This window comes from Pseudalkalibacillus sp. SCS-8 (genome assembly GCF_040126055.1).
Taxonomy (GTDB): domain Bacteria; phylum Bacillota; class Bacilli; order Bacillales; family Fictibacillaceae; genus Pseudalkalibacillus; species Pseudalkalibacillus nanhaiensis.
Genome location: NZ_CP143541.1, coordinates 1,038,089 through 1,095,759 on the forward strand (window position 1 = coordinate 1,038,089; position 57,671 = coordinate 1,095,759).

Here is a 57,671-nt window from a genome sequence, read left to right on the forward strand (position 1 = left end):
TTTTCTCTGTTTCTCTGACAGAAGTCCAATTATAGATTTGATAGCAGGATCATATAGTGCAGCTCCTACACCAGCCAAGAATGCCATAACACATAGGTAAATAAAATGACTTGATAAAGCAATACCAATATATCCTATACTGGTTATTAAAAATCCTATCAGTAACATGTATTTATGGCCTACCCTATCACTGATAAAACCCGTACAAAGAGGCAAAGTTTGATGTGTAATTAACAAGATAGATAAGATCGCCCCACCCTGCCAAATAGGTAAATCAATTAATTTTGTAAGGTATACGACAAAAAAAGCTAAGACAGAAAATCGTCCCACATTCATCAAAAAAGTCACTGATATTATTATCCGAATCAGGTTCAATTTTTGCACCCCTCCCATTAACCACCTAAATTATTTAGGTGGTTAATTTATGTATGTTATAATTTATCAAATGAATAAGAATTAATCAATCCTAAAATGATTTGGTGGTTAACATGAGTGGGAAAGAAAAACAAATAGCTTTTGGTGATTTAGAGATTGTCCGTCAGTTCTTGAATACATGGAGTATTCCAAATGATACAAGGGTAGCAACAGAACATCTAAAGTCCTTAAAAGATGTCGAGGCCTTTATAAAGAGGTATTTCACCAAAGAAAATGTACAGGTGGATCCTCTTGAAACAACAATTCAATTTCGTAATGACCTCCGTCACTTACTTGATCAAAATGATGAATACATACTTAATAAGTGGATTAACCAGTATCCAATAGGAGTAAGAATTAAAGAGGAAGAGGATGGCTTAGTCCTTGAACATATTGCACCAAAGACGATTTGCGGGCAATTATTAAAAATAGTAGTAGAGGCAGTGGATCGTGATAGGTGGAAGAGATTAAAAGCATGTCCTGATTGCCAATATGTCTTTTATGATCACACCAAAAATCAGGGAAGGGTTTGGTGCGGTATGTATGCCTATGGAGCAAAAGGAAGAGCATGTGGTACTATTGCGAAAGTTAAAAGACATCGAGCGAAGCACACTAAGAAATAAAGTATCATTAACTACCTATCACTTTTACTTCATAGTTCAATTAAAGGGGAAAAAGATTATACTTACCGAGTGAAATAAATTTTGTTGGGGAATTTCACCAATTAAATTAACATGGACTCATAAAGGTCATCCTTTACTCTACCTTACATCTCAATCAGAATACATTAGTATTGAAAGGGTTATAACGATCATGAACATTTTGGATGCTTTTAATGTTTTTTATAGGGAAGATACAATCTCAGATTTTTTAATTAATTGTTTCCAAGATACCAACGACTTTTTAGTTAGATTCCTAAGTGAAGCTGATATTTTAGTAGATGAACAAACAGTCTTTCAAGTGGATACAAGAGTAGGATTAGGTGAAAATATCGGAACGCCGGATATTGTTATTCGTGCGCTTTCTAATAACGAATTGAAGTTTATAATTGTAGAAAATAAGATGGGTGCAGCAGAGGGACACGAACAAACAATTCGATACGAATCTATAGAAGCAAAATTTCAGATAGCCCAGAAGTATAATGTATCCATAGAAAATATTGAATTTCATTATATTTTTTTAGCATTAGATACGACAGCTAGACCCCAAAATTCACAATTTATATTTTTAAATTATGATATTTTTTTACGAGGGGAATGGCCCTTACAACAAAAAACGCTGAAGTACATTTTTGAAGATTTTAAAAACAAACTGCAACATTTCTATGAGCCGATAAATAATCCATATGAAAGTCTTGAGTCAGACTTGGACCTAGATGGAATGCAGCTTAAGATATGCTGGCAGAAAGTCTTATTTGATGCTTTTTCCTCGAATGAACATTTGGTTTTAGATTGGGGAGAAGCTGGTGGAGCCGGTCGTAATAACTTCATATTCCTAATTACAAAACAAAATTGGACTAGTGAGCGATCTTTTCGAGAAGCTGGACTTAGGCAGACATTTAATGTTCATGTAGACACCTATATAAACATGTTAGATAGATCTAAAGGTGTTAAGGAGATTGGTGTGCGATTTGAGTCTTTTCCTTATGAACCACACAGTAAAATCAAAAATTCACCTGATTATGATACGTTTTTAGAAAATAAAAACATTTTTGGCGAGAAATTATTTAAATGTGCACAAAAACGAGGTGTTATCTCTAAAAAAAGAAATACCAAACTACTCGTAATGACTGTTCAAATTGAAGGAGCAACAATTCAGGAAAAAGTACATCATATCAAAAGACAATTTGAAGCAATCGAACACTGTATAGATTCAGTCATAAGTGAAATGAAAGCAGATCATTTAATAGATTAATATTCCTTACTATAAAAAATGAGGGGAAGTAACAACATTAGATTTTTGATGGAAGGAGGTTTATTACATGAAATACGATTGGAATGATTCTCCTTCAAATATAAGGGATTTTGTTTTCAACTTAATCAGTAAGATTAAACAAATTATCGATGGTAATTACATTGGATTTTATCTTCACGGCTCCTTAGCAATGGGAGGATTCAATCCAGATAGAAGTGATCTTGATGTAATTGTGGCCACAAATGAACAAATTTCAATTGAGAACAAAAGGAAATTAGCAAAATTATTTATATCATATTCAAATAATCCTTTTCCAATCGAAATTAGTTTCTTGAATAAAGAACAGTTAGATAATTGGAAACATCCTTCTCTTTTTGATTTTCACTTTAGTGAATATTGGAGGGAAAGGTATGAGAAGGACTTATCAAAGGGTCAATGGTCTTATATTAACGAATATATTGGAACTGACCCTGATTTAGCTGCACACCTTTACATACTTAACTACCGTGGGATTTGTATTGATGGAAGACCTATCGCCGAAATTTTCCCTACTATATCGCAAACCGACTACATCTCATCAATCAAGGGAGATTATCGGGAGTGTTTAGTCAATTTAGAAGATGATCCAATATATTGCTCGTTAAATATGTTGAGAGTATTTATGTACATTAAATCAGGGATCGTTGCATCAAAGCAAGAAGCAGGTGAATGGGGAATATCAACATTACCAGAAGAACTAAGCAGCACTATTCAAAAAGTATTGGTCGGTTACCGAAGTGAAGAGACTTCTTATAATTTTGACTCAGAAGAACTCCTAACATTTAAAAATTACATCCATCGGAATTTAGAGGAGTTATTGGAAGTATAGATTATTTGAACTTGCTACATTGATTAGCATAGTTTTACAACTCCCTAGACATGCCTAAAGCTTAACTAGTAAGCTTACCAGGCATGGATTTTTTTTACAGTTTTCTATATAATACGAGTAATAGATTCCGAGTTCGACATTTTTACATAATAGATTGCTATACATAGGAGGGCTAGAGGATGCAGCAAAGGAATGAACGGGGAAGGTTGATGGCGAATCTGTTCAAGGCTCGCTTCCCTTTTCTTTATATTTCCACGTGGGAAGAGGACCGTGCGCTTTCGCTCATTAAATCGATTGCGTCAAATGGAGCACTGATCAAGACGACACGAAAAGTGATGACGTGGAAGGTGACGACTGGCATTTCTGGAGACAAAAATGCAGGCGCGGATACGAAATCTGCATTGAAGGCATTGGAGTACATTGAAAAGTATCAGGATCCTGCCATCTTCGTCCTGCAGGATTTCCATATCTTTTTCGGAGGGGACAATCGTCAGCCGGATCATCAGATCATCCGGAAGCTGAGAGATATCGCGCTGAGCTTGAAGAAAAGCCCGAATCCGAAAAATGTCGTGTTTCTTTCACCGGTCCTGCACCTGCCTCATGACCTTGAAAAGGACGTGACGATCTTTGACTTTGATCTGCCGAACTTTGACGAAATTAAACGCAGCCTGGATGATCTGATCTATGTCAATGAACAGAGCGGACGAATTGGTTTTCATCTGAATGAAGAAGAGAAAGAGAAGCTGGTAAAGGCCGCGATGGGATTGACGCTATCGGAGGCGGAGAATGCATTCGCACGTGCCATGGTCGAAGACGGTAAGCTATCGGTCGACGATGTGGACGTTATTTTACAGGAAAAAGAACAGATCATTAAGAAGACCGGCATTCTTGAATTCGTGAACAATCAGCTGAACATGGAGGATATCGGAGGCCTTGAAAACTTGAAAAGATGGCTTCGGAAACGGAATAAATCGTGGCTTGAGTCTGCCCAGCAGTATGGGCTGCCTTCTCCAAAAGGTGTGCTCATCACGGGAGTGCCAGGCTGTGGGAAGAGTCTCATCAGTAAAGCGATCAGTGAAATGTGGCAGCTTCCATTGTTACGCCTTGATATTGGAAAAATCTTCAGCGGACTTGTCGGAAGCAGTGAAGAGAATATGAGGAAGGCAATCCAGACAGCGGAAGCAATTGCACCTTCAATCTTATGGATCGATGAGATTGAAAAAGGATTCAGCGGAACGAGCTCCACAGGAGATAGCGGCACGACCTCAAGAATTTTCGGTCATTTCCTGACATGGATGCAGGAAAAAGAAAAGCCGGTGTTTGTCATCGCGACGGCGAACAACATCTCCTCATTGCCACCGGAAATGCTCCGGAAAGGGCGATTCGATGAAATTTTCTTTGTCGATCTTCCGACGCATCGTGAACGGATTGAGATATTCAGAGTCCACTTGAATAGAAGATTGCAAGACCCATCTGTCATTGGTGAATTCCAGATTACAGAGGCCAATCTTGATTATCTCGCGAGCCTGACGGAAGGATTTGTCGGCGCTGAGCTCGAACAAGTCGTTATAAATGGTTTGTTTGAAGCTTTCTATGAAGAACGAAGTGTGAACTTACAAGACTTTGAGAAGGTATGCAAACAGTTCATTCCACTATCCGTCACCCAGGCGGAACAGATTAAGCGGATCCGCGATTGGGCGAATGTTCGTGCAGTAGCCGCAACACCACGTGAAGACCGTTCGGAATACACCGAAAACGATAAAGCGATGGAAGACGATGATGTGATGGCATCACGAGGCGGTCGTACAATCGACTTTTAACGAATGAATTAGGAAAGGTAGATGATCTGGTGAGTATCGAATTAGTGCTCTTACCTGTAGGTATCGCTGTGGCCCATTCTGTCGGTTCCCTGATTGAGAAGCATAAGGATGGGCAGGGGATGACGTATTCGATTAAAACGGTCATGAAACGTCAGCATTTATTACAGAAGGCGATCGAGCAATATGGGTGTGAAGTCCATGAAATGAATCAGCAAAACTATAAAACCCTTGTCGGCGATATCAAAATTCTCTTCCAACAAAACGAGAATGGGATTTTCGAAGCGATATTTGATGAAAGTGTGCAAGAAGAGGATGCACTGGATTTTCTAAATAACTTACATACGGAATACAGGTATTTAATTCAACAAGAAACTTATAACAAACTCTTACTGCAAGCGGGAGAACATGGGCTCGAGCTGGAATCGGAAGAGGTCCAGGAAGATCGATCCATTTTATTAACGTTCAACGTATCCCAATAGAATGGCAGGGTGAAAAATATGAACAAGAAAAAAATAAAAATCAGAATCGGTGAAGATGGTCAAATCTTTGCAGAGACAATTGGACTCAAGGGGAAAGAATGCCTGACATACATTGAGCAACTCGAAAAACTCCTTGATGCAGAGACAATTGATTCCAACTATACGGCTGAATACTATGAGACTGAAATAAATAGCACCCAACAGAACACCCAGTTGATCAGGGAGGAAGAGTAGATGGGGAAAATCACGAATAAAGGAAAAGTATGGGAGTGGAGAAATTCAATTTGGATGCTTTGGGCCCTCTTAACATTCGGATTTCTTAATTACGTCTCCTTTTACTATATTTCTTATAGGGTGCAGCAGAGGAAATGGGCGATTTCAGGGATTGTATATTCAATCATATTCATCATAGCCATTGCAACAGTGGACCTTGTACCAGAGGAGCATTGGCTGTCAGACGTTACGATAGGAGCTTATTTGCTTGGTTGGATCGTTTCTATCATTCACGTCTTCAGAGCAAGAACAGAGTATCTGATACGTTTAGAAGCAAGGCATACATATGGGCAACAAGAACTAAAGATATTGAAGACCAGAATAAAACAGGAATATACTTCGGAAGGATTTGATGGATCGTTCGAAAACTCGATGCCCCATGTTGAAGGAAACCTACAACACGACTCAGATAACACCATTGTGGTTAATTTGAACGAGGGGACAGAAGAAGAGATCGCGAATGTACCGGGAATCGGTGGTCTCTTCGCCAAAAAGGTTGTAGCTGTAAGACAACAAGAGGGCGGCTTCCGATCATTCGATCATTTTGTCCAAGCACTCTCGATCAAACCACATCTCGTAGAAAAAATCAGACCTCATGTCGTATTGCCGAGTCCTGGACGATCCGAACCTCAGCATAAACCGGCAGGTAGGATTGTGGATTACTGATGCAGCTAATCATCCATCGCTACATACCTGAAACGAAGGTGGAAGGGCCGGGCAAACGGTTTTGCCTCTGGGTGCAAGGGTGTTCGATCCGTTGTGAGGGCTGCGGGGTTCCATGGACATGGTCGAAGGAAAACGGCAATACGATCGAAGTGAGCGAGCTCTTTCATGAAATCGAAAAAAGCAAACGAAAGAATGGTATTGAAGGCGTCACCTTTCTCGGCGGAGAACCGTTCGATCAGGCGGAAGCGCTAGGAGAGCTCGCCGAAAAGGTGAAGAAGATCGGGCTGACGATCATGACATTTTCCGGCTATCATTATGAAGATTTACGAGAGCAGGAGAAATGCCAGAAACTGCTTGAATCGGCCGATCTATTGATTGATGGTCCGTTCGTAAAAGACAAACTCGATTTGAGCAGACCATGGGTCGGTTCCTCCAATCAACGGTATCACTTCCTGACGCCTGCCTATAAACACTTAGAGGATCAATTATCGAGCATCGAAAACAAGGTGGAAATCCGAATCGGAAGCGATGGACTCGTTTCCGTAAACGGCATGGCCACCCAACAAACCCTAGAAGAGCTATTCAATCGTGATGATTTCAAAGCGATCAAAGCGTCAGATGCAAAAGAAGGACCTGAGTGAACTCACTCAAGTCTTTCTTGGAATAATTATTGTTACCTAAAATAGGGAGGTACAACATGGCACATATTATAGGTACGTTGTACATATTATTCGGTACTTTATTGTTCTCATTTAATTATTTTGAGAGTTTTTATTCCAATGGATTAACCACCACAGTAAATATTGCAGTATATATCATAGGTATTTTTTATTTAATACGCTCAGCAATAAAAAATGTAAGATAACCACTATTAACATCTCTCTCTTTATAGAAACGTTTATTATGATCTTGTTGTCCAAAAAAGGCAGGAAAAGACAACCAGCTGTGTAAGTACCATTAAAAGGGAGTGAACGTGTAAAGGAGGGAAAGTGGTGAACAAGCTCCAGAAGATTTCAACGAATTTGTGGTTTGATTCTCAAGCGAAAGAAGCAGCAAACTTCTATACGTCAGTTTTTGAAAACTCCGAGATTGGAAGAATTACACGCTACGGGAAGGAAGGCTATGAAATCCACGGGAAGCCAGAGGGCACCGTGATGAACGTGGAATTCCAACTGAATGGGCAACCATTCGTCGCCTTGAATGGCGGTTCCCAAATCAAATTCAATGAATCAATCTCCTTCATCATCCATTGCGAAACCCAGGAAGAAATCGATTATTATTGGGAAAAGCTGAGTGAACGTGGAGATGAAAAGGCTCAACAGTGTGGCTGGCTGAAAGATCAGTTCGGAATTTCATGGCAGATCGTCCCGGCGGAATTACCTGAAATGCTCAATGACCCGGACCCTGAAAAAGCGAGCAGAGTCAGACAAGCCCTGCTCCAAATGAAAAAGATCGACATCGCAACGCTCAAACGGGCTTACGCAGGTGAAACCGAATAGGTATGAAGTAACGCAGTGGAACTCATAAGGGTACCACTGTGTTTTGTTTAGGGAACTTTTTCCACCTCTAACCGTAACAGTAATACTTACTCCATTTAAAAGAGGGGAGAGATCGAATGAAAAAGAGCTGTTTAATCGTTTTATGTTTCGTGTTGTTTCTAGCCTTAATAGGTTGCACGAAGCAAGATACGTTACCTTCAACCGAAGATAATCAACTTCAAAGTTTTGATGTCACAAACGAAACACTCGATCATTTATATGTATTTGGTAAAGTGTGGGGGTTTCTGAAGTACTATCATCCGAATGTTGCTGAGGGAGAATTTGATTTCGACCAGGAACTTGTAACCATTTTTCCTGAAATTATTAATGTAAAAAGTTCTACCGAAAGAGATGAAATTTTAACAGATTGGATACTTGAATTAGGAGAATTCCCAACAGAAAAAAAGAGAAATCAAGCGTCCGATATTAAAATGGAACCTGATTTAGATTGGATCTCTGATATGAACTTGGATTCCGAATTGGAAGCACAACTGCAAAAAGTAAGGAAGGGAAAGAGAACAAATAATCACCATTATGTATCCCTCGTTAGAAATATAGGCAATCCAACCTTTGAAAATGAAGAAGCCTACTTGTCCGATGATTATCCTGAGGTCGAATACCGACTGCTTTCCTTGTACCGATATTGGAATATCATTGAATATTACTTTCCTTATAAATATTTGATTGAAGAGGATTGGGACGCAGTATTAAAAGAATTTGTTCCAAAATTCATCGAAGCAGCGAATGAAAAAGAATATAAGCTTACAACCCTTGAGTTAATCACTAGAATTAATGATACCCACGCTCAAATCATATCGAAGGAACCTACTCTGAATGAGTTTTGGGGAGAAAACTACGCTCCAACCATTATTCAATTTGTTGAAAACAAACCCACTGTAACGGGATATTACAAGGATGACTTAGGGAAGGCTTCCGGTCTTGAAATGGGTGATGTTATAACGAAAATCAATGGTCAACCAATTGAAGAAATTTTGAATGAGAAATTAAAATTTATTCCCGCTTCGAATTACACAACAAAATTAAGGGACATTGCCACCAAATTATTAAGAACGACCGAATCAACCATAGACGTTCAGTACATACGAAACGGAGAAACGTTTAACACAAAATTGAAGACTTACAATCGAGAAAAGGTGGGTGCTGCCAACTTTAATTTGTCCCAACAGGATAAGGTAAGCTTTGAGCGAATTAATGATGACATTGCGTATATCTATCCAGGATCTCTGAAAAAAGGTGAAATAACCGAAACAATATCCAAACTGGACAATACGAAAGGATTGATTATTGATTTAAGGAGTTATCCGTCAGATTTTATCGTCTACACATTGGGAGAGTATCTCGTCCCAACACCGACACCTTTTGTGAAATTAACCAAAGGAAGTATAAAACAGCCTGGTTTATTTACCGAGAGCATGGAACTGAAGGTTGGGGAAAAAAACAAAAACGTCTACCACGGTAAGGTTGTGATCCTCATTAATGAACTGACTCAAAGTCAAGCTGAATTTACAGCTATGGCTTTTAGAAAAGCGCCGAATGCAACCGTGATTGGAAGTACAACGGCTGGAGCAGATGGAAATGTTTCAACATTTACTCTTCCTGGTGGGATTAAAACGTCCATTACTGGCATCGGCATTTATTATCCCGATGGAACAGAAACACAAAGAGTGGGTATTGTACCAGATATAACGGTCAAGCCAACTATTGATGGTATAAAAGAAAAGAAAGACGAAGTGCTGGAAAAAGCAATTCAATTAATAAATGAAGGATAAAAAACAAGGAGCTGGCACTCGCCAGCTCCTTGTTCAATGTATATCAGATTTCTCAACGACAAACTCACTCGCCCCGTTAAACTGCGCAAACCGCTCAAGCCCTTCTTCGATATGACGCTTCAACCGATCCGTCTCCTCGACACCAGGCTCGAGCTGCAACAACCGTACTTGCAACCGACCGGCCTTCCGGTCGACACTCGGATCCATCCGACCGATCAACCGATCCCCATACAAGATCGGCATCGCATACGGCCCGTATTTCCGCTTCGCCCGCGGCGTGTAGATCTCCCACTTGTAATCGAATCCGAAAAGATCCGAAATCCTTTCTCTTCTCCATAACAAATTATCGAGCGGAGGCAGGAAGGTGATCGCGTCATCAACAGATGCCCGCTCACCCCTGGCTGATCCGGTGAACCTTTCAAGTTCGGCCAAATCTTCAGCAAGGATGTAGTACGTCCGTTTCACGCCTTCGACATCAAGCGGAATGACGGTCCCGAGCTTCACACGACGTTCTACAGCGGCCCTCCGTTCTGCTGCGGTCATCTTTTGCCAGCCGAAACGCGAATCTCCCGGATCGAATACCCGGTAAGCCCTCAAATATTTCTCAATCAACGCTTCGCGCGCTTCCGTCTCGTCGATTGTTTTCGCTGCCTTGAGATACTCTGCCGGAATGCTTTTTTCTGTCAGGTCGAAGAATCGTTCCGTCCGTTCCCGATGCACGACCCGGATGATTCCAGCATCCATCAACAGATTCAACGCAAGCGAGGTTTCCTTCGTCTTCGGCATCTGGTTGTCCCAATACCCATGCACCCGTTTATCAGACACAAATGCACGAGATGGGAGGGGACCTTCTTTTTCCAAGCGGTCGTGTACCATTTTGACGACAGGGCCAAGATCATCCAATTGCGGCTGGACATTCGCCTGGATCCGTTTGCGCGTCGGCTCGAACAACGGATAATCCTCAACAGGAATGATACAGGCCGCATTCGCGAAGTACTCGAAAATCTTTCCATTTGAAAGGAGTTCATCCAACAGCTTCGGGTCATACCCCGGAATCCGTGCGGACAATACGAGGTGTTGATTCCGCTCCACGACCGAGACGGGATCGAGCTGGACACATTCCAACGCCCGCACCATGTCCAACACGGAACTCTCGTCTAGTCCACCTAACAGTTTTTGCTTATGTAGAAGAAATCTCCGGAGTGAGATCCGGTCGACAGGGAATGCTTTCATTGGCACAACCTCCTGAAACAACGATATTTTCCTATGATCATCATACCATTAAGAACGATCTTTCATATTGAACGAAGCAAGAAGAAAAGCGCTGATTCACTCAGCGCCTTCACCGATTTCTTCTACGATTTCCTCAAACAAAGAGGTTTCCTTGTTGGATTTTACATTCCTCATAAAATCGCGCAAAAACGCCACATAGTGCTCATCCCTTACCAACCAGGCGGAGTGGTTTCGTTTCACAAAACGCTCTGCTTCATGAAAGCTTGGGAAACTTCCTGGCAACGGTTCTCCATTCTTCTCGACGAACCAAACACCCGATTCATCCGCATAAATGAAGAATGAATCTTCATTCCGGTTTTCAAACAAACAGCCTTCTACCGTTTCCTTCAAGTTGTAACGGTTCTTGAACGCGTCCGGTCTCATCGGTTCGATCAAAAAGGCCGCCCGAGCATAAAGCTGATACGACTCTTCACTCATCGAGCATGCGGACGCTTTCGCGTGCCCGCCACCACCGAACTGTCCCGCCACTTCAGAAACATCCACATGATCATGGATTGTGCGGAAGCTGATCTTTTTCCCGCCCATGTTGAGGATTGTAATGTAATCGAGGTGAGGATACTCTGTACCCAATTCGTTTCCAAGCTCGGAGTGATATGATTCTGCATGGACGATGCCAGTGCAATGATCTCCGACAAATGTCTGGACGAGCTCACGTTTTTTTCTTCGTATATAGCGCTCAATTTTATCCTCTTCCATTTCAAGAAGCTTACGTTCAAACTCATCATATTCGAAATGCTCCGCCTCTTGAAGCCTCGGCACCATCTTCTCGACGAACTCATCAATTGACACCATGAAAAAGAGATCATTCAGCTGCTTCGCTTTGATGTTGTCATTCGCATCCCATTCCCACGTGTCGTACTGCCGAACGAGCTCAACGAATTCCTCCAATGCAGCAGAAGGCTCCAATAACCCCTTATGGACGAGATAGCCATATAAAAGGGAAGTCGCGCAAGCGAGGCGTCCATCACTATACTCGACCTTCACATAACCCCAGTCATAATCATTGAAATGGAGTGCCGTCTTATGATGATCGATCAGTTGAATACTCCCACCGTCTATAAAAAATGCATCCAGCGCTTCTTCATTCTTTTCATTAACGGAAAGATCCGTGATGAGCATATTCCATTCCTTATCCTTCTTCTCATTCAAATGCTCAAGAAACCGCTCCACCTGGTGATCCAGCCCCATCACCGAATTGTAGCGGACATCCACCTTATCACCGAACGCAATTTTCGCAACAATCCCGCATCCGACACCATCCAAATCATTATGCGTGAACAATTTGTACATAACCGTCTCCTCATGTATGTAAGTCTTAGCTGTTTTAGTTTGTTAAGAAAACGGGGAACTATTCGCACAAAAAATGAGTAAGTCACAATGGACCTGCTCATCTAAACGTATCTATTTAATACACTTTATCTCCATTAAAAATCGAGTTCTTCACGACAACATAATCGACATGTCGGAGGGCATCCAGGTTCGTGCCGCCTGCATAAGAGATAGCGGATTGAAGGTCCTGCTCCATCTCGGTCAACGTATCCTGAAGGGAACCTTTATGCTCGACATACATTTTCTTGCCCTCTACATTCTTTCGTTCGCCTTTTTGGTATTCGGAAGCGGATCCGAAATATTCTTTGACCAGCTTTCCATCTATCGTCATCGTTTCACCAGGGGATTCTTCATGACCTGCGAACAACGAACCAATCATGACCATGGAAGCACCGAAACGGATCGACTTCGCAACATCGCCATGTGTACGGATCCCGCCGTCAGCGATAATTGGTTTGATTGCCGCCTTCGCACACCAGCGAAGAGCTGCCAATTGCCAACCGCCCGTACCAAAACCGGTTTTAATTTTCGTGATACAAACCTTACCAGGTCCGATCCCGACCTTGGTCGCATCTGCTCCTGCATTCTCCAATTCTCTTACAGCTTCAGGAGTACCGACGTTCCCTGCAATCACAAACGTTCCTGGCAAATGGTATTTGATATGTTGGATCATCTCAATCACAGCAACGGAATGACCGTGGGCGATATCAATCGTGATGTATTCTGGTGATAGCTGTTCCTCTGCTAATTGGCGGATGAAACCATACTCTTCTTCTTTCACTCCGACACTGATCGAAGAAATCAAGCCACGCTCTTTCATGTTCTTGATAAAATCCATACGCTTTTCAGGCTGGAAGCGGTGCATGATATAGAAGTATTGATTTTCAGCCAGGTAAACAGCGATCTTCTCGTCGATGATCGTCTGCATATTTGCTGGAACGACAGGAAGCTTGAACGTATGCTCTCCGAGCGTCACTGTTGTATCACATTCTGAACGGCTATTTACCACACATTTTGCGGGAATTAACTGAATATCTTCATAATCAAATACATTTTCCACGATAAAACACCCCTAAACACGAATATTAATTAAATTTAATTAAATAAATGTTCGTACATAATCTAATGTAAATCATTATGAAGAAGAAGTCAAAGGAACATTTCGATAAATGTAAAATATTTCTTGACCTGAGATAGGAATAGGGGTTACATAAAGTAAAAAGGTTCAAACACACAAGAGTCGGACATCAAGGCATGACCTTTTATTTGAAAAGGGGCTAGCGTTATGGAAATCAAACAGATTTCAGAGCACATCTGGAGCTTGAAGACGTGGATGATTGTGCCATTCCACGTTTGGGTTGTAAAAGAAGAAGACGGGGTCACTCTCGTTGATGCTGGAATCGGGAAGATGGGGAAGGGGATTCTGAAGTTCATCAACGGAATGGATGCAGGACCTTTAAAACGGATCGTCCTCACGCACGGGCATCCCGATCATGTTGGCGCATTGAAGGCGATATTAAAAGAAAATGAAGTCCCCGTGTATGTACATAAAGCGGAAATCCCATATATGGAAGGAAAAAAGGCATATCCAGGCAGGAAAAAGCCGTCCGCCAATGTCACTGAACATCTCGTACAACCATTAATGGAAGACGAAGCAGGAAACCTCAACAAAATCGACAGCTTGGAACCCTATTGGACACCAGGTCACGCACCAGGCCATGTCGTCTACTATCACCCGGAAGATGGCGTCTTACTTGCAGGTGACCTGTTCACTTCGAAAAACGGAAAGCTCTACCGACCAATGCCGATGTTCACCTATGACATGGAGGAAGCGGTCCGAAGCAGCCGAATCGTAGGGGAACTGAAACCAAAACGCCTTGAAATCTGTCACGGGAAAGCGGTCCTGAATCCTGCGGATCACTTGGATCAATACATTGAGAACACATCGAATACCTATTCCATAAAGGAAGAGAATGTTTATAAAGGGTAAAAAACGGCACATGCAAAATGAATTAAATAAGAAAAATTTTTGATCTTAGGAACTTATTTGAAGGAAACCACTACAAATAGGAGAAGGTTAACAGAGTTGTCCAACATTTATTGGGCAACTCTTTTCTAAATTAAAGTTGGTGAGTAAATGAATGGACGAAAAAATATTAAAAGATAAAATAGGAAGCTTGAGTATTTGGACTAGAGGTGATCAAAGGGCACCTCATAAACCATTATTATTACTATATGCGCTTGCCAGATATCAGCAAGGTAGGACTCGGTATTTACCCTATATAGAAGTGAAAGATAAGTTGAAAAAGTTATTAATCGAGTTTGGTCCTCAACGACGTTCATATCATCCAGAACAGCCCTTTGTAAGATTAACGAAGGATGGGATATGGTCTTTAAATAAAGAGGTTGAAAGGGATAATATAAAAAATAACTACCTTATCCAAAATGAACTGGTTGGTGGGTTCAACGATGAAGTATGCCAATTGTTAAATAAGGATCCTAATCTCACAGAAGAAGTAGCTGATATAATCCTAAATGAACATTTTCCACAAAGCATCCACGAAGATATCCTATTGGCTGTGGGGCTAGAAATAGGCGTAAAGAAAAAGAAGATTAGGGATCCAATGTTTAGAAATAAAATATTAAAAGCATATGAGTATAGCTGTGCAGTTTGTGGTTTCAATGTCCGATTAGGAAACAATCTGGTTGCAATTGAAGCAGCTCACATAAAATGGTTCCAAATGGGAGGACCTGATAGTGAAGAAAACGGCATAGCATTATGTTCATTGCACCATAAGTTGTTTGATCGAGGAGTATTCACACTGACTAATGAAAGGAATTTAATCGTGGCTGAAGAGGCCCATGGAACACAAGGGTTTAATGAATGGCTAATGAGATATCACGGAAAACCAATTCGTAAACCAATCAATCCCATTTACCAACCAAAAGAAACTTTTCTGAATTGGCATGTTAGAGAAGTATTTAAAGGACCAGCACGATATCACATACAATAATTTGAATTTCTACATATTTAATAGTAGAAATAAATGATTTCTTATACTATTGTTTTAGTAGATAGATTAAGGAGGGGTTATATGACTGAAAAGACTGCAAAAGGTTATTTGGTCAAACTAGAAGGGCATGTCGTTAGCTTGAAAGGGGAGGACTCAGTTTCTCATCCAGAATTCATCACTAAGTTTACTCGATGGTTAGAGTCAGAAGGCATGGGTTACACTGGTTTTTCTGTTCAGGTAGATGAAGATGGTAACACGATAGAAGACATTGAGGGTTAATACTCAAAAATTCTTCTAATACATAAAGTACAAACACTAGCTAAAATATGAGCTAGTGTTTGTTTGTTAAGATGCGTAATAGTTATCTAAAGTTGTGTTAGTACCTTCATTACTTCGTCAAAACGAGTGAGGATAACCTAATTAATATCTATGGTTTTGTTTATAAAGGTAAACTTTAGAAAAAAGAAAAGAAGCGATTAGGGGGTAAACGGTGGATCTGGAAAAGCAAATAAAGATCTTCAGGTTTTTTGTAGCTGGAGCATTGGTGGTTAGTTTGATTGTGAATTTTACATTGTTTTCTAAATTAGGGCACGTAGAGTATCAACTTAATTCAGTCATTAATACACAACATGGCATTATGAGTGACGTAAATGATCAAACAAGTCATATCCAGAATGTATTGAACGATATAAAAGAGCAACAAAGTTGGATCAGCCCAATCAGAATGGATGTAAATTCAACTGATATTAAAGGTGGTCAAGCAGAAGCGACATTTGAATGGCAAGTAAAAGAGCTTCAAAAGGATTCTGAGGTCGTGTTTCATTATGCTGTTGGCGGGAGTGAGAATTTCACTTCGATTCCTGTAGAAAAAGCACAACAAGGGATGTTTCGAGTAAAGGTTCCTTTTGATGTTAAAGTAGAACCAAAGTGGGACGTTGGAATCGTTGATAACTCCCAACAAGAGAAATCTAAAAAAGTGCTAGAAGAGGGATATCGTCAATCTACTCTTAAGTATTATGTATCTGTATCCTATAGTGACATGATGAAAAATAGCGAGATACAGAGCGAAAATATAGGCTATTTAGGGTCAAGATATTATGGTGATTTACATGCTCATGTCTGGATAGAGGAGGAAACGTTCAACATTGAAATACTGAACCATGGCGTTCAGTCATCTCATGTGGTTGAAGAAGCATATCTTCTTAAGTATGAGGATAAGACTTTGTTAGGAAAAGAAGAAATTGAATTCGATGAATCGTACGATCCAGAGGATCCTAAGATGAGGAGGTTTCGATTGGATGGTGTAAAGCGATATGAAGACATGCGCATTGTCGTTCAGGTCGTATATAGTAATGGAGAAACCTTTGAAAAAGAAGTATATAAATAGATGAATTATAGGGTGAACTTTTGAAGCAATGGTTGCAAACAAGAACCATTGCTTTTTTCTGTAAATGCCTAGTTCAATAGAATCGTTTATCAACCTATCCCTTGTCATTCTGCTTCGTTTGTTTTCATACTTAAAGAGACTAACATAGAACGAGGTGGAGAGATGAAGTTTGGTAGTTTTGCAGGGAAAGTGGTAGCTGCTGGTGCAGCTGCTTTGATGGTTTTTGGACAGGATGTCAGTGCGCATGGTGATGAGGCTTCTGTGGCTGAAGCGATCCAGGATCAGCTGGTAGGAAAGCAGATCATCTTTGGGGATTTACATAACCACACAGGTTATTCTCCGGATGGATCAGGGACTCCGAAGATGGCCTATGAGAGTGCCAAAATGAATGGACTTGATTTTATCGCGATTACGGAGCATTCCGAAGGGTTGAATCTGATTGCGAATGAAGAAGAGGGTGTGAATACGCCGCTTCCATACCGTACGGAGTGGGAGGACATCCAGTATCAAGCGGAGCAGATTTCCGATGAATCGTTCACAGCAATCCGTGGATTCGAGTGGAGCGATCCGTATCAAGGGCATTTCAACGTCTGGTTCTCGAAGCATTATACCGATGTATTCCGTTCACCTGGAACGCCATCGATGAAGCCGTTCTGGAATTGGTTCCAGACGGATACGAGCTTGCGTGGTGGGAGTGACGGGATCGGTGGCTTCAACCATCCAGGGCGTGAACCTGGTAAGCTGGATGATCTCGCTTATGTACCTGAAGTGGATGACCGTGTCGTTTCCATCGAGGTGTTCAACCGGGATGATATCTATGAATCTACTTATGTGGAAGCGCTCGATAACGGCTGGCATGTCGGAGCCATCGGTGTATCAGACCACCACGGTGATAATTGGGGAGACCCGACGTTTGCACGTACCGGTATCATTGCTGACGAAAACTCTCATGCGGCGGTAAGAGCGGCATTGGAAAAGCATCATGTCTATGCGACACAGGACTCGAACTACCAGATGGTGTTCACAGGGGACGGTCAGATGATGGGTGCTGAGCTCACGACTGATCAGCCTGTCCAGTTGAATGTCGTCGGTAATGACCCTGATGCGGGCGAGTCCATCGTCAAAGCTGAACTCGTAACGAACGGCGGACAAGTTGTTGATACGTATGAACCGACGACTGCAGGTCAGTCGTTCGAGTGGAGTACGACAACACCCGCAACAACCGAGGATGCATGGTACTTTGTCCGATTGACCCAAGCAGATGGCGAAATGATCTACTCAAGTCCGATTTGGGTGAAGAAATAGCATAAAGCAGAAGAAGGCTGGAGCTGTCCAGCCTTCTTTTTTTAGTTCCTAAATTAATTAACAGATGAAATATGGTAAACTATTAACAGGAAATTATTAGCAAATGTTATTTTAACCAGGGGGTAAAAGGTGAATAGGGAAAAACTGATGAACATATTTGTTGTTTTTGTAGTGGTCGCGTTGGTGGTTAGTTTGATTATGAATTTCCAATTGATTTCTAAATTAGGGGATGTAGAGAATCAGCTTAATTCAGTTACAAACTGGCAACATAGACTTAAAAGCGACTTGGATGATCAAAGAGTACATATAGACCATGTGTTGGATGATATCAGAGAGCAACAAAGCTGGATCTCACCGATAAAAATGGATGTAAATCCGAAGGACTTAGAAGATGGGAAAGCGGAAGCGACATTTGAATGGCAAGTGAAAGAGCTTCAAAAGGATTCAGAAGTGGTGTTCCATTATACATATGGTGATAACGAAGACTATACCTCTGTCCCTGTGAAAGAGACCCAACAGGGGATGTTTCAAGTGGATGTTCCATTTGAGGTTAATGTAGAGCCTGAATGGTTTGTTCACATAACTGCAACGAGGAATTCTCAAGAAACGTCTAAAAAACAGATGGAAGAACAATCAAAAAAGGAGATGGAAGAGAATTCGCTCAAGTATTATGTATCTGTATCTTATGGGGACTTGGTGAAAAGCAGTGAGGTACACACTGAGCATCTCGGGTATCTCGGAACAAACACATATGGTACATTCCAGACAAATCTCATGTTGGAGGACAAGACGTTTAGTGTAATCTTAGCGAATCAACATGCCGATCATTCTACATATGAAATTGAAAAGGTATATCTTCTCAAATATGAGGATGGCTCCTTGTTAGGAAAAGAGGAATTGAAAACGGATGAGCAGTACGATCGAAGAGATCCGATGATACATTCATTTCAAGTGAATCAAATTAAGCAATATGAAGAGATGCGACTCGTGATACAAGTTGTCTATAACAATGGAAAAACCTTTGAGAAGGAAATTTATCAATCATGAATGCAAAAGAAGGTTGGAATCGTCCAACCTTCTTTTTTTCAGCATAGGGCAAGGAAAATCTGCGGTGTATAGAAGAAGCATAGGTTGAAGGTCGGGTAACAGAATCCGATGGTGATGAAGAAGTTGACGAACGCGACCCAAGCCAGTGCAACGCCGATCCCACCGAATGGAGTGAGGTAGAAAATTAACGTCCATCTGCCCTGGCAGCCCCAGATTCCGTTGATTCGTCCATCTGTTTCATAAATATCTAAGTAGTCGATGTCAGGTCGCGTTTGACCACCGAGCAGTGAATAAACTTGAGTCGCACTTTGCGGCTGCTGTCCAATTAATGCTTGAAGCTGGTTTTGTGGCATAGCCGATAAGGTCGTGAAAAGATTGACCAAGTTCTGTGGTGGTCCGCTCGTCGGTTGGGATAACGTCGGTAGAATTTGTTGAACCTGCTGTTGCTGCTGAAGAGTCAGTTGACCGGGCAATACGTTTGGTCCGGCTCCAGGAAGGCCACCAGGTCCCCCTGGGATACCTCCAATTCCCCCGGGTCCACCAGGAATGCCCGGAATCCCACCCATACCACCAGGTCCTCCTGGCATACCTGGGATTCCACCAGGCATGCCACCCATTCCAGGCCCACCCGGAATTCCACCAGGTAATCCGCCTAAGCCTCCTGGTAATCCCCCAAGGCCACCGATTCCGCCTGGTCCGCCAATTCCGAACGGTGGAAGCTGGCGTGCTTGGTATTGATTATGTTTCATAAACAATCCCCATTTCGATGTATGATGTCATATGCCACTATATGCAGCCCAGGGGATTGTGTGTTGACTCATTGAGGGAGTTAACTTAATCCCTCCTTCAGTATCCTTCTGACTTCTACAAACTCATTTCTATCTACTTGGTTATCAGGCTCTACCCAAGAAAAACCGTCATCTTTATAGCGGGGGAATACATGCATATGATAATGATCGACGTCTTTAAATAAACCGTTGTTTTGCATGATGGTTATACCGTCACAGTTATACACGGATTCAAGACCTTCGGCGATCTTTTGAGCTGCAAGTATAACTTCTGTAAGGCTCTTCTCGTCTAAATCTGTAAACTCTCGATAATGGGTTTTTGAAGTAACCAACACATGACCTTTGTTAATTGGATATTTATCTAAAAAACAACAGACCCATTCGTTATCATAAACTTTATAAGCATGCTCTCGTCCAGCAGTAATTTCACAGAAGAGACATGTATCCACGTTCAACCCTCCTTACTTATTTGTATATATTTTCCTGATTATAACATTGTAAAGTACCAAAAAAAGGACATTTCCTATTTAAGACGAATTTTTTAGCTATAACGATTTCGAGAGGAGATTGAACGGAATGAAGATGCTGGAAGCTGTTCCTGCATTACCAGTGAGTGATATGGATACGAGTATCGCGTTTTACCGGGATACGCTCGGATTTACCCTTGTTCATGAAGAGGAGGGGTTTGCTGTTCTCGGATGGGACGAGGTGCAAGTCCATTTGTGGCATGCGTATGATGAAAAATGGCGGAGGGTGGACCGGCCTTCTCCAGTTGTAACAGGCGCTGAATCCTTCCTGGCGGGGACAGCAAGCTGCCGGATCGGATTGGATGGCGTGGACGATTTGTACGCTAAACTCGTGTCCCATGAAATTATCCATCCAAATGCCCCCCTCTCGGATCAACCGTGGGGAAGTCGTGAATTCGGAGTCCTTGATCCAGACAACAACCTGATCACGTTTTATGAGTGGCGAATATCTGAGCGTTAGTTCAATGGAGGGGGGAAGAGGATGGCAACCTATATCGCTTTATTACGCGGCATTAATGTCGGGGGTCATAAAAAGGTGAAGATGGATCACTTGAAGGAGATTTTCAAGTCGATGGATTTTGAGAATGTCCGGACATACATCCAGAGTGGCAATGTCATTTTTGAAGCAGAAAATCAAGATCTCCCTAATCTGAAGGGAATGATTGAAACAGAGCTTGAGAAGGCGCTTGGATTTGCGGTGCCTGTTATCGTAAAAACGGCTGAAGAATGGCAGGCGGTGATGGAAGAGAGTCCGTTCGATGTAACGAGATTAAAAGAGGATGAAAAGCTGCATGTGTCCTTTTTAGCTGAAGAGCCGATTGCTGAAGCGGTCCAGAACTTGATGGACGTTGAGAGTGACATTGACGAATTCAAGCTTAATGGGAAAACCGCTTACGTCCTATGCCGAAAAGGCTACAAGAAAAGCGTATTCTCCAATACCTTCCTTGAAAAGAAGCTGAAAGTGGCAGCCACCACCCGAAACTGGAACTCCGTCATGAAAATTGCAGAACTTAGCAGAACCACTGTATAACTTGAATCATTTTGAGGTGTAAATATGAATGAAGAAATCGTTGTAGAAATAATTGATAAACTTAACTTAGAGGAGCTCGAACAGCTTTCGGAATTGCTGATTACAGTGGTCCATGATGGCGCTTCTATCGGTTTTTTACCGCCCATAGACGAAGAGGATGCGAAAAAGTATTTATACAGTGTAATCGAACCCACTAACTTGTTATTGGTGGCTAAAATAAAAAATGAAATTGTTGGTAGCGTTCAATTGCAATTAGCTACGAAGCCAAACGCAACACACAGAAGTGAAGTTGCGAAATTGATGACCCATCCAAAACATCGACGTAAAGGAATAGGGCTCTTACTCATGAATAAGGCAGAAGAGCTGGCAAGAGAACAAAATCGTTCATTAATGATTTTAGATACAAGAGAAGGTGATCCTTCAAACCTTCTTTATACTTCATTAAATTACACTGAAGCTGGTCGAATTCCAATGTATGCTAAGTCTGCTAATGGCGAGTTAGACACAACGGTTTACTACTACAAGTGTTTACTTTAGTAATAGATTAATATTGGTTAACAAAAAAGGAACATCTTCTAAGAAGACGTTCCTATTTTCGTAATTATATTTTTTCTTTTCGATGAAGTTCGAATCCGATTTCACTTAAGGCACTTTCAAGATTCGATTCGACCTGGAAATTATCCATGTCTACCTGAGAGCGAATGGCTTGCATGGCAATGTCAGGGCGAATCCCGGTTACGATCGGATGAACACCGACCAAATCCATCAGATTTACGATTCGCATCAGATACGTCACGACTTCATCATTCATGTGTGTAATCCCAGATAAATCAATTAAGATATGATCCAAGGATAGTCCCTGACTTTTGACTAAAGTCAGCTCCATGATCCTTTCCGCTCTGTTCATATCAATACTCCCAATGATAGGTAAAATCGCGACGCCCTTCGTAATCGGAACGAGCGGAGCAGACAAGTCTTCGATTTGCTTATTGGCCTCATCCAATTCCAATACGTAGGACAGTAATGAACTCATGGTTTGGAACATTCTCTTATGACGTTCTGATAATTGGAAAGGTTTCGTGTCCAATCCACAAATCGTCCCATAATTTCTACCATCTTCATAATAAATCGGGACACCTACAAAACTGCCACTTCCCAATTTCTCCGTAACTGCCAGATGTCTTGTTAACTCGCTTTGCGTAATATCAGGAATGATGAGTACGTCTTTCCCATGATCCACACTCACCTTACAATAGGTTTCTTCAAAAGGTAAGCTATCCCCTACAGATAATAACGTATCCTTTTCATTTACTACCTTAATGATTTCGTTCGTACATTTATCATTTTTCGCAATGAATAGCGTGTTAATGTCTAATAATTCACTTATTGAATGCAAAATATTTTCAGCAGCTTCATCGAAGTTTTTAGGTGTTCGGATTGTTTGGTGACTATAATCAGTTAAAGTGTTCATCTTTAGCTCCCTTTTGAAAAAATGCAATACCGTAATGAATTACCCTAATACTAAAGAATTATAACCTTTAAGTACAAAATAACCAGATTTAAGTATATCAGATTTAAAGAAAATGCAATTAATGAAAAATATGGATGAGAGCATAGGTGAATTTTCACTACTGAATATGAACAAAGTTAATAGATGAAATTCCAAAGGATAACAAGGGAAAGGACAATAAAAATTGAAAGTATATGGATGTACTGAAATCTATAGATGTTAACTAGATGTTAACCGATCTTCTGTTAAACGTGTAGGGTGTTTATTTAATAATAGAGAGAAGGAATTTATTATGTTGAGTGTTAAAACGAATACTGTCAAGGGTTATAAAATGAGGGATATTCCTTATACCATACTTAGAAATGAAGAGAGTTCTAAACGTTTGGCAATTCTATTACCTGGAGCAGGGTATACAGTTCAAGCGCCTCTCTTTCATTACTCGACTGGTATCTTTATAAATAAATCATCTGACGTATTGCACGTTAATTATCAATACAAAGGTTTATCTAATGAAGAAATCAATAAAGCAATAATATATGATGTGAACGCAGTCCTTGAGGATGTGTTATCGACACAAAATTATGAAACTTATTATGTTATTGCAAAATCTCTCGGAACGATTGCAATGCGTTCAGTACTAGAAAGAGATGACTTTTTAAACGCTAAAGCGATCTGGCTGACACCTTTAATTCAAAGAGATGATGTATTGGATGCAATGGTAAGAAGTGAAAATAAGGGATTGTGTTACATCGGAGATAAGGACCCTTGTTACATAGAAGAGAGATATACTAAAGTACTAGAAAATAAAAATATAACATCAAAATTAATTGCAAATGTGGATCATAGTTTGCAATATGAAGATGATGCCGTTGGTTCTATCGATGTATTAAAGAGTGTAATGACAGATATTGAACAATTTTAATTAAGAAAGTGCTTTTCAAGGAAGACGTACTTATATCTAATAAATAATGGATCCTCCTTCAATTTAAGTCATTCTAATCTCTTTTCATATGTACCTCCTTTCGATATAGTACTAGTATCATAGGAGAGGAAGATGGTTATGGATTGGGTGAAGAAAACCTTTCAAGAGCTGACGAAAGAGGAGTTATATACGATTCTGCAAAAGCGAGTAGACGTATTTGTGGTGGAACAGGAGTGTCCTTATCCAGAAGTGGACGGGCGAGATGAAGAGTGCTTACATATCTGGTCTGAATTTGATGGGGAGATGGCAGCGTATTGCCGGATCGTTCCACCCCTTCAAGAAGAAGACCATTATTCGATTGGCAGGGTCCTGATAACAAAAAAACACCGCAAACAGGGAATTGCCCGTGAAATGATGAATGTTGCAATTGACGTCTTGGTTCGGGAAATGGGTGTGAAGACGATAGCACTTCATGGCCAGGAGCACCTGCGTCACTTTTATGCTTCATTCGGATTTAAAGAAGTATCAGACGTATACTTGGAGGACGGGATTCCACATGTGGACATGCTGATGGAAGTGGAGGAACGGTAAATAAAATTTGATTTAACAAAAGGGGTATGTCTTATGCTTGTAGAGTTGAATCGTGAAGAATTCAGTAAGTGCAGGGATTTACTGAATCCTGATGGACAGTTAGAGGTTAAAGCGGTGGTTGAAGGTGTGAATCCTGGCCGGATATTTGTAGACGATCGCGATCTTCCAACATCTGGTCTTGTTTGGTTAGGAAACAATGATGGCTTTCTTTTTATAGGGAAGGAAAACAATGAAATCTTCAATCAATACATAAATCATCTTATAGACAACATCATTATTCCAGATGCTAAAGAGATCAATTTAAAATGGTTTGAAGCGATTGGAAATCACGATGGCTGGAACCATACGCTTGAGGAAGTATTTTCACACCGAAATATAGAACCTTGGAAACAACGGGTATATACTCTACAATCAGAAGATTACAATGAAAATTCAAAACCGTTGTTGGAAGACGGTTATCAGATTGTAAAAGCAGATGAAGATTTAATTGAGGACAAGCAATTGAATTCAGAATTACTACAAAGTAAAATTCTAGAGTTTTGGAATACCTCAGACGAATTTTTTGAAAAAGGGATTGGATATTGCGCTATTTACAAAAAGGAAATCGTCAGTGTTTGTATGTCTGGTTTCGTCGTAGATAAATTTCATTGTATCGATATTGAAACGAAGGCGGAACATCAAGGGAAGAAATTAGCGCAAAGCGTCGCCCATTTTCTTGTGAGGGATTGCTTAGATAATCATTCCGTACCTTACTGGGATTGTATGGACGAGAATAAACCATCAATCGCTGTTGCAGAGAATTTAGGCTTTAAAAATGTATTCAATTATAGGGGTTATGAATTTTCCCTTACATAAGATTTGGACAATGTTTAAGAGGGTAGGAGTTACCTACCCTCTTTACTATTGAATGATGGAGCTAGCCCATTCACTTAATTTCTGCTACAAAGATATAGGAAGCATTCCCTTGTGGCCATTCACAAGTAATCTCATAGATATACTGACCTTTTTTTTCAGGTAACGTTAGTTTGCTTTCATTGATTGATACTTCTTCTTTCTCCCCGTCTTCTCCCCATAAATGAACATTCAGTGATGGTTTCGATTCAGAATCATTAAAACGAATCGTTACCACTTTACCACGTTCAATCATCGTGGGTTTTAGATCCTTTGCTAGGATATGTGGTGGCTCATTGTCCATCCTCACAGTTTGTTCCGAACTCTGATCTTCTTTACTCCATTCATAGGAACCAAGAACCGAATGAAGGGACGAATGTTCCTTTGTTTGTAAAAGGATCTGTGGAGGCATTATAGATTGAATGGTTTTCGAATCTGCAGAAACCTGTGGTGTTTGTTGAGTCGAACATCCTGTGACAAAAATGAATAGGAGTAGTGGGAATAGCCAATTTTCTCTCATCGGTCACCTCTCATTAATGGTAAATAATGTAACTAAATAGTAGCACGAAATGGTTTAAAAGAGAACTTCTAATAAATAAGGGACGGTCCATATACGGGACAGTCCCTTTTTTTGTCTAGATTGTGACTGTTTTCAGACAACTGACAAAGGTTTGTCAAAAGTTTTTTGCGATTTAGTGACAACGTTCAAAGTTTCACAAAGTATCGCTATAACCCTGATAGAATAAGGGCAAGAACGTTAGATGATACTTAATTTTTATAGATTTACGGAAGAAGAAAGAGGGGAACGTGTATGAAACTCAAGTTGGCATTGTTTGCATTGATGATGTCTGTTCTCACAGTTTTGACAGGATGTGAACCACTGACCGTCCTGGATCCGAAAGGACCGCAAGCGGCACGGTTGGCGAGTGACATCTGGATAACAATGTTCATGATGGCGGGGATTGTCATCGCAGTCTGCGTATGGCTTGTGATCATGCTGGTGAAATACCGTGCATCGAAACAGCCTGCAGACTATGAACCACCACATATCGAAGGGAATCCGTGGGTTGAAGGGATTCTTGTCGGTATTCCGGTCATCATTGTCGCAATCCTATCTGTCATTTCCGTTCAAAGTAACTATATTGTGGAATCAGCTCCGAAAGGCTACGAGGATAAAGAACCATTGGTCGTTTATGCGTCGTCCTCGGATTGGAAGTGGCATTTCAGCTATCCGGAACAAGATATTGAGACGGTCAACTACTTATACATCCCAACCGATCGTCCACTTGAATTCAGGCTCTATTCCCATGGACCGATTACGAGTTTCTGGATTCCTCAGCTCGGAGGACAAAAATACGCGATGAATGACCATGTCACGACACTGCATCTAGCAGCTGATGTTGAAGGAGACTTCATGGGACGAAACGCGAACTTCAGCGGTAAAGGTTTCGCAGAAAACAAGTTCGACGTAACAGCGATGTCTCAGCAGGAATTTGATGAGTGGGTGAAAGAGGTCAAGGAAACAGCGGATCCTCTAACGGAAGAAAAGTTCGAGGAGCTGCTTGAGCCAGGTCACCTAGGAAGGATGACGTTCACCGGTACACAGCAACAATTCTTACCGGCACCAGAGCATCATCACGAAGGTGACAAGTACGAAGAACATGACAAGAATAAAGATGGTCATGAGGAAAAACAGGACCATCATGCAGCTTCCGATAAGGAAAGCGATGAAAAGAAACACAAGAACCACAACGAATAGACGAATTGATTTTTACCATTAACGATTTTTGAAAGGAGTCAAATCGTATGGAATTCTTTGAACGATTTGCCATACCGCATCCTAGTTTTGCGATTTATGCTTCCATGGTCGCTGCTGGTCTTACGTTGATCGCGATCATCGCAGGACTCACGTACTTCAAAAAGTGGGGCTATCTATGGCGCGAATGGTTGACGACTGTTGACCATAAACGAATCGGGATCATGTATCTCATCTCCGCGTTATTGATGCTGTTCCGCGGTGGTGTCGATGCGATCATGATGCGTGCCCAGCTGGCGGTTCCAGACAATACGCTGTTGGATTCGCAGCACTATAATGAAATTTTCACAACACACGGGGTTGTCATGATCCTGTTCATGGCGATGCCTTTCATCATATTCTTTATGAACTTTGTTGTACCGCTTCAAATCGGAGCGCGTGACGTAGCATTCCCACGTTTGAATGCGCTCAGCTTCTGGCTGTTCTTCATGGGTGCGATGCTGTTCAACATCTCATTCATGGTCGGTGGATCACCGGACGCAGGATGGACATCGTACTTCCCGCTCGCTGACGGTGAATCAGTCGGTTCGCACTATTACATGATTGCGATCCAGATTGCCGGAATCGGTACGTTGCTGACAGGGATTAACTTCCTGACGACGATCCTGAAAATGAGAGCACCAGGCATGACGCTTATGAAAATGCCGATGTTCACTTGGTCGATCCTAATCACAAGTGTCATCATCATTTTCGCATTCCCGGTATTGACAGTTGCACTTGCATTCGGAACGATGGATCTCTTGTTCGGGACACAGTTCTTTACACTTGATAACGGTGGAATGGCGATGCTTTGGGCCAACCTGTTCTGGGTTTGGGGACACCCTGAAGTGTATATCTTGATTCTGCCGGCATTCGGACTTTACAGTGAAATCATTTCGACGTTTGCGCGTCGTAACCTATACGGCTACAAGTCAATGGTCGGTTCAATGGTCTTGATTTCACTTCTATCCTTCGTTGTCTGGGCCCACCACTTTTTCACAATGGGTCAAGGCGCGTTTGCAAACAGCATCTTCTCCATTACGACGATGGCGATTGCCGTTCCGACTGGAGTCAAGATTTTCAACTGGTTGCTCACATTATGGAAGGGTAAAATCGAGTTCACGACACCGATGCTTTATTCGATCCTATTCATTCCGCTCTTTACACTTGGCGGGGTGACAGGTGTCATGCTTGCGATGTCAGCGGCGGACTATCAGTATCACAATACGATGTTCCTTGTCGCTCACTTCCACAATGTAATCATTCCTGGTGTCGTATTCGCGATGCTAGCAGGTCTCACATATTACTGGCCGAAGATGTTCGGCTTTATGCTCAATGAAAGAATTGGGAAGTGGACCGCGTGGTTGCTTTCGATCGGATTCGTGCTTGCGTTCATTCCGATGTATATCACAGGCTTGGACGGTCAGGCGCGTCGTATGTACACGTACTCTGAGTCTACTGGATTCGGTCCGATGAACATGGTTTCCTTCATCGGTGCAGCAATCATGGCTGTCGGATTCGTACTGATCGTGTACAACATCTACTACAGTGTCCGTTATGCTTCACGTGATATCGGTGCTGACCCGTGGGATGCGCGTACCCTTGAGTGGGCGACGCACACACCGGTACCGCACTATAACTTTGCGGTCACGCCTGAAGTTGCTTCCAGCGAAGCACTTTGGGATGCGAAGAAAAATGGACATCAGTTGTTTAAAGGCGAGTACAAGAAGATTCACATGCCGAACAACAGTGGTGTGCCGTTCATCATGAGCTGTGTGTTCTTCGTATGGGGCTTCGCGCTCATCTTCAGCTTATGGATTCCGGCCATCATCACGACGATCGCAATCTTCGTCTTCATGACATTGCGTTCATTTGAAATCGATCACGGTCATTACATTTCTGTGGAAGAAATCGAAGACACAGAATCAGAAATGCGAGGTGCGTAATTATGAAAATTGATCACTCGCTGCCGTTAGAATATAGTACTGAAGAAAACAGATTGAAGATCTTTGGATTTTGGATGTTCCTTGGTGCGGAAATCATGCTGTTTGCGACGCTTTTCGCGACGTATTTCACATTGGAAAACCGCACGGGGAACGGTCCGACCGGCGCTGAGATTTTCGTAATCACGCCGGTTCTCCTTGAAACGTTCTTGCTTTTGACAAGTAGTTTTACAATCGGACTCGGTATCCATGCGATGCGTCTCGGTCGCCAGAAGGCGATGCTCTGGTTCTTCGGAATCACGCTCGCGCTCGGACTTGGATTCCTAGGCGTAGAGATTTTCGAATTCTTTACGTATGCGCATGAAGGAGCAGGCATCCAGACGAGTGCGTTCACGTCGATTCTGTTGACGACACTCGGAACACACGGGGCGCACGTTACCGTCGGTTTGTTCTGGGGTCTCTACATCATGATCCAGGTGAAGAAGCGTGGACTCACGCCTGAAACAGGTAACAAGTCATTCATCTTCTCGCTGTACTGGCACTTCTTGGACGTGGTTTGGATCTTCATCTTCAGTTTCATCTACTTGAAAGGAATGTTGTAATATGAGCGAACTCTTTCCTCGTAAACAGATCATGGGATTTGTGTTCTCATTGGTGCTTACGGCAGTCGCGATGGGTGTCTATTTCTTCGACATGTCGTATGCCGTCGCGATGACGGTCCTTCTGGTCACGGCGTTCCTTCAAGCGGGCCTTCAGCTCGTCGTGTTCATGCACGCCGGTGAAACAGAAGATAAGGGTGCGATTTACGCGAACGTCTACTATGGCGTCATCATCGCCCTGTTCACCGTCTTCGGTACACTGCTCGTACTTGTATGGGATATGGGATAAATAGAATTTCACAAAGAAAGCAAGAGATTCCACTAAGAATCTCTTGCTTTTTTTATGGTCAGCTTTCCTTCTGAACGGTGCGCTGCACGCGATATTGTTTTTTATGTTCGAGGGCTCCTGTTCCTAATACGACACCTGTAACGATAAAGAAGAAACCGGCGAGCTGGGACAGTTGAATGGATTCCCCTAAAAACAACCATGCGCCCATTAAGGCGAAAAATGGTGTAAGGTTGATGAAGATCGCCGATTCACCTGCTCCGAGCTGATGAATCGCCTTGTTATAGATCATATGTCCGAGCCCTGTGGCGAGTATGGCTGAAGCGAAGAATACGCCCCACACCCAAATCGGTTTACCGGTAAGGGTTGAGATTCCATTCGGTTCAATTTGTAAACTGACGAAAAATAAGAACACGGCGCCTAAAAGCTGCATCCATCCTGTAATTAGACGGGCATCCATTGATTGGGTCGCTTTTTTGATGAACACGAAGCTGATCGCTTGTGCCACGACACAAAGGAAGACGAAAACATCACCTAAAGAGATTCCGTTCAGTGTTCCAGTTCCATTCAGAACGATGAAGGAAACCCCAACAAAACCGAGTAGAATTCCCAAAAACTTCAAGGGAGTCAATCGATCTCCAAGAAACAGGATGGCGGAAAGCGAAGTCATCAACGGAACAAGGCCCAATATGAGACCTGTGTTTGAAGCACTCGTCATCGTCAATCCGGTTGCTAAAAAGTAATGATGTCCTAAATAACCGGTTAGCGCACAGATGATGATATAGAAGATTTGTTTCGGGTTCACCTTCCGAAATTCTTTTTTCATTCCTAATATAAGCATCACGACAAAGCCGGCCGTTAGGATCCGGAAAGCTGTAATCGTAATCGGCGCAAAATAGTCCACTAATATTTTGATTGCAATGACATTGAAACCCCAGATAATCATAAGCAACAGCAGTAACAGATAAATGATCGGTTTTGCCAAAGCTATCATCTCTTTCTTTTGTGTGTTCGTGTGATAGTTGAGCTGAAATTATCTTCAAATCATAACACGAAAACGAAATCTTGACATACTTCAGGATTCTTTGGCAAAAATACACAAAAAGGAGGTTCTGCGAACGATGAGTGATAGAAAAAAAGGTGAAGAAGAAGCGGTGCATGCGAATGAAGAGATCAACAAGGCGATGCAGGACGGAACGAATGATACACTTGATCTGGCACCACTTTTAAATAGCGGTGGTACTCCGATTTTCATTGAAAAATCAGAAAGAAATGATGAAGTAAAATAATTATGGCAAACATCACATTCCTTAATGTGGTGTTTTTTTGTGTGTTTGCAGTGGTTATGAGTGCATGAAATCACAGAAACGAGAAAATGGTGCACTCATACAAGGGCTATGAGTGCATGAAATCACAGAAACGAGAAAATGGTGCACTCATACAAGAGCTATGAGTGCATGAAATTACAGAAACGTGAAAATGATGCACTCATACAAGGGCTATGAGTGCATGAAATCCCAGAAACGAGAAAATGATGCACTCATACAAGGGCTATGAGTGCATGAAATCACAGAAACGAGAAAATGGTGCACTCATACAAGGGCTATGAGTGCATGAAATCACAGAAAAGAGAAAATGGTGCACTCATACAAGAGCTATGAGTGCATGAAATTACAGAAACGTGAAAATGATGCACTCATACAAGGGCTATGAGTGCATGAAATCCCAGAAACGAGAAAATGATGCACTCATACAAGGGCTATGAGTGCATGAAATCACAGAAACGAGAAAATGATGCACTCATACAATTTGGTTAAGATTGGGAACTTTTTCAGCTTCTTAATCGTATATAAGGTGAGCATAAAAAAAGATTTGAAAACCGTTAGAAAGAGGGGGGAAAGCATGACAACACATGCTTTAGAGGTACGATCGTTGACGAAGGTCATTGGAAAGAAGAAGATCGTCGATGATGTCAGTTTCAGTGTGAATAAGGGGGAAATCTTTGGTCTTTTGGGTCCGAATGGGGCAGGGAAAACGACCATCATCCGTATGATTGTCAGTTTAATCAATCGTACAGATGGAGCCGTCATTATAGATGGAAAGAACCTTGATGAACAATTCAAAGAAACGATGAGTGAAATGGGTGCCATTGTTGAAAACCCGGAATTTTACAAGTATATGAGTGGATACAAAAACTTAAAGCATTATGCAAATATGGCACTTAAAGAAGTGTCAGATGAACGAATTAAGGAAGTTGCTCGATTAGTAAAATTGGAAGACGTGATGCATCAAAAGGTGAAAACGTATTCCCTTGGCATGAGACAAAGGCTAGGAGTAGCTCAAGCATTATTACATAACCCGTCATTGCTGATTTTAGATGAGCCTACGAATGGATTGGATCCTCAAGGGATAAGAGAATTCAGGGATTACCTACATACCCTTGCCAGTGAAGGGATGTCTGTACTGGTTTCCTCTCACCTTTTATCTGAAATGCAGCTGATGTGTGATCGTTTTGCCATACTCGAAAAAGGTAAGCTGATCCATATTTCATCCATGCATGAAACGACGGAGATCGATGATGCGAAAGAGGTCATTTTTGAAGTGGACAATTCTCAAGAAGCAGTGGATATCGTGAAAGAAAAAGTGGAAGCTTCAAGCTTCAAAGTGCTTTCAGACAACCAGTTCTCTGTCACAGTTAACAGAGCGTCGATCAGTACAATTAATCGACTATTGATCTCAAATGATATTGACGTTTATGGCATAAATACGGTAACCGCTACACTGGAAGACCGCTTTTTCGAAATTACGAACAAAGGTGCAAGGGAGGGGCAAATGCAATGATTTCTTTAATTCGAAATGAACTTATGAAAATATTCCAAAAGAAATCGAGCTGGATTTATCTCATCATCATTGTACTTGCGGTCATTGCAGGCGGAATCATTTACAATATCACTTCAGGTGAACCGAATGAGAATTGGCGGGCTACTATTGAAGCCGAGATTGAGCACTTACAGAAGAATGCAGAAGAAGCACCTGAAGAAGAAAAACAATATATTAATCAACGGATCAATCAACAACAGAAGTATCTCGATGAAAACGTTAATCCGGATGCGGTAAGTAACTGGCATTATATGAATAATGTTGTATTCGGCACGACTGTTCTCGTGACCCTTCTTGCTGTTATTATTTCCAGTGCGAGTGTTTCTTCTGAATTTGCAGATGGAACGATTAAGCAGCTGTTGATCAGGCCTCATCCAAGATGGGCAATTTTACTTTCAAAATATATCTCATTAATCATCTATTCACTAATTCTTGTTGTAACCATGATTGTTTCAGGATACCTTGTCGGTTTAATCATATTTGGAAATGGCGACTTTTCAGCTAAAATCTTTGAGATGGCTATAGAGGGACAGAAGGTAGCAGAGGTCGGGCCGCAGTTTTTCCTGAAGATCGCCTACTACCTACCAAGTCTATTGATCATTACGGCAATCGCCTTTATGCTGTCCACTTTATTTAAAAGTCAGGCTTTGGCTGTCGGGGTTGGAATCTTTGTCCTGTTTGTATCGTCCACACTTGGCGGGTTGATCGTCTTTTTGGCAGAGAAATACGAATGGGCAAAATATCTGATATTCCCGCATTTAGATTTAACGATCTATGCGCTGCAGGATAAGATTTTGGGAGACATTACACTACCAATCTCACTATTGGTCCTAGCCATGTACTATGCCGTATTCATGAGCCTGACGTTCGTCTTTTTCCAGAAGCGGGATATTAGTATCTAAACAGTCGCTTTTTGTAGTTTGTTCCACATACAGGGGCATTGATCCGAGAAGGATTAATGCTTCTTTTGTTTAATATCTATCGGTAGAGATCAACTTAAATTATTTATTACAAATAGGACTGAGGTCGGTTAAATAGAATGGAAAAAATCTTGAACCCTTCTGTAAAACTAAAATATTCGTTAGACCAAGATGATTATAAAAATATACTGGCTTTGAAAGAATGCTGCCTTGAAAAAGAAAATGTAACGCTGAAACTGGAGCTTGATTACAAATTAAGTAGATCTCTTAATGAGAGTATCGGTATAAATAAGATCAATGAATTTATGTTTTATAATGGGAAAACACTTATCGGCTATGTGGGGATCTGTCAATTCGGGAAAGAAACACTTGAAGTAAATGGGATGGTTCATCCTGAATATAGGAGACAGGGCGTCTTCACTCGTTTGTTTTCACTCGTTAAAGATGAATGGGATAAAAGGAAATCCCAGCAGATGCTACTGTTAAGCGACCGGAACTCTTCATCTGGCATTCATTTTATTAAAAGCACGGGTGCCCAATATGACAATTCAGAATACGATATGTTTTTGACAGGTGAAGCCACAGAAGTTACCACCCCAAAACCTTTAAGTCTTCGAAGAGCCCTTAATGAAGATGCAAAAGAGATTGCAAGACAAAATGCGATATACTTTCAAGTGAATTCTTCGGATTTAATACTCCCGGAGGAAGAAGAAAAGCACGGAACAGAGATTTATATGGCTGAGGTTGATCAATCGATTGTGGGAAAAGTTCATTTGGAAGTTCAGAATGATGTGGGTGGAATCTACGGATTAGGTGTCCTTCCGGAATTTCGAGGAAAAGGGTATGGAAGAGATCTATTGATGAAAGCAGTAGAGAAGCTAAAAGAAAAACAAGTTCAACAAATCATGCTTCAAGTTGCCGTGAAAAACAGTAATGCCCTAAACCTATATCGCTCTTGTGGATTCGAGGAGACTACTACGATGGATTATTACAAGCTAACGAAGTAACATCTTCCTGAATCAAAACCATTACTTGACCACCAGTATTTAAGGAGTGGTAGTGGATGAGATATTTATCGATGATTTTTATTTGTATTGCTTTACTTACGGGTTGTGCTTTTGGAGATAATCCGGAGAAGTTGAAAGAGCAAACAATTGAAGGGATGAAACCTTCAGTTAAAGGAAAATATGCAGTTTATGCATATTACAAACAACTTCCACCTAACCCAGCTGATACGGAACAAGTTAAGATCTATTATTCGATGGACGAAAGAATCCCTTTAGAAAAGGTTGAGACGTTATCGGTTGTCTCTATATCAAATGAAGACCTTAATCTTTTTAATATAGAAAAATCCCCATCATTTATCGTTGTTGACAAAACAGGAATTGTGCTTCAAACAACAGATATCGATAAGGTTATCGATTTTTTAAAGAATAATGATCCTGTTCGTATAGATTAGACTACTAGACGACGCTATTTTAAAGCACGCATTTTGGTAGGTAATGGACTGTGTTGCTGAGTAACGAAAATATTATACTCAAAATTATCTTGGAGGTATAACAATGAAAGTGAAGCGAATTGTTGCCAATATTGAGACGGAGGACATTTCAAAAGCCAAACACTTCTACGAGGATATACTAGGGCTTGATCAATTTATGGATCTAGGATTTATTGCGACTTACGGTTCACATGAGAAAATGACCACTCAAATCAGTTTCCTATCAGAGGGAGGTTCTGGGACACCTGTACCTGATTTCTCAATTGAAGTCGATGATCTAGACGCTGCGCTCACTCGTATAAAAGAAGCGAAAATCCCCATTGAGTATGGGCCAATGGATGAACCATGGGGTGTCCGACGTTTTTATGTAAGAGATCCCTTTGGAAAGCTAATCAATATATTAAAACATACATAATGAATGCTTTCATGAGTTCATTTATTAGAGGCTTTTATAAAATCTAAGTGAAGTCTTTTACGACTAGGATAAGGGTGGTTCATTTTGCCGATAAACAAGAATTTAGTAGGATTTGTATTCGTTTCTTTGTTTACATTAATCGTAGTTTCTCTTCTTATTATTTCCTATGGATACTTTAATATGAAAGAGATAAGTCTATTAACCTCAAAATGCTACGAAAATGGCGGGGAAGCCATATTAGAAATTCACAACAACATAACAGGTAGGTACTCATTTGAGTGTAAGAAATAATTATTACCCCTTTGGAAGATCGTCCAAAGGGGTGTTTTAATCTCTTAAAATTGTCTACTGGTTATTAGCTGAATGAGGATAATCTCTTTTTTACTCCTTTTAACACTTCTTCTGGCACTTCCTTCACCTTGATATCCTCACCTAGAAAAAGGAGCCAATTTGTCATTTCGGTCAATTCATCAGGATGCTCAACGTTGATATAAGACTTTAAAAGGGCTGTGGATTGGTATGGGTCCGTATAAGAGATTGAAACTTTTATCGGATGGTATTTCTTGAACTGGGCAATTGCTTTTGGACCCAATTCAAGGACAAGGTTGATTCCTTCTTCCTGCTTGCTTCGTTTATCTCCTATCTGTTTCCTACTTAACTTATTTTTCATCTGGTAAGGCTCGATATTAATGAGATTGTCGACAGGGAAGATTTGCTTCCTTTCTTCTTTTAAGTCATAACCTTCAATCAACCAAAAGCTTTTTTCATGATATAGATGCAAGAGGTAAATCGGATAAGACTTTATTTTCTTATCTTCTTTGATGGTAAGCATTAAATGGCGATCTACCAGAAGGATTTGGATGAGTCTTTCTAACATGGGATGGGGAAGATCTGTAAGATCAAGGAGGTCAGGATTATGCGGATTGGTGCCCGCGAAAAGCAAGATTTGATTTAAGAGAACAAGGTCATCTTGCTGGTTTTCTGAAATAAGCCCTAATAACTTTTCAGCTAATGACTGACGACTCTTTAAATAGGGGAGTTGTTGATTTCTTGTGGCCATAAAAGCAATAAATAGAGCTTTCACCTCATTATCAGTAAATTGAACATCAGGCAGCACAGAGTTTGGCATGACAGAATAACCACCATCTCTACCTACATCAGCGACGAGTGGCATCCCGATGGATTCAATTTCTCTGATATCTCGAATAGCTGTCGAACGAGAGATGTTAAATTCACGCATGATTTCAGAAATCGTAAAGTGGGCGCGGTTGTTGATATAGCGCATAATGATATTGATCCGTTCAACTTTTTTCATCTTTGCTCCTAAACAGTATCATTTTTTGACATGATTTAGGATTATGATAAACCTATCAAGCGAAGAAGACAATGTATTTTAAAAAATTAAAAATTGGAGGGTTTTGAGATGGGGAATTATATCCTTGAAGAAAAAGACAGCTTTACGGTCATAGGTTTAGGAACGGAGCTAAAAAGCGATTACACAGACTTTGCTGGTGTAAACAAGGAAAAGTCAGACTTTTGGCAAGCTGTCAGTCAAGATGGAAGGCTTGACACTTTGAAATCCATGGCCAAAAATGACTACATTTTTGCGGTGAACGAAGCAGTAAATAACAAGATGATGCATTATGCAGGAGTCATGACAGAGTCGCCCGCACCTGAAGAAGCCAGAGTGATCCAATTTCCTAAGGGTGAATACGTGGTAGTTAAAGGGGAAGGGAAGACAGCTGATGAACTGAGTATCAACCTTACTGGTATTGCCTTTGGTCAAGTGTTGCCAGAAGTGAAGGATGTTGCCTATGTAGGTGGGCCGAATGCAACGGTAGAGATGGGGCATCGAAACGGCTTCGTATATGGTGAAATGTGGATTCCTGTTGTGAGGAAGTAAAAACAAAAAGGAGAGATGCCCATGTCCTATACCGTTGATTTTAAAAATGTGTCTCCGGTAGGTTTAGAGTCCTCACCTGTAGTAGGAGCGCTCGCTGGTTTGCGTGCTAACGAAGCGCGGTACTTTATGAAAAAATATAAACATAAATTCTCGGTTGTACCGGCTAGTGAAAGCCAAGAAACCCTTGATTTTGTGAACCGAATTTTAAAGGAAGAACGGGATATTGAGTTTTCTGCCAAACCATTAGAAACGTCATGTTTTCAAGTGGAAAATATCAAGTTTGCCTACGTCTTCTTTGAGGACGGTCTAGGGGTTAATGTTATGTATACAGTTGATAATCCAAAGAAGCGAGCCGTAGGTTTCAAGCTTTCGGAGGGGATGGAAGTACCTAAGGAGCTAGAAGGGAAGTTTAAGTTTGCCAGGCAAAAGTCTAAACTAGCTGGAACGATTCGGGGCTCCTTTTTTGTAATCAAAGGAGAATATTAAGGTAAGAGAAAACTCCGAAATAGATTTAGCGTAGAACCCAATATACTGGCGTATCCCTAAAAGAATTTAGGATACGCTTGTTGTTTGTAAAGGTATTGTAAAGAACTACCATGCTGTTTCGGCTTACTTCCTCTTATTATACTAGTATAATGGAATTAGAGAGAGTTTTGGGGAAGGAGACAAAGAGTGTTAAAGAAAAAAGGGGTCAAATTTGGAATAGGATTACTTAGCATTCTATTAATCATTAATATCGCTGCTAGTTTTTACTTTTATGATTTAGCCATCAAGCGGGATGTGAAGGAATTTTTAGCAGGGAATAAGGACTTGGAAGTATCTGCAGAGGCGATGGATACTTTTCTTAACGGTGACTGGCGGTCCTGGTATCGTGCTCAGGACTTTGAAAGATGGGAGATTCAATCCGCTGATGGACTGAAGCTTCAAGGATACTTTCTAGAAGCCAAAAAACCAACTGAGAAGACCGTCTTATTCGCCCATGGCTATCTTGGAGATGGTCAGGATATGGGAATCTATGCTGAACACTATTATGAAGAACTTGGATACAATGTGTTGACTGTCGATTTACGTGGTCATGAAAAGAGTGAAGGCGATTATATCGGCTTCGGATGGCATGATCGATTGGATATCACACAATGGATTGATACGTTGGTTGAACAGCGAGGTCAGGAAACGGAAATCGTCTTACACGGTGTTTCCATGGGCGCTGCAACTGTATTGATGGCGAGCGGAGAAAAGCTTCCTGACAATGTAAAAGCGATCATTGCTGACAGCCCTTTTACAAGTGTTTATGATTTATTTGAGTACCAAATGAATCGTATGTATAACTTGCCTGACTTTCCACTACTACCGACGACTAGCCTCGTAACAAAAATGAAAGCAGGTTATTCATTCACAGAAGCATCCGCTTTGGACCAAGTGAAAAAAGCAGAGGCTCCGATCCTCTACATTCACGGAAATGATGATGTCTTTGTACCGACAGCGATGTCGAAGGAGCTATATGAAAATACGAAAAGTGAAGCAGAGTTCGTAACGTTTGATGGGGCGAACCATAGCGAAGCGTTCGTGAGTCATCGTGAGGATTATGAAGTAGAGCTAGAGGAATTCTTGAACAAACATATGGATTGATACAAAAAAGGTGCAGCTAGTGGCTGCACCTTTATCATTATATATGTAATGCGGATTAAAGCCTGTCAGACGGCGAAGTTTCTCTCATTCCTTTGTGGCTCTTTTCAAGCATTTCTTCCGTTGCTACAAAAAACATTCCAATAAGGAAGATGAACACTGCACCAGTCACGGTCCCAATTCCAATCGACATCAGAAAGCTGAAATCGCTTACAATCAAGCCGATTAAAAACATCATGATGCCTAATGAAAGGACGGATCCCCCAACAAATTTTGTAGCGTTAATTATTTTTGTTTTCGAATTCATGTTCCTCATCCCCTTTCTTCTATTATTGATTCTTTGTCACAATTTTGTCAAATACTTTTCGAGATTTGGACACAACTATTTCTTGAATACCACATCGATCGTTCCCTGTATCTTTTGTATTCCTAGTTTAAGTGGGGATAAGTGCTTTACCTTACCCTCAAATCAGCTATTTTTCACTTTTCAGGGGGGATAAGATCTTTATCTTACCTTCATTACTGTCTGTTCTCGGTTTTGAGGGAGGATAGAGCTATTATCCTGCCCTCAACATCAGCTTTTCCCCGTTTATGGGGAGGATAACGCCTCTATCTTGCCCCAATTATGGCTACCAACCATTTATGGGGGAGGATAGCCGGCGCGTCTTCACTGTTAATTAGTCCAATCCTACTACCCATCTCCCGCCTATACAACTTTCTTTCTAGTCCTCCTATATCTTTTGTTGTTCGTACTTTATACCTTTTGCAGAATAGCGTCGTTTTGGATTTATTGAAATAATAAAAGTATTCAAACGATTACGCTATGGGAGGCGGAAAGATGAAACGGATAACCATTTTGATGAGCTTTATGCTCGTACTTTCGACGTGGATGATGGCATTATCACCGGCATCGTCGGTAAGTGCACAGACAAACACGACGACTGTCAATGCCACGTTGGTTGAAAAGATGAAGGGGGCAACAGGACCGCTTGAGGTCATCATTACGTTCAATACGAACGACGCTCCGCAGGCTGAACACGTCGATCTTTTAAAAGAAGTAGGAATTACGAAGGGGCTTGTATTCAATGAGCTTCCGATGGCTGGGGCTCTTGCTACACCAGATCAAATCAACGCTCTTGCTGGAAAATCTGAAGTCCGCTCGATCTATTACAACGAAAAATTAGAGTATGAGAACAATACAGGTACTGCAATGACGGGTGTCGATGAGCTACGTAACGATGCTGACTTGACGAAGAAAAACGGTGGCATGCCGGTTTCCGGTAAAGGCATCGGCGTCCTTGTCAATGACAGTGGAGTAGATGGAACACATAATGACATCAAATTCGGTAACCACCTCGTGCAAAACGTACAAGGTGCGACGAACTTGAACGCATTGGTTGATGTTCTTCCGGTTACATACGTTGAGGATGTAGCCAATACTGATACAGATTCTGGACACGGGACACACGTTGCAGGAATCGTTGGTGGTAACGGTGCAATGTCCAAAGGGAAATATGAAGGTGTCGCACCTGGTGCTGACCTTGTCGGTTACGGTTCTGGGGCTGGAATCGCGATCCTTGATACGATCGGTGCATTCGATTACGCATTAACAAACCAAGCTCAATACAACATCCGTGTTGTGACGAACTCTTGGGGATCTACAAGTGATGCAGGTACGGACTTCGATCCGGAAGATCCGATCAACATTGCAACGAAAAAATTGTATGACCGCAACATTGTCGTCGTATTCTCAGCAGGTAACTCTGGACCTGGTGAATCAACGATTTCAGGTAACTATAAAAAAGCCCCTTGGGTAATAACAGTTGCAGCTGGTGATAAGCAAGGTGGACTTGCAGACTTCTCTTCACGCGGTGTGAAAGGGAAAGGCGGAACAGTGAAAATTGACGGTGAAGAGTTCGTATGGGAAGACCGTCCGACGATCACAACGCCTGGTAAAGACATCATTTCGACTAAAACGGTATCTCCACTGACAGCGCTTGGTGCAGATCAGGATGCAGAATATCTTGAGCCGGCACACTTACCGTACTACACGCACATGAGTGGTACGTCAATGGCAGCACCACACGCAGCTGGTATCGTCGCGTTAATGCTTGATGCTGATCCGACGTTGACGCCGATGCAAGTGAAGGAAATCATCCAAAAGACTGCAACGAACATGCCAGGATATGAGGCGTGGGAAGTTGGAGCAGGTTATGCGAACGCATACGCTGCTGTCGATATGATTTTGAATGGCAAAGAATACGGTGAAACTTTAAACTACACGAATGAATACAATGCGAACGTCGACATGAACGTTGAACGTGAGCCTGTCGAAGTGAACTACAATCCAGCAACGGCATCTTCTAATAAGATGGAGTTCAATGTGGAAGAAGGTTTGACTGAACTGACAGCTAAAGTGAACGCGAAGGGCGTTCTCGGTGAAACAGGGAACCCATTGAACTTGATTTTGACAGCTCCAGATGGAACACAGTATTCTTCAGGGATCTATCTTGTGTTCACGTTGTACACGGATCGTACCGTTCAAGTGACGAGCCCGATGGCTGGGAAATGGACGCTTGAATTGAAAGGTCTATCTGGTGGCCCGGCTGCACCTGAAACTGTAAAAGGTGAATTGGCATTTAAAAAAGCTGCAGGATTTACTGGGTTGAACGACATTGAAGGTCACCCAGCTGCGGCAGCAATCAAGACGGGTGTCAGCGAGCGCTTGGTTGATGCGAAGGCAGATGGAAACTACAAGCCAGACAGCGCATTGACTCGTGCAGACCTAGCGAAGTACTTGACGATGGGCGCGGCTGTCCGTCAAAACCTTACTGGAGCTTCATTTACAGACGTGAAGGCAGCTGATGCAGCTTACGTTCAAGCCGTTACGGCTGGTGGAGCAGCACTGAAGGATACCGATTTGAGCGATGCTGGAGTCATGCTTCCGACAGCTGAAGGAACGTTTGCTCCAAATCAAGCGGTGAACCGTGCAGAGTTGGCTTACTCACTCGTTCAAGCTTTAGGTCTTGAAAGTCAGGCGAAGGATTTGAACGATGATCCACTAACTGTCCAATATAAGGATGAGCGTATTGCGATTCAGGATGCAGATGCGGTACCAGCTGAATGGAGAGGGTATGTACAGCTTGCACTTGATATGAACATCTTGAATGCATACTTCGACGTGACACAAGGTCCATACGATAAGGAGCCGACAATCGTTGCTTCCTTCAATCCGGACCAAACCGTTACTCGCGGAGACTATGCTGTAGCAGTATCCCGTTACTACGCTTCCTATTTCCAATAAAATAGACATAATAGCAATGCTGACCCGTATCAGGCTCCCCCACCTGGTACGGGTTTTTATTCGTCTCCATACATTTTTATGAAATGAAAACGCTTTAGTAGCAAAGAATTCAAAAATATCATTGAATAAATATAATAAAGTATGTATGATTATTCGTAACCATAAGAAGATAGGAGAGGTGTTCAGTGGTATTTACAATGGAGGCGAAACAAACATATGGGGTAACATCATCCAATTTTACAGGTCAGGATTTTCTGGCCTTATCTGATTTCCACTCATCGGAAATCATGTATTTATTGGAGAAAGCCGTTCAAATCAAAGCAGAGCTGAAGGAGGGAATTCGCCGGAAGCCGCTTGAGGGGAAAGTGCTTGCGATGATTTTCGATAAGGCCTCAACCCGTACACGTGTTTCGTTTGAAGTTGGAGTCGTTCAGCTCGGTGGGGATCCGATTTTTCTCAGTACGAAAGATATCCAGCTTGGTCGTGGGGAGAGCATTGAGGATACGGCGAAGGTTTTATCGGGCTATGTGGATGGGATCCTCATTCGTACGTTTGCACATCGAACGATTGAACAGTTCGCTGCACATGCGGATGTCCCTGTGATCAACGGCCTGACAGATTTACACCATCCAACCCAGGTGATGGCGGATCTGCTTACCATACTCGAGCACAAAGGGAAGCTAGCTGGATTAAAACTGGGCTATGTCGGTGATGGTTACAACAACATGACACATTCGTTGTTAGAGGGTGCTGCAAAAGTCGGGATGGACATCACCGTTGCGAGTCCATTCGGCTATGAGCCCGATCAGATGATACGCGATCATGCGAAGCTCGTTGCGAAACAGAATGGAAGTTCAGTTGTCATATCGAACTCACCAGAAGAAGCGATTACGGATGCGGACGTCGTGGTGACCGACACGTGGTCCAGTATGGGAATGGAAGCTGAAGCAGATGAGCGAAATGAGATCTTCAAACCTTATCAGGTGAACGCGGATCTTTGCGCAAAGGCGAAGGACGACTATATTTTCCTCCATTGTCTACCGGCGTACCGTGGAAAAGAAGTGACCTCAGAAATCATTGATGGTCCACACTCGGTCGTATTTGATGAAGCAGAAAACCGTCTCCATGCGCAAAAGGCGATAATGGAAGCGTTAATGGGCGGGATGTGACAAATAGAGAAAGGGCGTAACGGCAGATGCAGTTACGCCCTTTTTTGTATGTTGCTTTTTAACGTAAAATAGAATACGATTTAACGTAATAGGAGGTGTGCGTACATGGAAACGCTCGAAGACATTCGATTGAATGTCCCCTTTTTACGGAAAAAAGTGCCGAATCTGACGAGTGCAGCCCGGTCAGTCGGCTTGCGTCCAGCGACGGTTTCGAATCTTTGTACCGGAAAGATTCCAGTTGGACGGGCTGAGGTGAAAACCCTCGTTGCGTTAGCGAACCTAGCGGATTGTTCGCTCGATGACCTCATCATAAGAGGCGAGAAGATCGACATGATCGAGACAGGAATTAAGACACTCGATCTGTTTGCACCCCTTGCAAAAGAAGGGACGATTGGTCTGGTGGCAAGGCCAGGGATGGGGCAGCTTGTTGTTCTTGCTGAGATCTTTTACCGGTTAAAAGAGGGGGGGTATACGACGGTACTACTGAAGCCGGAAGGGGATCATCCTGACCTTGATGAAAAGGAAGATTTCTATGAGCATGTAACGTACTCGATCGAGGAAACGTTGGAGAAAATGCGTAAACTGGGGAAAAAGGAAATCGCTTTTGCGACAGATCGCTCCCACGTGTTAACAGGTGAGCTTCACGACCTTCAGGATCGACTTCAAGAGGATGGGATTAAAAACATCACCACATTTCTCGTTGATTTAAAAGGAGAAGCGATGGATGAGGATTTACCATACGGTCCGCTCGAGACGTTGTGGCATTTCGATATGGACCTCGCATCGCGCAAGAAATTCCCAGCGGTCAATCCGATGTATTCGACCTCATCTGTGTTGGAGGGTGCCCATCTGGACCAGCATCACCTGACGATTCAGCAGCGTGCGCAGAAGCTTTTACGGCGATACCGGGAACTCCGAGCTCTCGTCAATGCTCGTGGGATGGACAGCTTACCAGATACGGAGCGCACAACCTATAACCGCGGAGAACGACTGGAAGCGTACTTGACCCAACCGTTCTATGTGGCCGAACAATATACCGGAGTAAAAGGCGTAAGTGTAAGCCTGAAAGATACTGTCTCAGATGTACAGAAAATCATGGATGGCACAACAGATGACCGTCCAGTCGACCAACTCACCTACATTGGAACCTTGTAAATATTCGTAAGTTGTAATCAGACCAGACGATGAATAATGACAAAAGAGCTGACAATACCCTGTCAGCTCTTTTTTAGATTTTTCTTTGGTCATAACCATACTGAATAAAATCCTTTTGATAAATGGTCCTTACTAAGTTCATTGTGTCTTGATCGTAGAAATTTTCATATGGGGGCAAAGATTGATAAAAAGACATGCTCGTTAATCTCATATTTGCAAAATTACGATTGTCGCGTGAATTCATTTTTTCGGTGACATGATGTGGAGATCTGATAATTTCATCTAATGGCGATGGGTTAAGCTGATACGTTTTCTCGATCTTTTTGATGGAGGGCGTGAATTCTTCTAGTTGAATAACGTTCTTGATGAACATCTCTTCTCCGTCAAGATACTGTTGTATCATGTGTCCATCGATATTTCCACGCTCAACACCTTTATTTCTTACCCGATACAAAAACTGTTTGAACGACAATCCCTGATCCATTCCGGGTGCCAACCTGTTTAAAATCCTTGGCGTCCTGAGGGTATGAAAGTACGAACTCACCGCTCTCGTATAAGGATTGCGTACGAGCTTGTAAACATCTTTTGTCCCATTCAGCAAGTGCTTCCGGATTTTATTCGTGTGATTCTTTTGTTGTTCAAATACTTTTATTCTGTAAGTATGAATGATTTCATCGTAATCTTTTGCTGTTTGCAACAAACCGTTTTGGTAGAAAAACCATTTGATAAGAGATGTACATCCACATTTAGGATTCCAGAAAAAAATGATAGGGAAATTATCATCATATAGGGGGAGCGGTCGGGTCATCATTTGATTTGCAAGCCTGCGTTTATGGGAATTATGCATTGTCATTCTGTATACCTCCACAAGGGTTGTCCAAATCTCGATTATTTAGGATATGCGCAACTGCAACCTTGTGTGAAGGGATCACCTATTTACTTCTCTCTTGTTTTTTGAAAAGCTGAAAACTGCCTTTCTATTTAATGGCATACATAACACTCACACCGAAAACTTTTAACTTCCCATCTATGAAAAATCTTTATTTTCAGAACAATGTCTGTTATGCTCTACATAAGTGAATATTTACGTAGGTAAAGGTGCCTAATTCATTGGAGGAAGTCTCTGATGGTTGGGCACCTTTTTGTTTTCTATGAATAATAAAGCAAAGAAGGTGAGTTGAATGAAGTTATCCTGCCGCTTACGAGGTGAAGTCTACCAGTTCGATTCGGTGAAAGAAGTATTGGCGAAGGCGAGTGAAGAAAAATCCGGGGATAAGATGAGTGGAATCGGAGCCAAATCCTCACTCGAACGGATGGCAGCCAAATACGTCTTAAGTGAACTCCAGTTGAGAGACATCTATGAAAACCCGATCATTCCGTATGAGACGGATGAGGTGACGAAGCTGATCTATGATGGACTCAGTGAGCCAATCTATAACGAAATCAGCAACTGGACGGTCGGGGAATTGCGGGAATACATCTTATCCCACAAAACGAACGGAACCCATCTTAAACGTCTGAGCCGCGGTCTCACGAGTGAGATGATTTCCGGTGTGGCGAAGCTCATGTCGAGTATCGACCTTGTGCTTGCTTCCCAGAAAATGAAGCATCAGGCGCACTGTAATACGACGATCGGTGAACCGGGAAGGCTCGCATTCCGTTGTCAGCCGAATCATCCGATCGACAATCCTGATGGCATTTTAGCCTCGATGAAGGAAGGTCTCTCTTACGGATCTGGGGATGCGGTCATCGGTATCAATCCGAACAATGAAGCGGTTGAGTCCGTGCATAAGCTGCTTTCAATGAGTCATGAATTCATAGAAAAGTGGGAAATCCCGACGCAGAACTGTGTGCTTGCTCATATTACGACGCAAATGAAAGCGCTTCAACAAGGTGCACCTGTCGCGCTTATGTTCCAGAGTCTTGCTGGTACGAAGGCTGCAAACGATGATTTTGGCGTTTCGAAGGAAATCCTCGATGAAGCGTATGAGCTCATGCGTGTGAAAGGAACCTCAGCTGGACCGAACTTCTTTTACTTCGAAACAGGTCAAGGGTCAGAGGTTTCACTCGATGCACACTTAGGTGTGGACATGCAGACACTTGAATCCCGCACATACGGATACGCGAGACATTGGCATCCGTTCATGGTCAACAACGTGTCTGGATTCATTGGACCGGAAACCTTATATGATGGGAAGCAGATGATCCGTTGTGATCTTGAGGATTTGTTCATGGGGAAACTACATAATTTACCGATGGGCATTGCTCCGACGTATACGAACCATATGAATGCGGATCAGAATGATCAAGAGATTGCCGGCATGCTGACGACGGTTGCCGGGGCGAACTTTTACATGGGTGTACCTGGTGGGGATGATGTGATGCTCAGCTACCAGGATACGAGCTACCATGACGATGCGAGTTTACGAGAGATGCTCGGACTCAGGCCGCTGGCTGAATTTGAAAAATGGATGGAAAAGATGGGGCTTATGGAAGATGGCCGATTGACCGATGCGGCTGGCGACCTCTCCATTTTTGATTGATTCCATAATCTTAACGTTAAAAGAGAAAGGGAGTGAACAAATGGACATTGAACAAATTGTCAAAGAAGTGATGAAGGAGCTGGAACAGAACAACACCTCAACAACACAACGGCCGAAGACAAGTACGAATGCTGATAAAACGTTCGACTATACATCTGAGAAAAAAGTGACGGTCGACGCTCCGAAAAACAAGGAAACGATTGAATCGGCCCAGGAGATTACACCTGCACGAATTGGGATCGGCCGCACAGGGACGAGGATGAAGACGAAGAACTACCTCGATTTCCGTGTCGATCATGCTGCCGCTCAGGATGCCGTCTTCAAGGACGTCGATGATTCGGTCCTGGAAGAAATGGACTTACCGATCTTGAAATCACGTGCAGCGAATATGGAAGAGTACTTGATGAACCTCGATTCTGGGCGAAAGCTGGATGAGGCGTCAGCGAAATGGTTGAAGGAAAACGGTACGAAAGGAAAACAAGTGCAGATCATCGTTTCGGACGGTCTCAGTTCTACTGGAGTGGAGCACACGATTCCCGATCTTCTGCCAGCCCTTAGGCAAGGTCTTGAAGGAAAAGGTATCTCAATGGGGAAACCTGTTTTCATCCGTAAGAGCCGAGTGTGGATTCAGGATGAAGTGGCATCAATCGTCGATTGCGATCTTGTCATATCCCTGATCGGGGAGCGACCAGGACTTGCCACATCACGAAGCATCAGTGCTTACTTGATTTACCGACCGGATGAGTCGAGTGTCGAGGCGGATCGTACCGTGTTCTCGAACATCCATGATGGCGGGGTTCCACCCGTTGAAGCAGGTGCGTATCTCGCAGACGTGATAGAGGAAATGCTGGAACATCGCGTCAGTGGTGTAAAATTCTCTCAGTTGAAGTGATTCGACAGAATTGATGGAAAATTGACATATATTCGAACCATGCTTATAATGTCAGGTAGTTTCTAGGCTGAACGAACCATTTAACGAATGGAAAGTAGGTGGAGGACACCTGATGAGTGCAACAATGTCAATTGAGTCGATTTGTCATGATCATACGAATCTATCAGAAGAAGAAATCAACAAGATTATCGAAGTCAGCCAGACGATCCAGATGACCGCTGATTTGTCCAAGGCGAACATCTTCATCGATTGTTTGATGAAGGATGGAAAACAAGCGGTCGTCGTGGCCGAGGCTTCGCCGACGACAGCAAAACCGATTTATGAAAACCCTGTCATAGGGATGAAAGCCTATGAATCTTTTGAACCAGCCGTTCTTTATTGCCTCAAATCCGGTAAGGCGATGACGTCGAACCGTGCCATCACGCAAGAACGGAAGCAGGTGGAACAGAGTGTCGTCCCGATCCGTGCCGACGAAGGACATGTGATTGGTGCACTCGTAATGGAGAAGGACATAAGTGATAAGCTTAAAGAACGTGCTGAATTGAAAGCGTTGTCAAGGACGGCTGAATCACTCAGTGACCTTCTGATGGATGTGTCTGATACGCATCCCGTCATTCCGGACCTCATCGAGGAAGCATTCTTTTTTGTTGAGGAAACTGGCAATCTTCTATACTCAAATTCTTCTGCCATCAATCTCGTTCACGGATTGACGGGGAAGGGGTGCCGATCCGGTGAAAATCTCGTAGAATTACTTCCATTCTTAGAAGAGATCATCCAGCATCCTGACGATTTGTTCGTCACGGAGAAGGAGATATTCAATAAGAATTTCAAGGTGAAGAAAATACTTTTACCTCAAAACGAAAAATACAACGGCATGTTCATTGTCCTTCGCGATCTTACGGATCTACGGGACAAGGAAAAAGAGTTGATCATGAAATCCGTTGCCATTCAAGAAATCCATCATCGGGTGAAAAACAACCTTCAGACGGTAGCAAGCTTGTTGAGACTGCAGATGCGGAGGGGGATTCCAGAAGAAAGCAAGGTCTATTTCCTTGAAAGCTTGAACCGGATTCTCAGCATCGCTTCGGTCTATGAAGTGATTCTCTCCAACAGCAGCATCGATGAGGTTGACATATACGAGTTGACCGTAAAAATCGGGAACATGCTTGTGTATGTCGAACCCCAGGCGGAGGCGAGGGTGAACATCGCCTTCGAGGGAGACAAGCTGACCATCGAATCGAAGCGCGCCGTCTCTGTCGCTTTGATCATCAACGAGCTGATTCAGAATTGTATGAATCACGCATTCAAAGGAAAATCATCTGGGAACATTCGGGTTACATTCCGGCAGGATGGTGATTGGATCAAAATCAAGGTGAAGGACGACGGGATCGGGTATGTCGCAAGTACGAAGCCATCGCTAGGGCTTGAAATCGTCAACATGATGGTCGAGCATGACCTGGATGGTGAATTCGATTTGAGAAAAGTGGAGCAGGGGACGGAAGCAGACATCACATTTCCATTAGAAGGAAGGATATGAATGAGTAAACGAATAGTGCTGGTGGAGGACGAATCCATCGTACGGATGGACGTGAAAATGATTCTTCAGGATGAAGGGTATGAAGTCGTCGGAGAAGCGGGTGATGGTGAAAAGGCCATCGAAATGGTGGACAAGCACAAGCCGGATCTGATCATCATGGACATCAAGATGCCGAAAATGAATGGACTGAAGGCGAGTAAGATCATCTCACAAAAATTCAATATTCCGATACTCTTACTGACGGCCTACAGTCAAAAGGATTTTATCGATAAGGCGAAGGAAGCGAATATCGTCGGGTATATCGTAAAGCCCGTATCGAAGGATCGATTGATTCCATCTGTCGAAATCGCATTGCACCAGGCGGAAGTATCCGAACAGTACCGCGAAAAGGTGAAGGAAGCGAACGACAAGCTTGAGGAAAGGAAGCTCGTGGAAAAAGCGAAAGGCATTCTCATGGAACGCTTTGGCTACAGTGAGGAAGTCGCGTTCAAGAAGATGCGCAACACGAGCATGAACAAGCAGGTGACCATGAATCGGGTAGCAAAGCACGTCATCAAGAAATATTCATCGAAAGAAGTGCAGACCATCAAGTGAATAACGTTTAGCAAAGGTGCTAGCAGAAGGTGGAAACACGCTTCTATGGCACCTTTTTGTCTTTTTTAGGTGTAAAAAAATGAAAAGGGAAGCGGGGAAATGGAATGGTTCTAATAGGAAATATCGTCATTTATATCATCATGATTTGTGCCGTCGCCGGTGCAATCGCCTCCATCAAGAACAGTGAGGATGGAATCGGCGGACAGTTCATGGAAGGGGTTCATGCGATCGGCCATATTTTCGTACCAGCCGCTGGTATCATGGCTTCGATCCCATATCTATCCTGGATGATCGACAAGTTCGTCGGTCCATTTTTCGAAAAAATCGGAGCGGACCCAGCTATCGCAGCAACAGCAATCCTGGCATCGGACATGGGTGGCTATCAGCTCGCAGAAGCACTTCAGCAATCGTATGAAGGCTGGATCATGGCGCTCATCGTCGGGTTCATGGCAGGGGCGACCATCGTCTTCTCAATTCCGATGGGTCTAGCAATGCTTGATCAGCGTGACCATAAATACATGGCACTTGGGATCATGTCTGGTGTATTGACGATTCCGATCGGGGTATTCATCTCCAGTATCATCATCACTGTGTCGAATGCCAAGGTAAGAGACGTCATCTCTACAAACACAGAATCAACGTATGAATTTGCAATCAGTTATTTGAAAATCTTTGCGAATCTGACTCCACTCTTAATTTTCGTCGTCGCGATCGCGGTCGGTCTTTATTTCCTGCCGGATCTGATGATCAAAGGATTCATGTGGTTCGGAAGGATTTTGGATGCGGGGATCAAGCTCGTGCTTGTGTTCTCGATCGTTGAAATTTTCACAGGAGTGTTCTCGACTGTATTTGGTGGTTGGGGCTTCGATCCAATCATGGCCGATGCGGACGATCAGTTCCGGGCGTTGGAGACAGCCGGGTATATCGGAATCATGCTTGCCGGTGCGTTCCCGATGGTGTACCTGTTACGTAAATTTGCAGCTAAGCCACTAGAGAAAATGGGTAAGAAGCTAGGCTTGAGTGCAGTTGGTAGTGCTGGACTTGTCGCAACGATCGCAAATATCCTTGCAATGTTCAAATTGATCCGTTCCATGCCACCGAAGGATAAGGTCATCAACATTTCATTCGGTGTATGTGCGGCGTTCTTGCTAGGAGACCACTTGTCCTTTACAGCGAACTTCCAGCCGACGCTGATCCTGCCGATCATCATCGGTAAACTCTCTGCAGGTATCATTGCAATCGGTGTCGCGTACTGGATTTCCGTACCGAAAGCGCGTGAGCTTGAGCGAATCGATCGTCAACAAGGTATCATTGGTGAAGACGAATATTTGGAGAAAGAAGGATTAGGAGAAAAGGAAGTCGCAGCAGCATCGGAGGCGAAATAACATGAATGAAGAAAAGAAGCGGTTCATCCAGGAGTTTGTCCCGGGAAAACAGATTACATTGAGCCACCTGATTGCCAACCCGGATGCGGATATGTTTGAAAAGCTTGGGATCGAAGAGTCGGGTGCGCTCGGTATCCTCACATTGACACCGAGTGAAACAGCAATCATCGCAGGGGATTATGCAACGAAGGCAGCTCATGTAAGCATCGGATTTTTGGACCGTTTTACCGGAAGTCTTGTGTTATTGGGGAGTGTTTCAGAGGTCGACATGGCCATGCAAGAGGTCAACCGTTTCCTATCTGAAACGCTCGGCTACACCCCTAGTCAAATTACGAAATCCTAGTTGACCACTTGATGGAAGGAGTGTCATTGGTATGAAGAAAAAGAAAAACCGCGGAATGCTCCTTGGGTCGATTGGAGCTGGGAAGTCGACGTTGACGAAAGCGCTGCTTGGCGAAGAAAAACAGGCGGTGAAAACCCAGGCGCTCGTCTATAATGACTGGATCGTGGATACACCAGGTGAATACACGGAAAACCCGATGTATTACAAGAACATCATGGCCACATCACTTGAAGTGACGCATGTGTTGTTCATTCAGGATGCAACGAAGAAAAAGACGATCTTTCCACCAGGGTTCAGCACGGGACTGAACAAGCTGCCGATCGGCGTCGTAACGAAGGCGGACTCTGAAAAAGCTGACGTAGAACGAGCCGTCAAGCAGCTTCGGAAGGTGATTCCGAAAGGACCGATCGTCATCACGTCGGCTCAAAATGGAGAAGGGCTTGCGTACATCCGTGACCTTGTCGGCTTCAACAAGCTGGAGGAAATGGAAGCATACGCCAAAGACCAAGCGTCAGATGAGCTCCTCTTCAATGAAACCCTTTACAAATAGGGGATTTTCCGTTACGATTTGAGTAGACGTAATAAAAAGAATAGTCAGGCAAAGGCGCCTTGTACATCTATCCTAAGCGGATAGATCGTATGAGGTGCCTTTTTTCGTTATTGAGAGTACGAAAACAAACATTTGAAACGGAAAAGGAGGCGATTGGGATGAGCCATGGGAAGACGGAGGAGATCATGAGTGCGGGCATTGATATCGGTACGAGTACGACGAAGCTCGTCATCAGCAGATTCACGCTCCGTAATACCGCTGGGAGCACCCATATGCCTCGTATTGAAATAACAGATACAGAAGTTATTCATCAAAGTCCGATATTCCGTACGCCACTGAAATCGGGAAACGAAATCGACATGGATGCAGTTGAACGGCTCGTTCTCGACCAATACAGGGAAGCGAATGTTCAGGTCGATGACATCCAGACAGGAGCGGTCATCATTACGGGCGAAACAGCGACGAAGACGAACGCTGAAGAAATGATCAATCACCTGTCTGACCATGCTGGAGAGTTCCTCGTCGCGACGGCAGGCCCGGACCTTGAAAGCATCATTGCCTCAAGAGGTTCAGGCGCACATGCGCGTTCGAAAAGGACGAATAAGGTGATTGCAAACATCGATATCGGTGGTGGAACAGCGAACGTCGCGGTCCATAAATATGGCAAATTGCTCGGAACGTGTACTCTCCATATCGGTGGAAAACTGATTGAATTCAAGGATGGAAAGATCTCATATATGGCGCCAGCGGTGAAAAAGATAGCCGATCGCCAAGGTGTCGACCTTGAATTGGAAGCACCAATGAATGAAGCAGCGCTAAAGGTAATCACCGATTATATGGCAAAAACGATCGCGAACATGCTGAAGCGCGACATCGCACCATACGAGCCCCTGCTTCTCGGTCATCAACCGGGCTGGGAGGAGGACATCGACATCATCATGTTCTCGGGAGGCGTATCTGAATGCATCTATCACCCGGAGAACTGTGACAAAACCGATATGTACGATGACATCGGCGTTCTTCTTGCCGAGTCCTTAAAAGAATCAAAGGACCTTGCGTCCTGGGAATGGGCAGAGCCCGATGAAACCGTCCGTGCGACGGTACTCGGTGCAGGGACTCAATCGACAGAAATCAGCGGTGCGACCATCCAGGTCGATGATCAAACGCTTCCGATCAAGAACCTGCCCGTCTATCGTGTTTCCTTTGAGGGTGATCTTCACGCCATTTTGGAAACGCTCTCACAGCAGGTAGCGGATGGAATCGACATTTACGACCCGAAGCATGAGGGGCAGAATTTCGCACTTTACTTGACGGAGCTGCCGCTTTTAGGATTCAAAGATATGCAAAAGTTGGCGCAAGCCCTTTTGGAAGCGGTTCAACAGAAACCGAAACAGCAGCCGCTCTTCGTCGTGCTGGAGCGGGATCTGGCAAAGTCACTCGGACAGACGCTGAGGACGATTAATCCGGATCAACAGGCGGTATGCATCGATCAGATCAATATCGAACATGGGGATTACCTCGATATCGGCAACATTCTTCAGTCAGGAGTCGTACCGGTCGTCATCAAGACCCTGACGTTCCACTAACGGAAAGGAGGCAGACAGATGAAACTATCTACAACGCATTTAGGAAATACATATCAGTTCTCCTCGTTGAAAAGTCTTTTTGCGAAAGCGAATGAAGAAAAATCAGGAGACAGACTTGCTGGGATTGCAGCGGAAAGTGTCCAGGAACGAATCGCCGCAAAGGAAATCCTCAGTGAACTGACACTGGGAGAGATCCGCAACAATCCACTGCTTTCACCAGAGGAAGATGAAGTATCACGAATCATTGAATCGCAAATCAATGAAAGAATTTATACTTCCATCAAAAATTGGTCGGTTGCGGAGCTGAGAGAATACATCCTTGCCAGTGAAACGACGGGGGAGGACCTGAAGCGGATCAGTCGCGGGTTGACGAGTGAAATGATAGCCGCCGTTGCGAAGCTCATGTCCAATCTCGACCTTGTCCACGCGGCGAACAAGCTGGAAGTGCTGACGAAATGCAACATCCCAATTGGGCAAAAGGGTGTGCTTTCCTCGCGGCTGCAACCGAACCACCCGACAGATAATGTCGATGGGATGATCGCTTCCTTGAAGGAAGGTTTATCCTACGGAATCGGGGATGCGGTCATCGGAATCAATCCAGTCGAGGAGTCGGTTGAAAGTGTGAAGAGACTTCTTCATGCGACTCATGATTTCATCAAGGAATGGAAGATCCCGACTCAAAATTGCGTGCTCGCTCACGTGACCGCTCAAATGAAAGCGATCAAGCAAGGGGCACCTGCGGATATGATTTTCCAAAGTATCGCAGGTACAGAAACGGCGAACCGTTCCTTCGGCATCGATGCGAAGCTCCTGGAGGAGGCAAATGAACTTGCGAAGGTCCAGGGTACCGGAACTGGACCTCAGAGGCTGTACTTCGAGACAGGCCAAGGGTCAGAGCTTTCGGCTGAAGCGCATCATGATATCGATCAGATGACACTTGAAGCGAGAAACTACGGTTTTGCCCGGTACTATGATCCGTTCATCGTCAACACGGTCGTCGGGTTCATCGGACCTGAATACTTGTACAACAACAAGCAGGTCATCCGTGCAGGACTCGAGGATCATTTCATGGGCAAGATGCACCTCATCCCGATGGGCGTGGACATCTGTTACACGAACCATACGAAAGCGGACCAGAATGATATAGAAGACCTTGGTGTCCTCTTGACGACAGCTGGGGTGAACTTCATCATCGCGACACCGATGGGGGATGACTGTATGTTGAACTATCAGTCGATGAGCTACCATGACGTCGCGACACTCCGAGAAACATTCAATAAACGTCCATCCCCGCCATTCGAGGCATGGCTTGAAAACATGGGCATTTTAGAAAACGGGAAACTGACGCGGTTAGCAGGTGACCCGACAATCTTTACCCGATAGGAGGTGCCGATATGGATTCACAAATGATTGAAAAAGTGACGAAGCTCGTCCTTTCGAAAATGCAGGAGCAACAAACTGCAGCGACAACGGAAACCGAAGAAGTGAAGATCTGGAACCATACGACGTCCAAACCGGATATCCGCCAGATCGAAACGGTCTCCTCACATAAGGAAGTGGAAGGGAAGGCGAAGTTCTCCTCCTTTCCGACTGATCAAAGAAAACCCGCTAAAAAGAAGCCGGTAACGTCACACATTCAGACGAAACAGGTGAAGGAAAAAAAGCCTGACACAGAAGAAGTCTCAAGGGACTTAAAGGAGCTGCAAAGCAAGACACCAGCCCGGATCGGTGTCGGACGTGCCGGCGTCAGACCGAAAACGAATACATGGTTGAATTTCCGATATGATCACGCAGCTGCAGTCGATGCGGTATATGGCGAAGTCGACAACAGCTTGCTAAAGGCACTTGATCTTTTTAAGGTGAACACGAAAGTGACCGACAAAGAAACCTATATCCGCCGTCCGGATTACGGTAGAAGGCTGTCGGATGAAGCGAAGAAAGAGATCAAGGAAAAATGCCAGCATGCCCCGCAGGTTCAGGTCATCGTCTCAGACGGGCTCAGCTCGAAAGCGATCGATGAAAACCTCGAGGATGTCTATCTCTCGTTGATGCAATCGTTGAAAAGCTTGGGGCTTGAAGTCGGAACACCGTTTTTCATTGAAAAAGGTAGGGTCGCTGTCATGGATGATGTCGGTGAACAGCTGCAGCCGGAAGTGGCGGTCCTCCTCGTCGGGGAAAGACCAGGTCTTGTAAGTGCTGAATCGCTCAGTGCGTACCTTTGCTACAAACCGAACCTCGAGACGATCGAGTCGGAGCGAATGGTAATCTCCAATATCCACTCTGGCGGAATTCCACCGATCGAGGCAGGAGCGTATCTCGGAACTGTTATTGAAAAAATCCTGAAATATGAAGCGAGCGGCGTTGCACTTGTGAATAAGGAAGCTTAGGAGGGAAACAGATGAGGTTAGAGCCGATTTATGCTGAAATACTCGCCAGTCGTATCATACCGAATGTTGATCCGATGCTTGCCAAACAGCTAAACATCAAAGAAAGCCACCGGAGCCTTGCGATGTTCACGATCGATATGGACGATGTTGGAACGACAGCGCTTGACGAAGCAACGAAGCGTGCTGATGTTGAGGTCGCTTATGCGCAAAGCTTTTACGCTGGTGCGAACCATGCATCCGGTCCTTTGTCAGGGGAGTTCATCGGAATCTTATCGGGACCGAGTCCTGATGAGGTGATAAGTGGTTTACGGGCTGTCGAACAGGTCGTCGAAAGTGAAGCCTACTTTGAAGCGATCAACCCTGAAAAGACACACAGCTTATATGCGCATGTCGTTTCGCGGACAGGAACGTTTTTATCAAAGGAAGCAGGGATTGAGCCTGGCGAAGCACTCGCCTATCTCATCGCACCACCGTTGGAAGCGGCTTACGCGCTTGATGCAGCGATTAAAGCCTCGGATGTGGAACTAGCCGCCTTTTATGGCCCACCGACCGAAACAAACTTCGGCGGAGGATTGTTGACAGGCTCACAGTCATCTTGTCAGGCTGCTGCAGACGCTTTCCGTGAAGCTGTACTGGAAGTGGCAAAAGCGCCAACACGATACTGAGTCCATATGAAAGGAGAGTGTACAGATGGAATACGATCGTGACCTGCAATCGATCCAAGAGATGCGAGATGCAGTCCAACGAGCAAAAGAAGCACAACAGAAATTCGAATCGTTCACACAAGAGCAGGTCGACCATATCGTTGAAAAAGTCGCTGATGCAGCTTATAAAGCGTCAGAACGACTCGCTGAAATGGCGGTTGCTGAAACCGGCATGGGTGTGGTCGAGCATAAAGTGATCAAAAACCAGGTCGGTTCGAGAGATGTTTACGAATCGATCAAGGATGAAAAGACTGTCGGAGC

62 protein-coding genes (2 of these 62 running past the window's edge) are annotated in these 57,671 nt (G+C 43.1%); 50 read left to right on the forward strand and 12 right to left on the reverse strand.

The window, feature by feature from the left end; all coding sequences use genetic code 11:
- A protein-coding gene (locus V1497_RS05340; RefSeq protein WP_349409940.1) for an MFS transporter crosses the window boundary here: on the reverse strand, positions 1-375 show its 5' end (the start). Its footprint begins 786 nt before the window's first position; the window shows 375 of its 1,161 coding nt (coding positions 1-375); the start codon lies at positions 373-375; the stop codon falls past the left edge of the window.
- Between the two features lie 113 nt (positions 376-488).
- Between V1497_RS05340 and V1497_RS05345 the strand changes: the two genes are divergently transcribed.
- The 10 genes from V1497_RS05345 (at position 489) to V1497_RS05390 (ending at position 9,762) form a co-directional block, all read left to right on the forward strand.
- Positions 489-1,037 carry a CGNR zinc finger domain-containing protein gene (locus V1497_RS05345; RefSeq protein ID WP_349409941.1) on the forward strand — a complete coding sequence of 183 codons (549 nt, stop codon included), beginning with the start codon at positions 489-491 and terminating at the stop codon, positions 1,035-1,037.
- A gap of 190 nt (positions 1,038-1,227) precedes the next feature.
- Positions 1,228-2,328, forward strand: coding sequence for a hypothetical protein (locus tag V1497_RS05350; RefSeq protein WP_349409942.1), 1,101 nt, complete (start codon positions 1,228-1,230; stop codon positions 2,326-2,328).
- Positions 2,329-2,395: 67 nt separating this feature from the next.
- Positions 2,396-3,196: an aminoglycoside adenylyltransferase domain-containing protein gene (locus V1497_RS05355; RefSeq protein ID WP_349409943.1), complete on the forward strand. Its 801-nt coding sequence runs from the start codon at positions 2,396-2,398 to the stop codon at positions 3,194-3,196.
- A 179-nt stretch (positions 3,197-3,375) separates the two neighbouring features.
- Entirely contained in the window at positions 3,376-5,016 is a 1,641-nt protein-coding gene (locus tag V1497_RS05360) for an AAA family ATPase (protein WP_349409944.1), read from the forward strand.
- Between the two features lie 29 nt (positions 5,017-5,045).
- A complete protein-coding gene (locus tag V1497_RS05365) occupies positions 5,046-5,495 on the forward strand; it encodes a hypothetical protein (RefSeq protein WP_349409945.1) in 450 nt (149 codons plus the stop codon).
- 18 nt (positions 5,496-5,513) lie between these two features.
- Positions 5,514-5,729 (forward strand): DUF2997 domain-containing protein, encoded by a 216-nt coding sequence (locus V1497_RS05370; protein WP_349409946.1) that lies wholly within the window; start codon positions 5,514-5,516, stop codon positions 5,727-5,729.
- A complete protein-coding gene (locus V1497_RS05375; RefSeq protein ID WP_349409947.1) occupies positions 5,730-6,434 on the forward strand; it encodes a helix-hairpin-helix domain-containing protein in 705 nt (234 codons plus the stop codon).
- Positions 6,434-7,075 (forward strand): 4Fe-4S single cluster domain-containing protein, encoded by a 642-nt coding sequence (locus V1497_RS05380; RefSeq protein WP_349409948.1) that lies wholly within the window; start codon positions 6,434-6,436, stop codon positions 7,073-7,075. The genes V1497_RS05375 and V1497_RS05380 overlap by 1 nt, the downstream gene beginning before the upstream one ends.
- 348 nt (positions 7,076-7,423) lie before the next feature.
- Positions 7,424-7,933, forward strand: a complete 510-nt coding sequence (locus tag V1497_RS05385) for a VOC family protein (protein ID WP_349409949.1) — start codon at positions 7,424-7,426, stop codon at positions 7,931-7,933.
- Between the two features lie 116 nt (positions 7,934-8,049).
- Positions 8,050-9,762, forward strand: coding sequence for a S41 family peptidase (locus V1497_RS05390; protein WP_349409950.1), 1,713 nt, complete (start codon positions 8,050-8,052; stop codon positions 9,760-9,762).
- Between the two features lie 33 nt (positions 9,763-9,795).
- On the opposite strand, the gene V1497_RS05395 is transcribed toward V1497_RS05390, so the two are convergent.
- The 3 genes from V1497_RS05395 to guaC all read right to left on the reverse strand — a co-directional run bounded on the left by V1497_RS05395 (position 9,796) and on the right by guaC (position 13,444).
- Positions 9,796-10,995, reverse strand: a complete 1,200-nt coding sequence (locus tag V1497_RS05395; protein ID WP_349409951.1) for a winged helix-turn-helix domain-containing protein — start codon at positions 10,993-10,995, stop codon at positions 9,796-9,798.
- Between the two features lie 96 nt (positions 10,996-11,091).
- Positions 11,092-12,345: an oligoribonuclease gene (locus V1497_RS05400; protein ID WP_349409952.1), complete on the reverse strand. Its 1,254-nt coding sequence runs from the start codon at positions 12,343-12,345 to the stop codon at positions 11,092-11,094.
- A gap of 115 nt (positions 12,346-12,460) precedes the next feature.
- Positions 12,461-13,444 (reverse strand): GMP reductase, encoded by a 984-nt coding sequence (gene guaC / locus V1497_RS05405; protein WP_349409953.1) that lies wholly within the window; start codon positions 13,442-13,444, stop codon positions 12,461-12,463.
- Between the two features lie 225 nt (positions 13,445-13,669).
- On the opposite strand from guaC, the gene V1497_RS05410 reads away from it, so the two are divergent.
- The 6 genes from V1497_RS05410 to V1497_RS05435 all read left to right on the forward strand — a co-directional run bounded on the left by V1497_RS05410 (position 13,670) and on the right by V1497_RS05435 (position 19,137).
- Positions 13,670-14,374 (forward strand): MBL fold metallo-hydrolase, encoded by a 705-nt coding sequence (locus tag V1497_RS05410; protein WP_349409954.1) that lies wholly within the window; start codon positions 13,670-13,672, stop codon positions 14,372-14,374.
- A 151-nt stretch (positions 14,375-14,525) separates the two neighbouring features.
- Positions 14,526-15,398 carry a phosphorothioated DNA-binding restriction endonuclease gene (locus V1497_RS05415; protein ID WP_349409955.1) on the forward strand — a complete coding sequence of 291 codons (873 nt, stop codon included), beginning with the start codon at positions 14,526-14,528 and terminating at the stop codon, positions 15,396-15,398.
- A gap of 81 nt (positions 15,399-15,479) precedes the next feature.
- Positions 15,480-15,677, forward strand: a complete 198-nt coding sequence (locus V1497_RS05420; RefSeq protein WP_349409956.1) for a hypothetical protein — start codon at positions 15,480-15,482, stop codon at positions 15,675-15,677.
- Between the two features lie 211 nt (positions 15,678-15,888).
- Positions 15,889-16,785, forward strand: a complete 897-nt coding sequence (locus V1497_RS05425) for a hypothetical protein (RefSeq protein ID WP_349409957.1) — start codon at positions 15,889-15,891, stop codon at positions 16,783-16,785.
- A 162-nt stretch (positions 16,786-16,947) separates the two neighbouring features.
- Positions 16,948-18,090, forward strand: coding sequence for a CehA/McbA family metallohydrolase (locus V1497_RS05430; RefSeq protein WP_349409958.1), 1,143 nt, complete (start codon positions 16,948-16,950; stop codon positions 18,088-18,090).
- 129 nt (positions 18,091-18,219) lie between these two features.
- Entirely contained in the window at positions 18,220-19,137 is a 918-nt protein-coding gene (locus V1497_RS05435) for a hypothetical protein (RefSeq protein WP_349409959.1), read from the forward strand.
- A gap of 38 nt (positions 19,138-19,175) precedes the next feature.
- Here V1497_RS05435 and V1497_RS05440 read toward each other — a convergent pair whose 3' ends face one another.
- Complete coding sequence (locus V1497_RS05440; protein WP_349409960.1) at positions 19,176-19,886, reverse strand: hypothetical protein; 711 nt, start codon at positions 19,884-19,886, stop codon at positions 19,176-19,178.
- A gap of 80 nt (positions 19,887-19,966) precedes the next feature.
- Positions 19,967-20,374, reverse strand: a complete 408-nt coding sequence (locus V1497_RS05445; RefSeq protein WP_349409961.1) for an HIT family protein — start codon at positions 20,372-20,374, stop codon at positions 19,967-19,969.
- Between the two features lie 127 nt (positions 20,375-20,501).
- On the opposite strand from V1497_RS05445, the gene V1497_RS05450 reads away from it, so the two are divergent.
- From V1497_RS05450 to V1497_RS05460, 3 genes are read left to right on the forward strand one after another with little or no spacing between them, the layout of a single operon-like run.
- The gene (locus tag V1497_RS05450) at positions 20,502-20,912 is read left to right on the forward strand and encodes a VOC family protein (protein WP_349409962.1); all 411 of its coding nucleotides are present in this window, start codon (positions 20,502-20,504) and stop codon (positions 20,910-20,912) included.
- 21 nt (positions 20,913-20,933) lie between these two features.
- Positions 20,934-21,482, forward strand: coding sequence for a DUF1697 domain-containing protein (locus V1497_RS05455; RefSeq protein ID WP_349409963.1), 549 nt, complete (start codon positions 20,934-20,936; stop codon positions 21,480-21,482).
- 24 nt (positions 21,483-21,506) lie between these two features.
- Positions 21,507-22,019 (forward strand): GNAT family N-acetyltransferase, encoded by a 513-nt coding sequence (locus V1497_RS05460; protein WP_349409964.1) that lies wholly within the window; start codon positions 21,507-21,509, stop codon positions 22,017-22,019.
- Between the two features lie 64 nt (positions 22,020-22,083).
- On the opposite strand, the gene V1497_RS05465 is transcribed toward V1497_RS05460, so the two are convergent.
- Complete coding sequence (locus V1497_RS05465; RefSeq protein WP_349409965.1) at positions 22,084-22,953, reverse strand: STAS domain-containing protein; 870 nt, start codon at positions 22,951-22,953, stop codon at positions 22,084-22,086.
- 331 nt (positions 22,954-23,284) lie between these two features.
- Here V1497_RS05465 and V1497_RS05470 point away from each other — a divergent pair, with 331 nt between their 5' ends.
- From V1497_RS05470 to V1497_RS05480, 3 genes are all read left to right on the forward strand, one after another.
- A complete protein-coding gene (locus V1497_RS05470; protein WP_349409966.1) occupies positions 23,285-23,914 on the forward strand; it encodes an alpha/beta hydrolase in 630 nt (209 codons plus the stop codon).
- Between the two features lie 132 nt (positions 23,915-24,046).
- Positions 24,047-24,505 (forward strand): GNAT family N-acetyltransferase, encoded by a 459-nt coding sequence (locus V1497_RS05475; RefSeq protein ID WP_349409967.1) that lies wholly within the window; start codon positions 24,047-24,049, stop codon positions 24,503-24,505.
- A 33-nt stretch (positions 24,506-24,538) separates the two neighbouring features.
- Positions 24,539-25,360 carry a GNAT family N-acetyltransferase gene (locus V1497_RS05480; RefSeq protein WP_349409968.1) on the forward strand — a complete coding sequence of 274 codons (822 nt, stop codon included), beginning with the start codon at positions 24,539-24,541 and terminating at the stop codon, positions 25,358-25,360.
- A gap of 70 nt (positions 25,361-25,430) precedes the next feature.
- Here V1497_RS05480 and V1497_RS05485 read toward each other — a convergent pair whose 3' ends face one another.
- Positions 25,431-25,916: a hypothetical protein gene (locus V1497_RS05485; protein WP_349409969.1), complete on the reverse strand. Its 486-nt coding sequence runs from the start codon at positions 25,914-25,916 to the stop codon at positions 25,431-25,433.
- 291 nt (positions 25,917-26,207) lie between these two features.
- Here V1497_RS05485 and qoxA point away from each other — a divergent pair, with 291 nt between their 5' ends.
- Genes qoxA through qoxD form a run of 4 tightly spaced genes read left to right on the forward strand, consistent with a single transcriptional unit; the run spans position 26,208 to position 30,022 of the window.
- A complete protein-coding gene (qoxA, locus tag V1497_RS05490; RefSeq protein WP_349409970.1) occupies positions 26,208-27,155 on the forward strand; it encodes a cytochrome aa3 quinol oxidase subunit II in 948 nt (315 codons plus the stop codon).
- Between the two features lie 47 nt (positions 27,156-27,202).
- Complete coding sequence (gene qoxB / locus V1497_RS05495) at positions 27,203-29,137, forward strand: cytochrome aa3 quinol oxidase subunit I (protein WP_349409971.1); 1,935 nt, start codon at positions 27,203-27,205, stop codon at positions 29,135-29,137.
- A gap of 2 nt (positions 29,138-29,139) precedes the next feature.
- Entirely contained in the window at positions 29,140-29,736 is a 597-nt protein-coding gene (qoxC, locus tag V1497_RS05500; RefSeq protein WP_349409972.1) for a cytochrome aa3 quinol oxidase subunit III, read from the forward strand.
- Position 29,737: 1 nt separating this feature from the next.
- Positions 29,738-30,022 (forward strand): cytochrome aa3 quinol oxidase subunit IV, encoded by a 285-nt coding sequence (qoxD, locus tag V1497_RS05505; RefSeq protein ID WP_349409973.1) that lies wholly within the window; start codon positions 29,738-29,740, stop codon positions 30,020-30,022.
- Between the two features lie 58 nt (positions 30,023-30,080).
- On the opposite strand, the gene V1497_RS05510 is transcribed toward qoxD, so the two are convergent.
- On the reverse strand, positions 30,081-31,004 hold the full coding sequence (locus V1497_RS05510) for a DMT family transporter (RefSeq protein WP_349409974.1): 924 nt from the start codon (positions 31,002-31,004) through the stop codon (positions 30,081-30,083).
- A gap of 136 nt (positions 31,005-31,140) precedes the next feature.
- On the opposite strand from V1497_RS05510, the gene V1497_RS05515 reads away from it, so the two are divergent.
- From V1497_RS05515 to V1497_RS05540, 6 genes are all read left to right on the forward strand, one after another.
- The gene (locus V1497_RS05515) at positions 31,141-31,308 is read left to right on the forward strand and encodes a hypothetical protein (protein WP_349409975.1); all 168 of its coding nucleotides are present in this window, start codon (positions 31,141-31,143) and stop codon (positions 31,306-31,308) included.
- A 613-nt stretch (positions 31,309-31,921) separates the two neighbouring features.
- Positions 31,922-32,860: an ABC transporter ATP-binding protein gene (locus V1497_RS05520; protein WP_349409976.1), complete on the forward strand. Its 939-nt coding sequence runs from the start codon at positions 31,922-31,924 to the stop codon at positions 32,858-32,860.
- The gene (locus tag V1497_RS05525) at positions 32,857-33,801 is read left to right on the forward strand and encodes an ABC transporter permease (RefSeq protein ID WP_349409977.1); all 945 of its coding nucleotides are present in this window, start codon (positions 32,857-32,859) and stop codon (positions 33,799-33,801) included. The genes V1497_RS05520 and V1497_RS05525 overlap by 4 nt, the downstream gene beginning before the upstream one ends.
- Positions 33,802-33,938: 137 nt before the next feature.
- Positions 33,939-34,826: a GNAT family N-acetyltransferase gene (locus tag V1497_RS05530; protein WP_349409978.1), complete on the forward strand. Its 888-nt coding sequence runs from the start codon at positions 33,939-33,941 to the stop codon at positions 34,824-34,826.
- A 56-nt stretch (positions 34,827-34,882) separates the two neighbouring features.
- On the forward strand, positions 34,883-35,278 hold the full coding sequence (locus V1497_RS05535) for a hypothetical protein (RefSeq protein ID WP_349409979.1): 396 nt from the start codon (positions 34,883-34,885) through the stop codon (positions 35,276-35,278).
- A 103-nt stretch (positions 35,279-35,381) separates the two neighbouring features.
- Entirely contained in the window at positions 35,382-35,732 is a 351-nt protein-coding gene (locus V1497_RS05540; RefSeq protein ID WP_349409980.1) for a VOC family protein, read from the forward strand.
- 355 nt (positions 35,733-36,087) lie between these two features.
- Here V1497_RS05540 and V1497_RS05545 read toward each other — a convergent pair whose 3' ends face one another.
- Positions 36,088-37,047: a helix-turn-helix transcriptional regulator gene (locus V1497_RS05545; protein ID WP_349409981.1), complete on the reverse strand. Its 960-nt coding sequence runs from the start codon at positions 37,045-37,047 to the stop codon at positions 36,088-36,090.
- A 108-nt stretch (positions 37,048-37,155) separates the two neighbouring features.
- Here V1497_RS05545 and V1497_RS05550 point away from each other — a divergent pair, with 108 nt between their 5' ends.
- The 3 genes from V1497_RS05550 (at position 37,156) to V1497_RS05560 (ending at position 39,264) form a co-directional block, all read left to right on the forward strand.
- Positions 37,156-37,635 (forward strand): GyrI-like domain-containing protein, encoded by a 480-nt coding sequence (locus V1497_RS05550; protein WP_349409982.1) that lies wholly within the window; start codon positions 37,156-37,158, stop codon positions 37,633-37,635.
- Positions 37,636-37,656: 21 nt separating this feature from the next.
- Complete coding sequence (locus tag V1497_RS05555; RefSeq protein ID WP_349409983.1) at positions 37,657-38,121, forward strand: phage tail protein; 465 nt, start codon at positions 37,657-37,659, stop codon at positions 38,119-38,121.
- Positions 38,122-38,307: 186 nt separating this feature from the next.
- Positions 38,308-39,264, forward strand: a complete 957-nt coding sequence (locus tag V1497_RS05560; protein WP_349409984.1) for an alpha/beta hydrolase — start codon at positions 38,308-38,310, stop codon at positions 39,262-39,264.
- Between the two features lie 55 nt (positions 39,265-39,319).
- On the opposite strand, the gene V1497_RS05565 is transcribed toward V1497_RS05560, so the two are convergent.
- Positions 39,320-39,568, reverse strand: a complete 249-nt coding sequence (locus V1497_RS05565; RefSeq protein WP_349409985.1) for a hypothetical protein — start codon at positions 39,566-39,568, stop codon at positions 39,320-39,322.
- Between the two features lie 531 nt (positions 39,569-40,099).
- On the opposite strand from V1497_RS05565, the gene V1497_RS05570 reads away from it, so the two are divergent.
- The 3 genes from V1497_RS05570 (at position 40,100) to V1497_RS05580 (ending at position 44,889) form a co-directional block, all read left to right on the forward strand.
- Positions 40,100-42,565, forward strand: coding sequence for a S8 family serine peptidase (locus V1497_RS05570; RefSeq protein WP_349409986.1), 2,466 nt, complete (start codon positions 40,100-40,102; stop codon positions 42,563-42,565).
- A gap of 197 nt (positions 42,566-42,762) precedes the next feature.
- The gene (argF, locus tag V1497_RS05575) at positions 42,763-43,734 is read left to right on the forward strand and encodes an ornithine carbamoyltransferase (protein ID WP_349410752.1); all 972 of its coding nucleotides are present in this window, start codon (positions 42,763-42,765) and stop codon (positions 43,732-43,734) included.
- A 105-nt stretch (positions 43,735-43,839) separates the two neighbouring features.
- Positions 43,840-44,889 carry a hypothetical protein gene (locus V1497_RS05580; RefSeq protein WP_349409987.1) on the forward strand — a complete coding sequence of 350 codons (1,050 nt, stop codon included), beginning with the start codon at positions 43,840-43,842 and terminating at the stop codon, positions 44,887-44,889.
- Between the two features lie 73 nt (positions 44,890-44,962).
- On the opposite strand, the gene V1497_RS05585 is transcribed toward V1497_RS05580, so the two are convergent.
- Positions 44,963-45,742, reverse strand: a complete 780-nt coding sequence (locus V1497_RS05585) for a sulfotransferase family 2 domain-containing protein (RefSeq protein WP_349409988.1) — start codon at positions 45,740-45,742, stop codon at positions 44,963-44,965.
- A gap of 328 nt (positions 45,743-46,070) precedes the next feature.
- On the opposite strand from V1497_RS05585, the gene V1497_RS05590 reads away from it, so the two are divergent.
- The 12 genes from V1497_RS05590 to V1497_RS05645 form a co-directional block, all read left to right on the forward strand.
- The gene (locus tag V1497_RS05590; RefSeq protein ID WP_349409989.1) at positions 46,071-47,432 is read left to right on the forward strand and encodes an ethanolamine ammonia-lyase subunit EutB; all 1,362 of its coding nucleotides are present in this window, start codon (positions 46,071-46,073) and stop codon (positions 47,430-47,432) included.
- Positions 47,433-47,472: 40 nt separating this feature from the next.
- The gene (gene eutC / locus V1497_RS05595; RefSeq protein ID WP_349409990.1) at positions 47,473-48,324 is read left to right on the forward strand and encodes an ethanolamine ammonia-lyase subunit EutC; all 852 of its coding nucleotides are present in this window, start codon (positions 47,473-47,475) and stop codon (positions 48,322-48,324) included.
- A 112-nt stretch (positions 48,325-48,436) separates the two neighbouring features.
- Positions 48,437-49,861, forward strand: coding sequence for a sensor histidine kinase (locus V1497_RS05600; protein ID WP_349409991.1), 1,425 nt, complete (start codon positions 48,437-48,439; stop codon positions 49,859-49,861).
- Positions 49,862-50,455 (forward strand): ANTAR domain-containing response regulator, encoded by a 594-nt coding sequence (locus V1497_RS05605; protein ID WP_349409992.1) that lies wholly within the window; start codon positions 49,862-49,864, stop codon positions 50,453-50,455. It abuts the gene before it with no gap.
- 104 nt (positions 50,456-50,559) lie between these two features.
- Entirely contained in the window at positions 50,560-51,840 is a 1,281-nt protein-coding gene (gene eutH / locus V1497_RS05610; protein WP_349409993.1) for an ethanolamine utilization protein EutH, read from the forward strand.
- Position 51,841: 1 nt separating this feature from the next.
- Entirely contained in the window at positions 51,842-52,183 is a 342-nt protein-coding gene (locus V1497_RS05615) for a BMC domain-containing protein (RefSeq protein ID WP_349409994.1), read from the forward strand.
- 31 nt (positions 52,184-52,214) lie between these two features.
- Entirely contained in the window at positions 52,215-52,733 is a 519-nt protein-coding gene (locus tag V1497_RS05620) for a EutP/PduV family microcompartment system protein (RefSeq protein WP_349409995.1), read from the forward strand.
- Positions 52,734-52,891: 158 nt separating this feature from the next.
- Positions 52,892-54,319, forward strand: coding sequence for an ethanolamine ammonia-lyase reactivating factor EutA (locus tag V1497_RS05625; protein ID WP_349409996.1), 1,428 nt, complete (start codon positions 52,892-52,894; stop codon positions 54,317-54,319).
- Positions 54,320-54,337: 18 nt separating this feature from the next.
- A complete protein-coding gene (locus V1497_RS05630; protein WP_349409997.1) occupies positions 54,338-55,702 on the forward strand; it encodes an ethanolamine ammonia-lyase subunit EutB in 1,365 nt (454 codons plus the stop codon).
- 11 nt (positions 55,703-55,713) lie between these two features.
- Complete coding sequence (gene eutC, locus V1497_RS05635) at positions 55,714-56,706, forward strand: ethanolamine ammonia-lyase subunit EutC (protein ID WP_349409998.1); 993 nt, start codon at positions 55,714-55,716, stop codon at positions 56,704-56,706.
- A gap of 11 nt (positions 56,707-56,717) precedes the next feature.
- Positions 56,718-57,371, forward strand: a complete 654-nt coding sequence (gene eutL / locus V1497_RS05640; RefSeq protein ID WP_349409999.1) for an ethanolamine utilization microcompartment protein EutL — start codon at positions 56,718-56,720, stop codon at positions 57,369-57,371.
- 25 nt (positions 57,372-57,396) lie between these two features.
- Positions 57,397-57,671: the beginning of an aldehyde dehydrogenase family protein gene (locus V1497_RS05645; protein WP_349410000.1), read on the forward strand. 1,252 nt of this gene lie beyond the right edge of the window; the window shows 275 of its 1,527 coding nt (coding positions 1-275); the start codon lies at positions 57,397-57,399; its stop codon lies off the right edge, out of view.

What these genes read in the sequence shown, in the direction of transcription:
- V1497_RS05345 (WP_349409941.1), top strand. Translation starts at nt 489, where the DNA reads ATGAGTGGGAAAGAAAAACAAATAGCTTTTGGTGATTTAGAGATTGTC.
- V1497_RS05350 (WP_349409942.1), top strand. Translation starts at nt 1,228, where the DNA reads ATGAACATTTTGGATGCTTTTAATGTTTTTTATAGGGAAGATACAATC.
- V1497_RS05355 (WP_349409943.1), top strand. Translation starts at nt 2,396, where the DNA reads ATGAAATACGATTGGAATGATTCTCCTTCAAATATAAGGGATTTTGTT.
- V1497_RS05360 (WP_349409944.1), top strand. Translation starts at nt 3,376, where the DNA reads ATGCAGCAAAGGAATGAACGGGGAAGGTTGATGGCGAATCTGTTCAAG.
- V1497_RS05370 (WP_349409946.1), top strand. Translation starts at nt 5,514, where the DNA reads ATGAACAAGAAAAAAATAAAAATCAGAATCGGTGAAGATGGTCAAATC.
- V1497_RS05375 (WP_349409947.1), top strand. Translation starts at nt 5,730, where the DNA reads ATGGGGAAAATCACGAATAAAGGAAAAGTATGGGAGTGGAGAAATTCA.
- V1497_RS05380 (WP_349409948.1), top strand. Translation starts at nt 6,434, where the DNA reads ATGCAGCTAATCATCCATCGCTACATACCTGAAACGAAGGTGGAAGGG.
- V1497_RS05390 (WP_349409950.1), top strand. Translation starts at nt 8,050, where the DNA reads ATGAAAAAGAGCTGTTTAATCGTTTTATGTTTCGTGTTGTTTCTAGCC.
- V1497_RS05395 (WP_349409951.1), bottom strand. Translation starts at nt 10,995, where the DNA reads ATGAAAGCATTCCCTGTCGACCGGATCTCACTCCGGAGATTTCTTCTA.
- V1497_RS05400 (WP_349409952.1), bottom strand. Translation starts at nt 12,345, where the DNA reads ATGTACAAATTGTTCACGCATAATGATTTGGATGGTGTCGGATGCGGG.
- V1497_RS05410 (WP_349409954.1), top strand. Translation starts at nt 13,670, where the DNA reads ATGGAAATCAAACAGATTTCAGAGCACATCTGGAGCTTGAAGACGTGG.
- V1497_RS05415 (WP_349409955.1), top strand. Translation starts at nt 14,526, where the DNA reads ATGGACGAAAAAATATTAAAAGATAAAATAGGAAGCTTGAGTATTTGG.
- V1497_RS05420 (WP_349409956.1), top strand. Translation starts at nt 15,480, where the DNA reads ATGACTGAAAAGACTGCAAAAGGTTATTTGGTCAAACTAGAAGGGCAT.
- V1497_RS05430 (WP_349409958.1), top strand. Translation starts at nt 16,948, where the DNA reads ATGAAGTTTGGTAGTTTTGCAGGGAAAGTGGTAGCTGCTGGTGCAGCT.
- V1497_RS05440 (WP_349409960.1), bottom strand. Translation starts at nt 19,886, where the DNA reads ATGAAACATAATCAATACCAAGCACGCCAGCTTCCACCGTTCGGAATT.
- V1497_RS05450 (WP_349409962.1), top strand. Translation starts at nt 20,502, where the DNA reads ATGAAGATGCTGGAAGCTGTTCCTGCATTACCAGTGAGTGATATGGAT.
- V1497_RS05455 (WP_349409963.1), top strand. Translation starts at nt 20,934, where the DNA reads ATGGCAACCTATATCGCTTTATTACGCGGCATTAATGTCGGGGGTCAT.
- V1497_RS05460 (WP_349409964.1), top strand. Translation starts at nt 21,507, where the DNA reads ATGAATGAAGAAATCGTTGTAGAAATAATTGATAAACTTAACTTAGAG.
- V1497_RS05465 (WP_349409965.1), bottom strand. Translation starts at nt 22,953, where the DNA reads ATGAACACTTTAACTGATTATAGTCACCAAACAATCCGAACACCTAAA.
- V1497_RS05470 (WP_349409966.1), top strand. Translation starts at nt 23,285, where the DNA reads ATGTTGAGTGTTAAAACGAATACTGTCAAGGGTTATAAAATGAGGGAT.
- V1497_RS05475 (WP_349409967.1), top strand. Translation starts at nt 24,047, where the DNA reads ATGGTTATGGATTGGGTGAAGAAAACCTTTCAAGAGCTGACGAAAGAG.
- V1497_RS05480 (WP_349409968.1), top strand. Translation starts at nt 24,539, where the DNA reads ATGCTTGTAGAGTTGAATCGTGAAGAATTCAGTAAGTGCAGGGATTTA.
- V1497_RS05485 (WP_349409969.1), bottom strand. Translation starts at nt 25,916, where the DNA reads ATGAGAGAAAATTGGCTATTCCCACTACTCCTATTCATTTTTGTCACA.
- qoxA (WP_349409970.1), top strand. Translation starts at nt 26,208, where the DNA reads ATGAAACTCAAGTTGGCATTGTTTGCATTGATGATGTCTGTTCTCACA.
- qoxB (WP_349409971.1), top strand. Translation starts at nt 27,203, where the DNA reads ATGGAATTCTTTGAACGATTTGCCATACCGCATCCTAGTTTTGCGATT.
- qoxC (WP_349409972.1), top strand. Translation starts at nt 29,140, where the DNA reads ATGAAAATTGATCACTCGCTGCCGTTAGAATATAGTACTGAAGAAAAC.
- qoxD (WP_349409973.1), top strand. Translation starts at nt 29,738, where the DNA reads ATGAGCGAACTCTTTCCTCGTAAACAGATCATGGGATTTGTGTTCTCA.
- V1497_RS05515 (WP_349409975.1), top strand. Translation starts at nt 31,141, where the DNA reads ATGAGTGATAGAAAAAAAGGTGAAGAAGAAGCGGTGCATGCGAATGAA.
- V1497_RS05520 (WP_349409976.1), top strand. Translation starts at nt 31,922, where the DNA reads ATGACAACACATGCTTTAGAGGTACGATCGTTGACGAAGGTCATTGGA.
- V1497_RS05525 (WP_349409977.1), top strand. Translation starts at nt 32,857, where the DNA reads ATGATTTCTTTAATTCGAAATGAACTTATGAAAATATTCCAAAAGAAA.
- V1497_RS05530 (WP_349409978.1), top strand. Translation starts at nt 33,939, where the DNA reads ATGGAAAAAATCTTGAACCCTTCTGTAAAACTAAAATATTCGTTAGAC.
- V1497_RS05535 (WP_349409979.1), top strand. Translation starts at nt 34,883, where the DNA reads ATGAGATATTTATCGATGATTTTTATTTGTATTGCTTTACTTACGGGT.
- V1497_RS05540 (WP_349409980.1), top strand. Translation starts at nt 35,382, where the DNA reads ATGAAAGTGAAGCGAATTGTTGCCAATATTGAGACGGAGGACATTTCA.
- V1497_RS05545 (WP_349409981.1), bottom strand. Translation starts at nt 37,047, where the DNA reads ATGAAAAAAGTTGAACGGATCAATATCATTATGCGCTATATCAACAAC.
- V1497_RS05550 (WP_349409982.1), top strand. Translation starts at nt 37,156, where the DNA reads ATGGGGAATTATATCCTTGAAGAAAAAGACAGCTTTACGGTCATAGGT.
- V1497_RS05555 (WP_349409983.1), top strand. Translation starts at nt 37,657, where the DNA reads ATGTCCTATACCGTTGATTTTAAAAATGTGTCTCCGGTAGGTTTAGAG.
- V1497_RS05565 (WP_349409985.1), bottom strand. Translation starts at nt 39,568, where the DNA reads ATGAATTCGAAAACAAAAATAATTAACGCTACAAAATTTGTTGGGGGA.
- V1497_RS05570 (WP_349409986.1), top strand. Translation starts at nt 40,100, where the DNA reads ATGAAACGGATAACCATTTTGATGAGCTTTATGCTCGTACTTTCGACG.
- argF (WP_349410752.1), top strand. Translation starts at nt 42,763, where the DNA reads ATGGAGGCGAAACAAACATATGGGGTAACATCATCCAATTTTACAGGT.
- V1497_RS05580 (WP_349409987.1), top strand. Translation starts at nt 43,840, where the DNA reads ATGGAAACGCTCGAAGACATTCGATTGAATGTCCCCTTTTTACGGAAA.
- V1497_RS05585 (WP_349409988.1), bottom strand. Translation starts at nt 45,742, where the DNA reads ATGACAATGCATAATTCCCATAAACGCAGGCTTGCAAATCAAATGATG.
- V1497_RS05590 (WP_349409989.1), top strand. Translation starts at nt 46,071, where the DNA reads ATGAAGTTATCCTGCCGCTTACGAGGTGAAGTCTACCAGTTCGATTCG.
- eutC (WP_349409990.1), top strand. Translation starts at nt 47,473, where the DNA reads ATGGACATTGAACAAATTGTCAAAGAAGTGATGAAGGAGCTGGAACAG.
- V1497_RS05600 (WP_349409991.1), top strand. Translation starts at nt 48,437, where the DNA reads ATGAGTGCAACAATGTCAATTGAGTCGATTTGTCATGATCATACGAAT.
- V1497_RS05605 (WP_349409992.1), top strand. Translation starts at nt 49,862, where the DNA reads ATGAGTAAACGAATAGTGCTGGTGGAGGACGAATCCATCGTACGGATG.
- eutH (WP_349409993.1), top strand. Translation starts at nt 50,560, where the DNA reads ATGGTTCTAATAGGAAATATCGTCATTTATATCATCATGATTTGTGCC.
- V1497_RS05615 (WP_349409994.1), top strand. Translation starts at nt 51,842, where the DNA reads ATGAATGAAGAAAAGAAGCGGTTCATCCAGGAGTTTGTCCCGGGAAAA.
- V1497_RS05620 (WP_349409995.1), top strand. Translation starts at nt 52,215, where the DNA reads ATGAAGAAAAAGAAAAACCGCGGAATGCTCCTTGGGTCGATTGGAGCT.
- V1497_RS05625 (WP_349409996.1), top strand. Translation starts at nt 52,892, where the DNA reads ATGAGCCATGGGAAGACGGAGGAGATCATGAGTGCGGGCATTGATATC.
- V1497_RS05630 (WP_349409997.1), top strand. Translation starts at nt 54,338, where the DNA reads ATGAAACTATCTACAACGCATTTAGGAAATACATATCAGTTCTCCTCG.
- eutC (WP_349409998.1), top strand. Translation starts at nt 55,714, where the DNA reads ATGGATTCACAAATGATTGAAAAAGTGACGAAGCTCGTCCTTTCGAAA.
- eutL (WP_349409999.1), top strand. Translation starts at nt 56,718, where the DNA reads ATGAGGTTAGAGCCGATTTATGCTGAAATACTCGCCAGTCGTATCATA.